Genomic DNA, 57,671 nt, shown 5'->3' with positions numbered 1-57,671 from the left:
CGGGTACGGCGGTCTCGGCGGCGTTCTGCTGCTGGCCGCCGGGCTCGCCGGTGCGGCCGGCACGGCGGCGGCGGTGTGGTGGACGCTGACCCGGCGCGGACCGGAGCGCTGGCTGGCCGCGGGACTCGCGGCCGTCACCCCCGCCCTCGTCCTGGTCCTCTTCGTGGTCACCCTGGGATGGGTGCTCGTGCTGTCGCCGGTGCTGTGGAGCGTGGCCGTGTGGAGCGGGCGGTACGCGCTGCGCAGCACCGGCACCCGCCCCAAGCGGATGAGGGAGCACCGGGCGCGGTCCGTGCGGCAGCCCGTCCTGATCATGAACCCCCGCTCCGGGGGCGGGAAGGTCGAGCAGTTCCGGCTGCGGGAGAGGGCCGAACACCTGGGCGCACGGGTCGTGCTGCTCGACCCCGAGGGGTACCAGGACGTGACCGCGCTGGCGCGGGCGGCCGTCGCGGAGGGCGCGGACCTGCTCGGGGTCGCGGGCGGCGACGGCACCCAGGCGCTGGTCGCCGCCGTCGCCGCGGAACACGACCTGCCGTTCCTCGTCGTCTGCGCCGGTACCCGCAACCACTTCGCGATGGACCTCGGCCTCGACCGCACCGACCCCGCGACCTGTCTCGACGCGCTCACCGACGGTGTCGAACTCCGGGTGGATCTCGGCTTCGTGGCGGACCATCCGTTCGTCAACAACGCCTCCTTCGGCGCGTACGCGGCGGTCGTCCAGAGTCCCGCCTACCGCGACGACAAGATCGGCACCACTCTGGAGCTCCTGCCCGATCTGCTCACCCGTCAGCGCGGCCCGCATCTGACCGCGCGGATCGAGGCCACCACGATCGACGGCCCGCAAGCCCTGCTGGTGAGCAACAACGCCTACCGCACCGGCGACCCGGTGGGCCTCGGCCGCCGCGAGCGGCTCGACTCCGGCATGCTCGGGATCCTCGGCGTCAGGGTGGACAGTGCGGCCGAGGCCGCTGCGCTGTTGCTCGACCCCGACCCGGAGGGTCTGGCGGTCCTGTCCGCGCGGGAGGTGGTCGTCGACGCCGACCATCCGGAGATCGAGGTCGGCGTCGACGGCGAGGCCCTGGTCCTGCCCACCCCGGTGCACTGCCGCCTCGCGCCCGGGGCACTGCGCGTCCGCGTCCCGAGGAAACGGCCCGGGGTACCGACGGCACAACCCCGCCTGAACTGGCGCCGGTTGCGCAAGCTGGCGGCGCCGTCCGGGCGGGGCTGAGCCGGAGCGGCCGGCGCTCCCGGACGGTCGCCGGCGGGTCAGGCAGGTACCTCCTCCGGGGCGAGCGGTGTCACCGTGACCTGGTCGATGACGGGGGCGTAGGCGGAGCGCTGGCCGAACTCGTTCCTGGTGCCGCCGGCGAAGTCGGGGAGCTCGTCGGCGGTGAAGGTGAGCGTGTTGAGCCCCGGGCGCAGGGTGACGGGCACGGACAGGTTCCAGAAGTTGTTGAAGTGGAAGGTGGTGGGGAACAGGACGCGGTGGGCAGGGGCGCCGTTGACGGAGACGTCGGCGTGGCGGCAGACCGGGTCCGGGTTGTAGTGGGTGGAAGGGGGCTGCTCGCCGTTGGAGTAGCGGATCGTCAGCGCGTGGCGTCCGGCACGGTCCGCCGTGACCGTCAGGGTGAGCGCGTTCGCGGGCCCGGCGCCGACCCCGTCGACCGCCTTGCCGCCCGTCGCGTACGGGTATCCGGTGACCCTCGCCGCGCCGGTCAGGACGCCCTCCTCGGCGGCGTACGCGGTGCTGGGCAGGAGGCCGCGGGAAGGGGCGACCCGCAGCCGGTCGACGATCAGCCGGTCCGAGGTCCCGGTGACCGTGACCTTGTTGACGCCCCCGGCCAGGAAGAGGGGTACGGCGCCGCGCTCGACGCGCCCGGTCTCCTCGCCGTTGACGCTCAACAGGCCCTCCCCGGGCCCGAGCACGTCGACGGTCAGGGAGGCCTCGCCGTCGTCGGCCGCGTACACCCAGAAGGTGACGGTACCGCCCCGCGGGAGCACGGCTACCCCGGGTCCCGAGGCGCCGCGGTGGGCGTGGCTGACCCGGGCCCCGCCGCCGAGGTCCGCGAACTCGGCGTCGTACAGGGCGGTTTCGTCCTTCTCCCGCAGCACGACGTCCAGCTTGTCGACGACCGCGTCGCCCTTGGTGACCCCGAGGTCGCGGTCCTGGGCGGCGAGGGTGATCCGGTGGCGGCCCTCGGTGAGCTCCACCCGGGTGTCGGTGTGGCCCCACACCGCCCACTTGTAGCCGAGCGGCAGCCGCAGCTCGCGCGGGTCCTCGCCGTCCACGCGCAGGAAGACGTTGGTGGGGCCCTGTTCGCGCACCAGATCGGCGAGGTTGTGCGAGCCGGCGAACACCACGAGGTCATAGGTCCCGTCCTCGGGGACCTCGACGTCGAAGGCGAGCACACCGTCGGAGCCGGTGCGCAGTCCGCCCACGTGGTAGCCGCCGGACGTGGCGAACCGGTCCACGGCGGACGGGGATCCCTCGGGCCCGTTCTTCGAGTAACCGCCGCCCGTGTAGGTCGCGTCCTCGGCCTCGTAGGTCCGCCTCCAGCGCACCACGGGCGGCAGGGACACGGCTCCGTTGCCACCGGGCGAAAGGATCACCTGGTAGGCGGACATCTCGTCGAGTTCGGCCAGAGTCAACGTCACCTCGCCCCCGCGAACCGGTATTTCCTCGTCCCGCAGCCTCAACGGCTGTGCGCCGGCGCCGACTTGGCCCGTCCAGGGGATCTCCACCAGACGCGCGTGGACCACGGTGCCGAACACCTCCGCGTCCACGCCCTCGAACACGATCTCGGCCTCGCCGCCCGCACCCCCGAACACCGACCTGGCCTGGCGCTTCTCCCGGTCGAGGGTGGCGACCCCCTGCAGGGTGTACTGCGCGTCGGGGTGCGGGGCGAGGACCCGGACGGTGTTCCCGGTCAGCTGTCCGTAGGCGTTGTACAGCCACCACTGGCCGTTGGCCTTGTTCGCCTCCACCGCCGAGTCGTTGAGGTTGCCGGCGATGTTCCAGTACGCGAGGTCGGCGTCGACCTTCGACTCCTCGATCGCGGCGATCCACTGGATCATCTGACCGGGGACGGAGACGTGGTAGTTGTGCGCGTACTCGTTGATGTTGACGGGGAGCGGACCGATGCCCAACTCCCGCTCCAGCTCCCGGTACTCGGCTATGTTGGCGCGGACCTCGGCGGGCGAGGACAGCTCGTGCCAGGTGACGATGTCGGGCAGCACGTCGTGCGACTTCGCGAACTCCAGGAAGCCCCTGACCTCGGGGTACAGAATGCAGGTGTTGGGTCCGGCCACCCGGGCGTCCGGGTCGAGCTCCTTGATGAGGCGGTACGCGGCTTCCCAGGCGGCGAAGTAGTGGTCCGGCCGGGTCCGCCAGGAGACCTGGTCGTAGCTCCACTCGCCCTCGCCGAACATGTTGCCCTCGGGCTCGTTGAACGGCACGTACACGACGTGGGACCGCAATTCCCCCAGGGTCAGGACCTGTTCGACCTGGCGGCGGATCACGTCCAGGTGCCCGACGAGCCGCTCCTCACCGGTGGCACCCGGCCACTCGTACGGAAACCCCCGGTAGAAGTCGGGCAGATAGACGTAGACGTCCTTGCCGCCCGCCGCGACGAACGGCGGCAGGATCTCCAGGGCATCGCCGCCGGGATGCTGGGTACCGCCCTGGGCCTTGGTCGTCACCGTGCGCGGGTACATGCCCTCGACCACCGTGCGGCTGGGCACGCCGTCGCCGTAGAGGCCGTAGAGCGTGCCGCTCGCTCCCCCGTGGAAGGGTCCGGTCTCGGTGCCGAGGTCGATGATGAGCTTCTCGCGGGCGGGACCTTCGGCTGCCACGGCATCCATCCTTCGTTCGACACTCCGTACGACAGTCGATGATCCGCACCGACCTGGACGAACGTAGGAAGCGCGGGTGGACCGCGTCAACAGGCAGCGGGCTTCGAAACTTCCGAAACCGCAGGTGGGAGGGTCACACCCGCAGCACTCCCAGGCTGCCCTCCAGGCGGCCGAGCAGCTCCCCGAGCCGGGCGGCGAGTTCGTCACGCGCCTCGGGCGTCAGCACCGACAGCACGGCCGTCTCGTACGCCAGTTGCTCGGGCAGGATCCCGTCGACCAGTTCACGGCCGGCCTCGGTGAGACGGACGTGGGCCACGCGGCGGTCGCGGGTGTCGCCCCGGCGCTCCACCAGGCCGCGTTCGGTCAGCTGCTTGACGCGCTTGGTGACGGCGGCGCCGGAGGAGAAGGTCTCGCGGGCCAGGTCGCCGGGGGTGAGTTCGTGGCCGGTGCGGCGCAGCGCCCCGAGCAGGTCGAACTCGGGGCGGCTGAGCCCGGCCCGGCGCAGGGGGGCGTCCTCGGCCTGCTGGAGGAGGGCGGCACAGCGGTTGACGCGGCCGATGATCTCCATGGGGCCGGTGTCGAGGCCTGGGTGGACGGTCTGCCACTGCCGGACGACGGCGGCGACGGTGTCGTTTCTCGTCGGGTCCGCCGGTCGGCCGTTCGGTGCCGTCATGGACGTACGCCCTCCGTTCTGTGGTGCCGGATCGTCGCGGCGAGCGTACGGTGTGCGGCCTGCTCGGCGCGCACGACCCTCTCCTGGGGCAGGGCGCGTTGCCACCATTCGCCGGACGCGGCCTCGACGGTGGCCCGCAGGTCGACCAGGGCGGTGGCGAGGGTGCGGCGGGCCAGGTCGAGGGCACCGGGGGCAGGGTGCGGCTCGGCCAGGAGGCGGGCCGTGTGGTCACGGGCGCCCTCCACGGCGGCCAGCGACTGCTCGACCCGATCGCCCGCGCGCCGGTTGGTGACCGCGAGGGCGGCGACGAATCCGACCAGCGCCCCGACGAGGGTGTCCACTACCCGTTCGGTGATCAGCCGGCCCGGCTCCTGGTGGCCGGCGAACTCGGTGATGAGCAGGGCCATCGGGGTCACGCAGACGCTGCCGAGCCAGTAGTTGCGGGCGATGAGCGCCTCGGCGCCGAAGTTGAAGGCCAGGCAGCACAGGACGAGCGCGGCGGGCCCGAGATGGGCGAGCGGGACGACGGCGGCGAACACCAGCACCCCGACCAGGTTGCCGACGACCCGCTGGACGCCCCGGCTCCAGGTCAAGGTGATGTTGGCCTGGTAGAGGGAGGCCGCGGTGACCAGGGCCCAGTAGGGGCGGCCGATGCCGAGAGCGAGGGAGGCGTACCCGGCGAGGGCACAGCCCAGGGCGGTGCGTACGGCGATCGGGGCGAGCATGCGCCACACCGGGTGGGCCGGGGCGGCGAGTTCGACGTCCACGCCGAGGAGTTCGTCGTCGTCCGGCGCCTGCGGGACGGGGGCCGTGCCGCGCAGGTCCCGGGCCCAGGCGCGCAGACGGTCCGGGTCCGCGTCGGCGGGGGCGGCGAGGGCGACCTCGGCGCGGACGACGAGGCGTTCGAGGGCGCGCCGGGTTGCGGAGCGGGCTCCGGCCGACAGGAGGGTCTGCCAGGCGGCCTGCACGGCGGCGTGGGCGGTTCCGCTCGCATGGGAGCGCGGGTTTTCCGCGTACGCGGCAGCCGCGTCCAGGGCGCGGGCGGTGGCCCGTCGCTCCGGACCATGGGGCCGCAGCAGGCCGGGGGCCATGCCGACCAGCCAGGCCCAGGCACCCGCCGCGAGGGCCAGGGCGAGGTGGCCGGGAACCTGGGCGAGGGTCTGCGGGGCGAACAGGGAGGCGGAGCTGATGAAGGTGAGGACCACATGGCCCGGGGGGCCTATCCGGGTCGCGTCGCAGAGCGTCTTCTGTACGGCGGCCACCAGTGCGCCGACGGTGACCAGCACCATCGCGCTGCCGGTGAGCGAGGCGGCGACCAGGCCGACGCCGAGGCCGGCGACCATGCCGAGCACCACCCAGGCCAGGGCGCGGGCCCGGGCGGCATAGGGCCGGTTGTGGGCGTACAACGCGCACAGGGACCCGGCCATGGTGTACATCGCCAGGTCGAGGCGGCCGAGGGCCAGCAGGACCAGGTTGGACGGGGCGACCGCGACCACGACGCTCAGGGCGGGCTTGAACCAGATGTCGGAGGGCCTGCCGAGGCGCAGCACGCCGGCCAGCGGGAGACGGCGTACGCGCGGGGTGTCGGTGTGGGGGGTCGCACTGCTCATGAGACAATACTTTAGCCGGTGTTTTACCTGTGAACCATGTAGGAAACATCACCCTGACCTGCTGTGCTCCCGCCGCACGCTCCCCGCGTACACCCTTGCGCTCGATTGCGCGCCGCGTGGCCCGGGCATTCCTTGACCGACCGTCGAGCGGGGAGGTGGGCGTGCACGGACCGGTTTCGCCCGGCTGGCTGCTGGTCGCGCTCTGCGCGGCGACCGGGGCGTACTGCCTGTTGCGGATGCGCAGCAGCGTCGAGGAGCAGCGCCGGGCCGCGGGCGGTGAGGCACTGATGGGCTTCGGAATGGCCGCGATGGCCGTCCCGGCGACCGTGTTCACGCCACCGGCGTGGGTCTGGCCACTGTGCACGGCGGTGTTCGGCGGGGCCGCGCTGCGCGCGCTGTGGGCGGCGCGCACGAGCACTCATCATCTGCATCACCTGGTGGGGGCGGGGGCCATGGTCTACATGGCGGTGGTGATGGCGGCCTCCCCCGGCCACCACAGCGGTTCGGGAGTCCCCGTGGTGACGGGCGTACTGCTCCTCTACTTCGCGGGATACGTCCTGCTCTCCGGCGCCCGCCTGATACCGGTGACCGCCGGTGGCGGCAGCGTCGGCTGGGGCGACCGTCCCGAACTCGCGCGGGCGTGCCGCCTGTCGATGGGCATCGCGATGGTGGCCATGCTGCTGACGCTCTGACGCGCCGGCGACGCGCCGCCCTGCCCGGAGTCAGGTGTCGCCGACAGCCGACATCGGGACAGCGACAGACGGGCGGCCGGGGCATACACCCGCGGATCCCGGGGAACCCGGCATGGCCATGCCCCCCAACGCGAGCAGCCGGCCATGACCGCGGCCCCGGACCACGGACCGTCCGGCCCACCCGCGCCCCGGAATTCGCCCCCCACCGCACAGGTCGGCGAGGATCTCAGTATGCACACCCAGTCCGTCGACTCCCCGCCCCGTCCCCCGGAGCACCGGACCGCCGCCCGCGCGAGCGGTGTCCTCGCCCTGTTCTCGGTGCTGCTGCTCGTCCTGGTCGCGGCCAAGTGGCATCCGCTGCTCACCGTGGACGGCGACATCGCCGACACCACCCACCGCTGGGCGGTCGACGAACCGGGGCTCACGCATGCCTTCCGCATCCTCACGGACTGGGTCTGGGACCCCTGGGCGATGCGCATCCTGGCAGCGGTCGCGGCGATCTGGCTGGTGTGGCGGCGCAATGCCCGCTGGACCGCCGTATGGCTGGTGGCGACATGTGCGCTGGGCACACTGCTCCAGCAGGTCCTGAAGGCCGCGGTCGGCCGCGAACGCCCCGTCTGGCGCGACCCCGTCGACACCGCGCACTTCGCGGCCTACCCGTCGGGCCACGCGCTGACGGCCACGGTCGTGTGCGGCCTCCTCCTGTGGCTCCTCCATCACTACGGCGCCGGCCGCGCCCTGTGGCTCACGGCCCTGGCCCTCGCCGTGATCTCTGTCGTGGGCGTCGGCCTGACGCGTATCTGGCTGGGCGTCCACTGGCCCTCCGACGTCCTCGGCGGGTGGTTCCTGGGCGCCCTGCTCGTGACTCTGGCGGTGATGGTCCACCAGCGCTGTCGGCCGTGACGTACGGTCCCGGCCGGGTCCACGGCCATCGGGACCCGTCCGCGCCGACCCGTAAGATCACCGTATGACTGCCGTCCTGTTCGACTTCTCGGGAACCCTCTTCCGGATCGAGTCCACCGGCTCCTGGCTGAGGGCTGTCCTCGACGAGGCGGGACTTCCCCTCACCGAGGCCGAGTTGACGCGGGCCGCGCGGGAGCTGGAGAACGTGGGGGCGTTGCCCGGCGGCGTGGCACCCCGGGTGCCGATGCCGGACGAGCTCGCCGCCCTGTGGGCGATCCGGGACGAGAGCGCCGAGCTGCACCGGGCCGCGTACACCGGGCTTTCGCGGCTCGTCACGCTGCCGGATCCCGCACTGCACGACGCGCTGTACGACCGGCACATGCTCCCCGCCGCCTGGCAGCCGTATCCCGATGCCGCCGAGGTGCTGCGCGCGCTGCGCGAGCGCGGGATCAAGGTGGGCGTGGTCAGCAACATCGGCTGGGACCTGCGTCCGGTCTTCCGCGCGCACGGGCTCGATCCGTATGTCGACGTGTATGTGCTGTCGTACGAACACGGCATCCAGAAGCCGGACCCCCGGCTGTTCAAGACCGCCTGCACGGCGCTCGGTGTCGAGCCCCGGGACGTCCTGATGGTCGGCGACGACCGGCGGGCGGACGGCGGTGCGGCGGCCCTCGGCTGCGCAGTGCACTTCGTGGATCATCTGCCGGCCGCACAGCGGCCCGACGCACTGCGGTCCGTCCTCGGCCTGGTGGACTGACGGACGGGATCGACGCCCGCGACCGGCACCGGAAAAAGTGTCCGAAAACCGGGTGGTCACCCCGCCGAGAAGGTCGCCCGAGCACACCATTGGGGCGTATGCGCGCCCACCCTGGACGATCCCCCGCGTCGCCCAGAGCAGGCGGCAGCCCCGACCAGGCCTTTTTCGGGCCGGTCCGGACGCACTGAGTATAGTTGGCTGATAGCCAGTCAACGCAGGAGTTAGAGCATGTCCCCGCGCAGCGCCTCGGTCAATGAAGAGCTGCGCCGTCGTTCCCGGGAGCGGCTCCTGCAGGCGGCAGTCGAACTGGTCTCCGAGCGCGGTTACGAGGCGACGACCCTCGGCGACATCGCGGACCGGGCCGGTTCGGCGCGCGGTCTGGTGTCGTACTACTTCCCCGGCAAGCGCCAACTCGTGCAGTCCGCCGTGCACCGGCTCATGCACCGCACGCTGGAGGAGGCACTGGAGCGCGAGCCGCGCACCGAGGACGGCCGGGAGCGGATGGCCCGCGCCATCGACGCGGTCCTGGGTCTGGCCCGGGACCGGACGGTGCTGATGCGCCAGCACATGGCGGGGCTGCTGGACACCGAGGGTTTCGTGGAGTGTCCGGAGCAGCAGCGCCTCGCCGAACTGCTGCGGGACACGATGGAACGGCACGGTTCGCAGACGGTCGAGACCGACTACCCGATGCTGCGCTCGCAGCTCATGGGCGCGGTCTACGCGATGGTCCTGCCGAACGTCCCGATGTCGCTCACGACCCTGCGCGCCGAGCTGTTCACGCGTTACCGGCTCGACTGGGAGCAGGGCGTCCCGCCGGGCACCGGGGCACCCGACGGGACGTACGGCACGGACCTGTCGCGTTTCTTCGAGACGGGCCCGGAGCCCGTGGATCAGTCGAAGTAGTCAGGCTGCGTCTGGACGTTGAGCTCGCCGAGCCGCACCTTCCCGGCCGGGTCCGTGCGCCGGTCGCTGAGCTTCAGGACGTCGAAGCCCTTGGCGATGTCGTTGGAGTAGATGTAGCCGTTGTAGTAGTACGCCGACCAGGGGCCGGCGGTCGTCAGCCGCTCGGTGGTCACGGGGCCGCGCTCGAAGTAGCCGATCTCCTTCGGGCGCGAGGAGTTCGTGAAGTCCCAGACGGAGACACCGCCCTGGTACCAGGCCTGGACCATGATGTCCTTGCCCTTGACCGGGATGAGCGAGCCGTTGTGGGCCACGCACACCTCGACGTCCGCCTGGTGGCGGGGGATCTTGAAGTAGCTGCGGAAGACGAGCTTGCGCTTGTCGCCCTTGCCGACGATGTCGTAGATACCGTCGGCGCCGCGGTTCGGACCGATCTCCGCGTTGCAGGTGGCCGCACCACCGCCGCCCAGCTCGTCGGTGAAGACGACCTTGTTCGCCTTCTGGTTGAAGGTCGCCGAGTGCCAGAACGCGAAGTTCACGTTGTCCTGCACCCGGTCGATGACCTTCGGATGCTCGGGGTCCTTGATGGAGAACAGGATGCCGTCACCCATGCAGGCGCCCGCCGCCAGGTCCTTGTCCGGGAGCACCGTGATGTCGTGGCAGCCGGTGGTCTTGGAGACGCCCGGGTTGGTGGGCGAACCGGGGTTGCCGCCGCCGTCGGGGCCCTCGCCGGGGAAGAACACCGGGAAGTTGACGACCGCCGCCTTCTCGGGGGCGTTGCGCGGCACCTTGATGACGGAGATGCCGTCGTGCGGCGGTTGGCAGTCGGGGTAGGCCGCGTTCGGCGAGTACGAGGAGACGTAGAGGTAGACGTTCCTGCGCTCGGGCACCAGGGTGTGGGTGTGCGAGCCGCACGCGGTCTCCACGGCGGCGACGTACTTCGGGTTGCTCTTGTCGCTGATGTCGAAGACCTTCATGCCCTCCCACGACGACTTCTCGGTCGCGGGCTGGGTGGTGCTGCTGCAACTGCTGTCACTGCGCGAGGAGTCGGTGGACAGGAACAGCAGGTTCCCGGAGACAGAGATGTCGTTCTGCGATCCGGGGCACAGCACCTGGGCGATCGTCTTGGGCGCCTTCGGGTTGCTGATGTCGAAGATGCGGAAGCCGTCGTAGTTGCCGGCGAAGGCGTACCGGCCCTGGAAGGCCAGGTCCGTATTGGCGCCGGGCAGGGCGTCCTTGGGGATGTTGACGAGGTGCTCGATGTTGTCGGAGTGGACGATCTCGTCCTGGCCGGGTATCTCGCCGTCGGCGATCGCCGCCTTCACCTCGGCCTCGGTGGTCTTCGACACCTCCTTGCTCGCCGCCGGGCCGTCCCCCGGGTCGGGGGTCGCGTCGGCCGGGCCCGCGGTCAGCAGCGCGGCCAGGAGACCCACGGCGGCCGCGGCAACTCCCAGCCGTCTGTGCCGGGTTCGGGACTCTTTCAACAGGATCACTGTTTCCTCCCTGTGCCGTTCATGTGGAACGGTTCACACGTCCCCGCAGTATCGTCTTCACCATGCACAGATCAACAGAGGGCAACGAACCTGTAATGAAGGGGCCATGGGTGGCCACTGTGCTCTTCCGCCGCGCGCCGTACGCGACGGCTGCTCTGGCCGCTCTCGCAGCCCTGACCCTCGGGGGCTGCGAGAGCGGCGCAGACCCGAAGTCCGCCCCCGCGACCGGGCCTTCAGTGCTGGTACCCGGCAAGCCCGGCGAGGCGAACCGCACCCTGTCCGCCGAGGACGCACAGGAGCAGCGGGCCGACGACGACACGCCCAACTCGGCGGACGTCTCGTATGTGCGGATGATGATCGCGCACCACACCCAGGCCCTGGAGCTGACCGAACTGGCCCCGCAGCGGGCCGAGTCGGCGAAGCTCAAGGCCCTCGCCGAGCGGATCTCGGCCGCACAGGGACCGGAGATCAGCGCGATGAGGTCCTGGCTGAAGGAGTACGGCCAGTCCGAGAAGAGCGACGGTCACGCGCACGCCACGATGCCCGGCATGGCGACCGAGGCGCAGGTCAAGAAGTTGCGCGCGGCGAAGGGGAAGGCCTTCGACGAGCTCTTCCTCACCCTGATGATCACTCACCACGAGGGGGCGATCACCATGGCGACGGACGTGAAGGGGCAGGGCAACAACGTCCGGATCGAGGAGATGGCCGACGACGTGGTGGCCCAGCAGACGAGCGAGATCAACCGGATGCGGGACATGCTCTGAACGGGATGCTCCGGTGAACTCGGCTGTTCAGCGCCGTGCGTGCCGTGGTGTCAGGAATCCCGCGTCACGCGCCTGGGAGATGAGCCGGAGCGACGTACGGCGGCTGTGCCCGGTCGCGCACATCACGGCGAGGACCGGGTCGACGCCGTCCTCCTGGGCGGCCCGGTACTCCTCGACGATCAGCCGGCGCCCTTCCATGCCACGCGGCCAGGCGGGCCGGGCACGACTGCCCGACGCGGCGCCGGGAGGCGCCACTCCACAGGCCTCGAACAGCGGGCCCTCGATCCAGTCGCCGAGGGCGCCCAGGTCCTCGAGCGACAGCGCAGGCTGCGCACGTACGTCCTCCAGGGACACGCCGCCTTCGGCCACCACCGCGAGCGTGTCCACCCGGGCACCGTCGGCGAAGGCGAGCCGGACGTGGAACCACGCCATCACGTCCCCGTCCTCCCGCACTTCCCACGCGGGCCACACGGACACGCTGCCGTCCGTCGGACAACGATCAGAAAGATTAAGAAAGGATGCTTCTAGCACACACGCAACGTAACTGCATGATCACATTCCATCTGAACGGACACGCGTGCGCGTGCCGCGCGCAGCACCCTGTCAGCGGAGCGGTGGCGGTGCGATCCTGGAAACATGCGTGTCGCCGTCGTCGGCTCCGGGCCCAGCGGGTGCTACACCGCCCAGAGCCTCGTCCAGCAGGACCCGGACGTGCTCGTCGACGTCCTGGACCGGCTGCCGTGCCCGTACGGCCTGGTGCGTTACGGCGTGGCACCGGACCACGAGAAGATCAAATCGCTCCAGAACAACCTGCGGGCCATCCTGGAGCACGAACGGGTGCGGTTCCTCGGCGGTGTGGAGATCGGCCCCGGCGGGGTGCCGGCCGCGCGGTTGCGCGAGCTGTATCACGCCGTCGTGTACTGCGTGGGCGCCGCGACCGACCGGCATCTCGGGATTCCGGGTGAGGACCTGCCGGGCAGCTGGTCGGCGACGGAGTTCGTGTCCTGGTACAGCGCGCATCCCGACTCCATGGCCGACGGTTTCGTGGCCGACACCCGGTCGGCGGTCGTCATCGGTGTGGGCAACGTCGCCGTGGACGTGACGCGGATGCTGGCGCGCGGGACGACCGAGCTCAGCCCGACCGACATCCCGCATCCGGCGCTCACCGCGCTGGCGGCCAGCCGGGTGACGGAGGTCCACATGGTGGGCCGGCGGGGCCCGTCCCAGGCCCGCTTCACCACCAAGGAGCTGCGCGAGCTGGGTTCACTGCCGGACACCGAAGTGGCCGTCCAGCCGGAGGAGTTGGCGCTGGATCCGGCGTTCCTCGACCCCGCTCCCCTGCCCGCACCGCAGCGCCGCAACGTGGAGGTGCTGCGCGGCTGGGCGGCCGCGGAGTCACGGGCGTCCTCCCGCAGGATCTCGCTGCGTTTCTTCCTGCGTCCGGTCGAACTCCTCGCCGACGGCGGCCGCGTGGGCGCGGTCCGCTTCGAACGGACGGTGCCGGACGGGCATGGCGGCGTGCGCGGCACGGGGGAATTCGAGCAGATCGAGGCGCAGTTGGTGCTGCGCTCGGTGGGCTACCGGGGAATGCCGGTGCAGGGGCTGCCGTTCGACGCGGAGAGCGGCACGGTGCCCAACGTCGACGGCCGCGTCGTGCGGGGCGGTTCCGCCGTCCCGGGAGAGTACGTGGCCGGCTGGATCAAGCGCGGCCCGACAGGCGTGATCGGCACCAACCGCCCGGACGCCAAGGAGACGGTGACCTCACTGCTCGAGGACGCCCCCACGCTCGTACACAAAGAACTACGCGGGGACCCGCTCGACGCACTGCGGACAGCCGGGGCCGAAGTGGTGCAGTGGGCGGGCTGGTGCGCCATCGAACAAGCCGAGGCGCAGCTCGGCGCGTCACTGGGCCGGGGTGTGGTGAAGCTCCCGGACTGGCAGTCCCTGATGAACGCGGTGCACGGCAGTGCTTCTTAGGGCGCGTGCACCCCCTGGCCCGCACCGGGCAACCAACCGGCAACACCCTGGAAATCAACAAACTGTTCAACGCCCTTACGGTTTCGGACATGGCCCAAACCACTCCTGCGCATCCCGTGGACGAAGTACCCCCGGTACGGCAGCTCGCCGCCTTCGGCCTCCAGCACGTCCTCGCGATGTACGCGGGCGCCGTGGCCGTTCCCCTGATCGTCGGCGGCGCGATGAAGCTGTCTCCGGCGGACCTGGCATATCTGATCACCGCCGATCTGCTGGTGTGCGGCATCGCCACACTCATCCAGTGCGTCGGCTTCTGGCGCTTCGGCGTACGGCTCCCGATCATGCAGGGCTGCACCTTCGCGGCCGTGTCCCCGATGGTCCTGATCGGCACGACGGGCGGCGGACTCCCGGCGATCTACGGCTCGGTGATCGTCGCGGGTCTCGCGATCATGCTGCTCGCACCGGTCTTCGGCAAGCTGCTCCGCTTCTTCCCGCCGCTGGTCACAGGCACGGTGATTCTGATCATCGGCATCTCGCTGCTGCCGGTCGCGGGCAACTGGGTGGCGGGCGGCGTCGGGTCGGCCGACTTCGGCGCGCCGAAGAACATCGCACTGGCCGTGTTCGTCCTGGCGGTGGTGCTGGGGGTGCAGCGGTTCGCGCCGGCGTTCCTGAGCCGGATCGCGGTACTGATCGGCATCGTGGTGGGCCTGGTGGTGGCCGTTCCCTTCGGGTTCACGGACTTCGACGGGGTCGGGGACGCGGACTGGGTCGGGATCAGCACGCCGTTCCACTTCGGGGCGCCCACCTTCGAGTTCTCGGCGATCGTGTCGATGCTGGTCGTGGCGCTGGTGACGATGACCGAGACGACCGGCGACCTGATCGCGGTCGGCGAGATGACGGATCGCGGGGTCGAGCCGCGCTCCCTCTCGGACGGTCTGCGCGCCGACGGCCTGTCGACCGTGCTCGGCGGCGTCTTCAACACCTTCCCCTACACGGCGTACGCCCAGAACGTGGGCCTCGTCGGCATGACCCGGGTGCGCAGCCGCTGGGTCGTCGCCACGGCCGGCGGCATCCTGGTCCTGCTGGGCCTGCTGCCCAAGCTGGGCGCGGTGGTCGCGGCGGTACCCGCGCCGGTGCTCGGTGGGGCGGGCCTGGTGATGTTCGGTACGGTCGCGGCGAGCGGTCTGCGGACCCTGACTCAGGTGGACTTCAAGGGCAACCACAACCTGACGGTGGTGGCCGTCTCGGTGGCCATGGGCGTGCTGCCGGTCGGCGTGCCGACGATCTACGAGAAGTTCCCCGACTGGTTCCAGACGGTGATGAACAGCGGCATCAGTGCGGGCTGCCTGACGGCGATCGTGCTGAACCTGCTCTTCAACCACCTGCCCTCGAAGACCGCGTCAGGCGCTCCCGACCCGGACGGCCTGGCGGGCGGCGGCGTCGAGGAGTCTGTCGAGAAGCCCCGGGAAGAGATCGTCTAGGTCGTCCCGGCGCAGACCGTTCATCTTGGCCGTGCCCCGGTAGATCTGCCGGATCACCCCGCTCTCGCGCAGCACCCGGAAGTGGTGGGTGGTCGTCGACTTGGTGACGGGCAGGTCGAAGTGCGAACAGGAGAGCTCGTCGCCGACCGCGGCGAGCTCTCGCACGATCCGCAGGCGCATCGGGTCGGAGAGGGCGTGCAGGACGCCCTCCAGCCGGATCTCGCCGCGCTCCGGGTGCGGAAGGGTACGACTGCTGACGGCGGGGGAGGTCACGGCGGCTCCACTTCTCCAGGCTTCCCCGGGGCTCTGCCGACTCGCGGACCGGCCCCCGGAGACTCCCATTGTACGAGACCTCTCGTAGTTTGACATCTGGCGTACTACGATGCCTATCGTACGAGTCGACCAGCACCGGTCCCGTGACGATTGGAGCCCGCCGTGAGCGCACTCTTCGAGCCCTTCACCCTCCGCGACGTGACGATCCCGAACCGGGTGTGGATGCCGCCGATGTGCCAGTACTCGGCCGCTCCGGACGGCCCGGGGATCGGCGCCCCCGACGACTGGCACTTCGCGCACTACGCGGCCCGCGCGGCCGGCGGCACGGGTCTGATCATCGTCGAGGCCACCGGCGTCAGCCCCGAGGGCCGCATCACCCCCTACGACCTCGGCATCTGGAACGACACCCAGGTCGAGGCGTTCCGCCGCATCACCCGCTTCCTGGTCTCGCAGGGCACGGTCCCGGGAATCCAGCTCGCGCACGCAGGCCGCAAGGCGTCCACCGACCAGCCATGGAAGGGCGGCGCGCCGCTCGCCCCGGACGCGGGGGGCTGGCAGCCGCTGGGCCCGAGCGCGCTGGCCTACGACGAGAACCACCCGATCCCCGCAGAGCTGACGTCTGATCAGATCGCCGAGGTGGTCGGCCAGTTCGCGGACGCGGCCCGTCGCGCGCTCACCGCCGGTTTCGACATCGCCGAGATCCACGGCGCCCACGGCTACCTCATCGGCAACTTCCTCTCCCCGCACAGCAATCACCGCACCGACGAGTACGGCGGCTCGTACGAGAACCGCACCCGCTTCGCGCTCGAGGTCGTCGACGCGGTGCGCGAGGTCTGGCCCGACGACAAGCCCCTCTTCTTCCGCATCTCGGCGACCGACTGGCTGGAGGAGGGCGGCTGGACCGCGGACGACACCGTGCGCTTCGCCCACGACCTCCAGGCCCACGGCATCGACCTCCTGGACGTCTCCACCGGCGGCAACGCGTCCGGCGTCCGCATCCCGGTCGACCCCGGTTACCAGGTCCCCTTCGCCGCCCGCGTCAAGGCGGAGACCACCCTCCCGGTCGCCGCGGTCGGCCTCATCACGGACACCGAGCAGGCCGAGAAGATCCTCTCCAACGGCGAGGCGGACGCCGTACTGCTGGGGCGCGAACTGCTGCGGAATCCGTCCTGGTCCCGGCATGCGGCACGCGAGCTCGGCGGAGACGTGCGGGTGCCGGACCAGTACCACCGGTCGGTGTGACGCCGTTTCCGTAAAGGGCCTTCGGCGCGAGGCGCTCGGGACGTACGCTCTCTTGGGCACGGTCGGCCTCGCCGACTGCGACGGGAATGGGTCCGGCGTCCCTTTCGGGCGCGTCCGCCGAGCAATCGGTGGCGCGTCAATCGCGACAACTTCACACGCGGCCTGCACGCCGGCAGGGCCTCAGTTGATCACCGTCGGTTCAGGGTGGTCGACCTGAGACACCTGCCATCCTGCCCGCGGCTCGCGCTCGGTTCGATCGCCCTCCCTCTCGGAGGAGGCCCCGAGCATGGAGTCGCGAATCGTCCTGGACATCCTGGGCGCGGCAAGCGTGGTGTCCGTGTTCCTGTACGCCCTCACCGGACTGCTCGACCAGGTACGAGGTCTGCTGCGCTCCTGGCACGCCGTCCGGCGGGACGCCCGTGCACTGCGCCGGAACGCCCCGCCGGAGGACCGCGATGGCCGGTGAGTCCTCAACTCGACGTGCAGGTCGCTCCGTTGAGAGTGAAGCCACCCGGAACCGCGCTGTTCCCGCTGTGGTTCGCCTGATAGCCGATGCTGACGCTCGCGTTAGGCGCCAGCGTGCCGTTGTACGTCGCGTTCGTCGCCGTCACCGCCCCGGAGGACGGGGTGTAGGTGGCGCCCCAGCCGTTGGTGATGGTCTGTCCGGCGGGGAGAGTGAAGGCCAGCTTCCAGCCGGTGACCGTCGTCGTGCCCGTGTTGGTGACGGTGACCGATGCGGTCAGGCCGGTGTTCCAGGCGTTCGTCGTGGCCGTCACCTTGCAGGCGCCGGGTTGGGGCTGGGGCTCGGGCGCGGGGCCGCCGGTGTTCAGGCCGAAGAAGGTCAGGGCGCGGTCGGCCATGCCCCAGCTGTACAGGTTGTGGCCGACGCCCTGGAGGCTGATCGCCTCGACGGGGGCCCGGTCACCGGTGGCGCCGTAGCGGGTGCGGGTCCAGCCGGAGACGGGCGAGTCGGTGGCGGCGGGAGTCTGGCCGACGCCGAGGACGTTCGTCCACTGCTTGATCTCCTCGCCGAAGTTGGGGTAGCGCAGCACGTCGTCCTCGGTGCCGTGCCACACCTGCATGCGCGGCCGGGTGCCGGTGTAGCCGGGGTAGGCGGCGCGGACCAGGTCGCCCCATTGCTGCGGGGTGTGGGTGACCGTGCCGCCCGAGCAGGCGCTGTTCCACTCGGAGCCGTCCGTCGTCGCGAAGCAGCCGAAGGGGACGCCGGAGAAGGCCGCGCCCGCCGCGAACACGTCCGGGTAGTCGCCGAGCAGGACGTTCGTCATCATGGCGCCGGAGGAGATGCCGGTGGCGTAGATCCTGCCGGTGTCGGCCGAGTAGGTGTTCACCGTCCAGTCGATCATCGATTTGATGCCGACGGGGTCGCTGCCGCCGCCCCGTTTCAGCGCCTGCGGAGAGGACACGTCGAAGCACTTGCTGGACCGGGTGACCGAGGGGTAGATCACCACGAAGCCGTAGGTGTCGGCCAGTTGGGCCCACTCGGTGCCGTTGTACATGGCGGGTCCCGAGCCGGTGCAGTAGTGCACCGCCACGACGACCGCCGGGTGCGCGGTGACGTTGTCCGGCACGTACAGGTACATCTGGAGGTTGCTGGGATTGGCACCGAAGCCGGTGACCTCGGTGAGGGTCGCCGTGGGGACGGCCTCCGTGCGGGCCGATGCGGTGGGAACGGCGGCGAAGAGCGCCGCCGCGAGTAAGGCCAGCAGGGTCGGCAGTACGGAACTCAGCGGTCTCCTGGAGGTGGTGGACACGTCCTTGCCCCTCTCTTTCGGAAGGATCGGCAGGATGAGTTGATCTGGGTCAACAGGGCTGGTTGCCAAGGCAGTTGGGGGTGGCTGAGACAGCTCGGCGCGTCGGGAGATCGTGCCGCCCGAGCACAACCTCTTCGGCCTGTTCGTAGTGAGCCACGTGTACCGCTCGCCGGGACCGGAAACCGCCTGACGCTGGTGGAGGCCCTGGCCACCGGCTCCGACTGGCGCCGCTGGCGCCGCTGTTACCGCGCCTGGACCGCGGCTTCTTGCACGCGATGGGGAAGACCTGGTGCGCGGCCGCGCACCGATCGCCGATGTCCGGGGAGGCGCCCAGGAGGGGCAGGGGCGCCTCGGCCGCCTGCCACCAGCCGGCGAGGCTCGGGTGGGCGAGGCTCGACGCGCCGACGGTGTCCGAGGTCGTCGTGTGGACGTGCCGGCGTGTACCGGAAGACCGTCGGGGCCTTCACGGAGTCGATCGGCCGGCAGGCGTCCCGATCGGGGTCGTTCAGCGGGTCGGCGGAGATCCAGCCGAAGAACTCCGGCAGCGGGACGGCCCGGTCGCCCGCAACCGCCGGTCCGTTGGCCAGCGACGTGAGGCCCGGGGCGGGCGGAGTGAGCACCGGGCCGCCGACAGACGTACGCATGTGTGGAGTCGCCACCGACTCACCCTCTCGGAAGCTCTCGGAGGTCCTCGGAAATCTCGCGGAAGGGAAGCGTCCGGCGAGCATCGTGGCATGCACATGGCCGCCATGGAAGCGCTCCCACACGTCGAAAGAATTCGCTCGCCGTCACCACCCCCTCCCCCACCTGGGCGACCGAATGTCTTCTGCGCAAAGCGTTGACCAGAAAGCGCTTACCCTCTACGTTCCGTTCAGCGATGTGATCGACCCGCCCCACCTGGGTCGCACATTGCCGCTCTGCACTGCGTACACAGTTCAACATGGCGAACGATCTTCACGTATATGACCAACCAGGCGTCAGGCAGGCGCCACGAAGGGACGCACCCGCATGCGTACTCGCCCCCCACGTACACAAGCGCAAAGATCCGCTCTGGCCGCCGGTGCGGTCGCGCTCGCGACGGCGGCCGCCCTGGCCGTCCCTCAGTCGGCCGCGGCCGCCGACTCCTCCCCCGTCGGTTTCGGCGCCGGAACGACCGGCGGCGGCAGCGCCTCCGCGGTCACCGTCTCCACGCTGAGCGCCTTCAAGACGGCTGTCACCGGCAGCACGGCGAAGGTCGTCAAGGTCAACGGCCTGATCTCGCTGAGCGGCACGGTCGACGTCGGCTCCAACACCACGGTGCTGGGGGTCGGTTCGTCGTCCGGGTTCACCGGCGGCGGGCTGCGGCTGAAGAAGGTCACGAACGTCGTGGTCCGCAACCTGAACATCAGCAAGCCCCTCGCACCCGCCGACGGCATCGAGGTGCAGGCCTCGACGAAGGTGTGGATCGACCACAACTCCTTCTCGGCGGACCGCGATCACGACAAGGACTACTACGACGGGCTGCTGGACATCAACCACGGCTCCGACAACGTCACGGTGTCCTGGAACACCTTCAAGGACCACTTCAAGGGCTCGCTCGTCGGCCACAGCGACAACAACGCAAGCCAGGACACCGGCCACTTGAAGGTGACGTACCACCACAACTGGTTCAACAACGTCAACTCGCGCATCCCCAGTCTGCGCTTCGGCACCGGGCACTTCTACGACAACTACGTCGTCGGCGCCGAGACCGCGGTGCACTCGCGCATGGGCGCCCAGATGCTCGTGGAGAACAACGTCTTCCGGAGCACCGGAGTCGCTGTCACCACGAACCGGAACAGTGACGTGGACGGCTACGCCAACCTGCGCGGCAACGACCTCGGTGGAGCCGCCACCGAGATCTCCCAGGTCGGCACCTTCACCACCGCTCCGTACAGCTACACCGCCGAGCCCGCCTCCTCCGTCGTCACCTCGGTGACGGGCGGCGCGGGCGCCGGAAAGCTCTGACACCCCCACACATCCACCCCCAGCAAGGAAGAAGGATTCGGGACATGACTTCTTCGGCACGTCCACGCGCGCGCAGGCGCGCGCTGACCGGAGCCATGGCCGCACTCGGCCTTTCGGTTGGCATGATCATGACACTCAATGCGCCGACGGCGACCGCGGCCACCTGGCCCACCGCCAACGGCAGCCAGGCGGTCTCCTCGACCATCGAGCTGTCCGGCACCAAGGACTACGGGATGAAGCGCCTGTACGGCACGGGCGACCTGGGCACCGACAACCAGGACGAGGACCAGGGCCCGATCCTCAACCTGGCCGCGGGCACCGTCCTGAAGAACGTCATCATCGGCTCCCCCGCCGCCGACGGCATCCACTGCGCGGGCAGCTGCACGCTCCAGAACGTGTGGTGGGAGGACGTCGGCGAGGACGCGGCGACCTTCCGCGGCTCCTCGTCGTCGAACGTGTACACCGTCTCCGGCGGTGGCGCGAAGTCGGCGAGCGACAAGGTGTTCCAGTTCAACGGCGCCGGCACGCTCAACGTCTCCAACTTCGCGGTGCAGGGCTTCGGTACCTTCGTGCGGTCCTGCGGCAACTGCTCGACGCAGTACAAGCGGACGATCAACCTCAACACCATCGAGGCGACCTACTCGGGCAACAAGCTCGTCGGCATCAACACCAACTACGGCGACAGCGCGACCCTGAAGAAGATCACGATCGTGGGCGACTCCAGCAAGAAGATCATCCCGTGCCAGAAGTACATCGGGAACAACTCGGGCAAGGAGCCGACCACGAACGGCTCCGGGCCTGACGGTACGTACTGCAAGTACGCGGCCTCGGACATCACCTACAAGTAGCCGCTCGGCTGCTGAAGGCGGCCGTACGAAGCGTCCCCGCGCGGCGCTTCGCACGGCCGCCGTGTCATGTGCGGAGCTGGTGCTGGGGCACGGTGTCCGCCAGTTCCCGCTGATAGGCCGCGTACGCGGAGCGCAACCGCGCGCCGGGCCAGTCGGGCGGCAGGAGGCCGGGCGGCAGCATCGGATCGGTCAGCAGTTGCCGTACGACCGCCGCGAAGCCGGTGAGCCGGTCCGCGGGCCGGTCCGCGCGGGCGACATGGGCGAGCAGCGCCCGGGAGTCGGCCGCCCAGCCGTCGAGGGGCCACAACGCGGCGGCCAGCTCGGGGCCGGAACCGTCCGGGCGGGCCGTGTAGCGCTGGGCGACCCCGTCGAGGACGTCCGGGAGCGGTCGCAGCAGGTTGGCGGGGCGCAGCCAGACGCCCTCGCGGAGTTCGGCGAGCCGCAGGGCGGTCAGCCGGGCGCGCAGCTCGGCGCGTTCGGCCGGTCCACGGCCCGTCGCGGTGATCACGACCATCTCCCAGTCACCGCTCCACGCGCGCGTGCGGGGGTGCACGGAGTCGTCCTGACGGCGCCGACGAGCCAGCAGCCGGTCGCTGAGGCCGTAGACGGTGTCGGCGCGCCGCAGGTCACCGGCGCTGACCATCCGGCTGAGCGCGGCACGCAGCGTGGAGCCGCCGATCCCGAACGACTCCACCGCGCGGACCAGGTCCTTCACCGCCATCTCCGGCGGATGCGCGCCGAGCAGCAGGCTCAGCACGACCGACCGGGCGGACAGCGGCCGCAGGTCGACCTCGCCGGGCTGCTCCGACACGTTCCTCCGCATGGTCACGTACTGTACGACCGACTTCCTCTTGTTGCGCTATTGCTACGGTCGCAGGCCGAGTGCAACATGGACTTCATGGTCTCCCTCCCCGCGCCCGATCAGGCCGCCGCGACCCACGCCGTCACCAACCAGCCCCCTCCCCTGGCCCCCTACGACGCTTCCGACGACCCCGTCCTGCTGGAGGGACTGCGCCGCGAGGGCGCCGACTGGGCCGAGGAGGGTCTGAGGCGGCTCGGTCTGCGGGCCGGCAGTGCCGAGGCCCAGGAGTGGGCGGACCAGGCCAACCGGCACGAGCCGGTGCTGCGCACGCACGACCGGTACGGCAACCGGGTCGACGAGGTCGACTTCCATCCGAGCTGGCACCACCTGATGCGGACCGCCGTCGCCGAGGGCCTGGCCGGCACACCGTGGGCGGAGGACCGTACCGGCGCCCATGTCGCGCGTACGGCGGGCGGCCTGGTGTGGGGACACACAGACGCGGGCCACGGCTGTCCGACGTCGATGACGTACGCAGCGATCCCCGCGCTACGCAGGGAGCCCGAGCTGGCGAAGGTCTACGCGCCGCTGCTGACCGGCCGCGAGTACGAGCCGGAGCTCAGGGTGCCGACCGAGAAGCGGGGCCTGCTCGCCGGCATGGGGATGACCGAGAAGCAGGGCGGCTCCGACGTCCGGACGAACACCACGACGGCCACCCCCACCGCGGAGCCCGGCGTGTACACGCTGCGCGGGCACAAGTGGTTCACGTCGGCACCGATGTGCGATGTGTTCCTGGTGCTGGCGCAGGCGCCCGGCGGGCTGTCGTGCTTCCTCGTCCCGCGCGTCCTGCCGGACGGCAGCCGCAACACCTTCCGCATCCAGCGCCTCAAGGACAAGCTCGGCAACCGGTCCAACGCCTCCTCCGAGCCCGAGTTCGACGGGACGGTGGCCTGGCTGGTCGGCCCCGAGGGCCAGGGCGTCAAGACGATCGTCGAGATGGTCAACTGCACGAGGCTGGACTGCGTGATGATGTCGGCGACCCTGATGCGCAGGACCCTCGTCGAGGCGGGTCACCACGCCCGGCACCGCAGCGCGTTCGGCGCCCGGCTGATCGACCAGCCGCTGATGCGCAACGTCCTGGCCGACCTGGCGCTGGAGTCCGAGGCCGCGACCACCCTCACGCTACGGCTGGCGGGCGCCGCCGACCGGGCCGTACGCGGGGACACCGGCGAGCAGGCGTTCCGCCGTATCACCACCGCGGTCGGCAAGTACTGGGTCACCAAGCGGGGTCCGGCCTTCACGGCGGAGGCCCTGGAGTGCCTCGGCGGCAACGGCTACGTGGAGGACTCCGGCATGCCCCGGCACTACCGGGAGGCGCCCCTGCTGTCGATCTGGGAGGGGTCCGGCAACGTCAACGCCCTCGACGTCCTGCGGGCGTTGCGCCGGGAGCCGGACACCGCTCAGGCGCTGTTCGGCGAACTCACCCTGGCCCAGGGGGCGGACGCCCGCCTGGACACGGCCGTCGCCCGCCTCAAGGACCTGCTGGTAACGGCGTCCGAGGCGGGTGCGCGCCGGCTGGTGGAGTACATGGCCCTGACACTCCAGGCCTCCCTCCTGGTCCGGCACGCCCCGTCGGCGGTCGCGGACGCGTTCTGCGCGAGCCGGCTCGGCGGCGACTGGGGGCACGCCTTCGGCACGCTGCCCGGCGCCGCGGACCTGGACGCGATCCTCGGGAGGGCGCTACCCGGCGGCGACTGAGGCCGTGCCGGCGCCGTTTCTGCTCGCGCTGGTGGTGAGCGGGCAGGTCGCACCGGAGCGGGACGACCGGGTCCTCGACGTCCTGACCGAGAGCCTGGGCCTTTTCGTACGGCGACACCCCGGGCACGCGGCCGGGGCTGGAGGTTGCCGACGGCACTGAGCACTGCGCCGCACGGCCCCGGCCCCTGCCTCGCCGCCCTCGGCCCTGCGGGAGCGCCGCTCCATGAACTCCTTGGGGTGGAGCTGTCGGCCCGGCGACGGCAGCCGACATCGCCGTCCGGGGGGTACGGCAGCGTGACGTCGTTCGCTCCACGCGGCCCCGCCCGCCGGTGCTACCTCCCGTCGGCCCGCCTCCCGGCCCACAACGGTCCGAAGTGCGCCCAGTCCGTGTCCCACTGGTCGAGGCGGCGGCGCTCCATGCGACCGCGCAGGACTCGGCCCCCCACGAAGGGGACGGCCGCGGTACTGAGGCCCACCAGTGCGCCGATCATCCCGGCACGGATCCGGGCCTGGCCCTCGGTGGCGGGCTGGGTCATCAGGCGGCCGTGGGCATCGGTCCAGACGGTGACCGGAGTGCCCTGCGCACTGCCGGGATCGACGCGCACCTGGCCCTTGTGCGGCGAACCGTCGGCCCCGGTCCAGGCCACCTCGCCCCACACCCGTTCACCGCTCGACGTGCCCGGATCGGCCGTACCCGGCGCCTGGTCGGCGAGGCGGGCCACGACGGGCCGCCACTCGACGCGCTCCAGCGCCAACTGGTGCTCGACCGCCCGGCTCACCCCCAGACCGGCGAGCACCCCGGCCACCACGGTGAGCAGCCAGGCACCGAGCACGACCCACGCCTCCAGGGCGTCGGCACGGCGTCGGAGCGGATTGCGCCGCCAGCGCCACAGCCAGACCTTCGGACCACGGAACGCCATCGAAGGCATCCTCCTCATGAGCGACGGGCGCACGAACATGCCGGACCGACCTCCCATACGGGAGATCCCCCCTCGATGCTCACGGCTCACGGCGAGTTCTCCGTCACGACGGTTCCACCGGCCGCCCCTCGCCGCGCGCATCTTGCCGAAAGCTGCCCGTCAATCGCCGGGGCCGGTTACCATCCCCGCCCTGACCTGCGGTGAAGCCCTTTCCGGAGGTGGCTGTCAGTGGCGGGGTGCAGACTGGCCGGTGTCTGGGACAAAGACGTCACGGAGGTGATCGGTATGGCCGAGAAGCTGCTTGCCGTAGGGACGCGCAAGGGCCTGTTCATCGGGCGCGAGCGCGGCGGCACCTGGGAGTTCGACGAGAGCCCGTACTTCAACGCGCAGGCCGTGTACTCGGTGGCGATCGACACCCGGGGCGGCCGCCCGCGACTGTTGGCCGGCGGTGACAGCGCGCACTGGGGGCCGTCGGTGTTCCACTCCGACGACCTGGGCCGCACCTGGGCGGAGCCGGCCCGGCCCGCTGTGAAGTTCCCGAAGGACACCGGGGCCTCCCTGGAGCGGGTCTGGCAGCTGCACCCGGCGGCGGCCGAGCCGGACGTGGTGTACGCGGGCACGGAGCCGGCCGCGTTGTACCGCTCCGAGGACCGCGGGGAGAGTTTCGAGCTGGTCCGGCCACTGTGGGAGCATCCGACCCGCTCGAAGTGGGTCCCGGGCGGCGGCGGTGAGGGTCTGCACACGGTCCTGACCGACAAGCGGGACCCGCGCGCGGTGACGGTGGCCGTCTCCACGGCGGGTGTGTTCCGCACCAGGGACGGCGGGGCGAGCTGGGAACCGTCCAATTCCGGTGTCTCCGCGGTGTTCCTGCCCGACCCGAACCCGGAGTTCGGCCAGTGCGTGCACAAGGTCGCACGGGACGCGGCCGACCCCGACCGGCTGTACCTCCAGAACCACTGGGGTGTGTACAGAAGCGACGACGCGGGGGCGCACTGGACGGACATCGGCGAGGGGCTGCCGTCCACCTTCGGCTTCGCGGCGGTCGCCCACCCCCACCGCGGCGAGACCGCGTACGTCTTCCCGATCAACGCCGACGCGGACCGCGTCCCGGCCGGTCGCCGATGCCGCGTCTTCCGCACGGCGGACGCGGGCAAGAGCTGGGAACCGCTCACTTCGGGTCTGCCGCAGGAGGACCACTACGGCACCGTGCTGCGGGACGCGATGTGCACGGACGACGCGGACCCGGCCGGCGTCTACTTCGGCAACCGCAACGGCGAGGTGTACGCCTCGGCCGACGACGGCGACAGCTGGCGGCAGCTGGCCTCACATCTGCCGGACGTGCTGTGCGTGCGCGCGGCAGTGGTCGGGTGAGCCAACAGCTCTTGGTGAGGTACGGGTACTGATCGTCGGTCAGGACCACATCGGACACGCGGACCTCTCGACGTCGACGACCGACAGGGTCTGCGGCACCGAGGTCACGGCGGCGGCCGTCGCGTGGCGCATCGCGTGCCAGCTGCCGACCGCGACAGCCAGTGCGTCGATCCCGGTGGCGGACACGAACTCGCGCGCCTGGTCGGGGTCCGTACGTGTCGGGGGTGTGTGCACTCCGTCCTCTCCGCCGATCTCGCCGAGTTCCGCCTCCACCCACAGATTCTGCGCCGCCGCGCGCTTGGCCGCGACGTTCTCGGCGTGCGGCAGGTGACGGCTGCGGCAGGTGCCGGGACTTGCAAAAAGTGCAGAGCGTTGCTTGTTTGACGGTCATAAAACACCCAATCAAGCACTGTGGTTTCATGGTGCTGCGCACATCGCGGCGCACCCCACCGACAGGGAGTTGTGAGACATGGCAGCACCGCAGGCCCGGTGGAGCGCGCTGCTGGAGATGCTGACGCGCGACGGGCGGATCGAAGTCGAGCCGGCTGCCGAGGAGTTGGGGGTCTCCGCCGCGACCATCAGGCGCGACCTCGACGAGCTGGCCCGCCAGCAGATGGTCACTCGCACACACGGCGGAGCCGTGCTCAACGCGGTCGCCTACGATCTGCCCCTGCGCTACAAGGCCGCGCGCAACGCTCCGGAGAAGGAACGGATCGCGCACGCGGCCGCCGCTCTGGTGAAGGCCGGTGCCGTGGTGGGGCTGAACGGCGGCACCACCACCACCGAGGTCGCGCGGGCGCTGGCCACCCGCGCGGACCTGAGTTCCGGCGGCGCGGAGACGGCGGTCACCGTGGTGACCAACGCCCTGAACATCGCCAACGAGCTGGTCGTACGGCGCCACGTCAAGCTGGTGGTGACCGGCGGGGTGGCACGGCCGGCGTCCTATGAGCTGATCGGGCCGCTGGCCACGGAACTGCTCGCGGAGATCGCGCTGGACCAGGTCTTCATCGGCGTGGACGCCATCGATGTGGCCCACGGGGCGACCGCCCACCACGAGGGCGAGGCCAGCATCAACCGGGCCCTGGCCCGCCGCGCGCAGCAGGTCGTCGCGGTCGCCGACTCCACCAAACTGAACAGGCGGGCCTTCGCCCGGATCTGCCCGGTGACCGACATCGACGTTCTGGTGACCGACAAGGCCGCCTCCGACGAACTGACCGAGTCGTTCACGTCGGCCGGCGTGGAGGTCATCCGCGCCTGACACGGCGCACCGCTCCCGTACCGGCCCCCGCGACGGCCCCGGCCGCGACGCGGATCCCGGCGTCATCCCCGCACACCACCCGCTGTCAGACCGGCGACGAGGTAGCGCTCCACGAAGACGAACAGCACCACCACGGGCACGATCGCGACGATCGAGGTGGCGAACAGGTACTGCCACTGCTCGTGGTACGAGGTGACGAAGCCGGGGATCGCCCGGGTGAGCGTCATCCGGTTGCCGGACGAGGTGATCGTGAGCGCCACCACGTACTCGTTCCACGCGCCGATGAAGGTGTAGACGAGCGCGGTCACCACGCCGGGCATCGCGAGCGGCAGGATGACACGGGTGAGGGCGCCGAATCGTCCCGTGCCGTCGAGCCAGGCCGCCTCCTCCAGTTCCTTGGGGATGCTCGCGAAGTACGCGTTGAGGATCCACACGCAGAACGGCAGGTTGAACGCCGCGTTCACCAGGATGAGTCCCTCGGCGGTGTCGGTCAGATCGAGGCTGACCATTTCCCGGTAGATGCCGACCAGGAGCGCGGTCGGCGCGAACATCTGGGTGACGAGGACGAGGATCAGGAAGGCGCCGCGCCCGCGGAAGCGGTGCCGTGCGGTGTAGTACGCGGCGGGCAGTCCGACGGCCAGGGCGAGCAGCGTCGAAGCCCCGGCGACGTACAGCGAGAACAGCAGGGCGTCTCCGACGCGCGGGTCGGTGAGCGACCAGATCTGCGTGAAGTTGGACCACTGCCAGTGCGAGGGCAGGTAGGAAGGCGGTGACTTCATCAGTTCGGGCGTCGGTTTGAGCGCTGTCAGCAGCATTTCCGCGTAGGGCGCGAGAAACGCGAGCGCCACCAGCCAGCCGGCCGCGGTGAGCAGGACGGTGCGCAGTTTCATCGGTCGTGGCCGCCTTCTGGGCGGCGTGGAGATGCGGGAACTGACGGTGGTTCTGCTCACGCGGTGTCCTCCTGTCGGCGGACGACGCGCAGATAGACCAGCACCACGGCGAGGACCAGCCCGAAGTTGACGACGGCCATGGCGGCCGACTCCCCCACCGACTGGTTGTCGAAGGCGAGTTTGTACAGGTAGGTGGTGGTCGTGTCGGTGCTGAAGCCGGGGCCGCCACGCGTCATGGCCCAGATGATGGGGAACGAGTTGAACACGTTGATGACGTTGATGATCGCGGCGACCACCAGCGAGGGCCGCAGCAGCGGCAGGGTGATGCGCAGGTAGGCGCGGACCGGGCCGGCGCCGTCCACCCGCGCCGCCTCGTAGATCTCGCCGGGGATGCTCTGCACACCGGCCAGCAGGACGAACGAGGTGAACGGCAGTGAGACGAACACCGCGACGCCCATCATCGCCGCCAGGGCCTGCCCGGGATGGGCCAGCCAGTTGACGGGGGCGTCGAGCACCCCGATGTCCATGAGCAGCCGGTTGATCACGCCGTAGAAGTTGTTGAGCATCCAGCGCCAGATGAGCGCCGTCATCAGTACGGACGAGGCCCAGGGCACGATCATCGCCCATCGCACCAGCCGACGCCCGGGGAAGCTCGCGTTGAGCAGTTGGGACAGGCCGAGGGAGACCAGGATCGTGACGGTGACGACCCCGATGACCCACACGAGGGTGCGCAGCAGCACTCCGGGCAGGTCGCTCTCGGCGAACAGGTCGGTGTAGTTGCCGAGGCCGGCGAATCCCTCGGACAGTCCGGTGGAGCTCACCTTCGTCAGGGACGTCCGGATCATCTCGATGATCGGCCAGACGACCATGGTCAGGATGAGGAGGGTCGCGGGCCCGAGCCACAACAGGGGCTCCAGCGCGCGCCATGACCTGCGACGGCGGCGCGGCGGATGCGGCGCCGGCGCCGCCGGGGCCGGGTGTTCGGCCCCGGCGGCGCTTGCGGTGACATCGTGTACGGCCACCGAAGTCAGTCGCCCTTCTGCGCGGTCTTCTGGATCTCGCCCAGGACCTTCGCCGGGTCGCCGCCCGCCACCCCGCTGCCGATGCGCTGTTTCACCGCGCCGTCGACCGCGGCCCATGCCGGGTCGTCGGCGGGGGCGAACTCGGCGCTGGAGAGGGCGTCGACGAACGGCTTGTAGTAGGCGGCGTTCCGGCTGTCGGAGCTGAGCACCTGACCGGCCGAGGCGGTGACCGACAAGAACCCTTCGGTGGAGACGAACTTGGCGGCGTTCTCCTTCTGGTAGAAGAAGTCGAGGAACTTCTTCACCGCCGCCTTGTTCGAGCCGTCGCTCTTCTTGAACGCGACGAGGTAGTCCTGCACACCGAGCGTCTTGTGGGTGCTGCCGTCCTTGCTGGGCAGGGCCGCGACGCCGTAGTTCAGTTTCGCGTCGACCGGGTCGATGAAGCCCTTCCGCATGAAGACCGCCCCGTTGAGCATGCCGATCTTGCCCTGGGCGAACTGATTGAAGACGTCCTTGCGGTTGGTGGCCTCCGGGTTGGGCTGGGTGACCTTGTCCTTCGTCAGTTTCCGCAGATAGCTGAGCGTGTCGACGTTGGCCTGCTGGTCGATCGCCCACTTGCCCGAAGTGTCGGTCCAGCCGCCGCCGTTGTTCATCGCCCAGATCTGGAACTCGGCCTGCGCCTCCTCGGGGCCCAGGGGCAGCCCGAGGCCGATGTAGCCGGCCTTCTTGATCTTCTTGGCGTCGGCCTCGACCTCGGCCCACGTGGACGGCGGCTCGGCTATGCCCGCCTTGGCGAAGATGTCCTTGTTGTAGAAGAACAGGCGCGCGCTGGAGATGAAGGGCAGGCCGTACTGGGTCCCCTGGTACTGCGCCTTCTGCCGGAACAGTGGGAGGAAGTCGGACAGCACCTTCGGGGAGACGACGTCCTGCGCCTTGTGGACCAGGCCGTCGCGGGCGAAGTCGGAGAACTTGTTGTAATTGAGGACGTCGGGTTCCTGCTTGGTCTGGACGTACGTCTTGACCTTGGAGTCCATCTGCTCCCAGTCGACGACTTCGAGGTTCACCCGGTAGCCGGGGTTCGCCTTTTCGAAGTCCTTGATCAGCGCGGTCCAGTAGGCCTGGGTGTCGTCGTCGTACTTCGCCGCGACGAACCTGATCGTCCTGCCGTCGGATCCGCCGCTGTCCGAGGAGCTGCCCTTGCCGCAGCCGGTGAGGGCCAGTGCCAGGGCCGTACCCCCGGCGAGGCCCGCGAGGTGCCGTTTCACGGAGTACCTCTCCGCACGCATGGCGTGCTTGGTCAAGCGCGTGCTCGCCTGATTGCGCGCCCGCTTGCTTGTTTATGCTCGATTACTGGTGCTATCAATCATCGAACGACATGATGCTCAATCAAACGCGCACGCTGTCAAGGGCCGTCGCATCACGTATCGGTCACGCCGTGCGCCCGAGAGGGGAGTCCCCGATGAGTCGGACCGACATCGAGATCGCCACGCAGCCCGACTGCTGGCGGCAGGCCGTGGCGCTGGCCCGGAGGCCCGACGGCCCCGTCTCCGCCTCGCTGCCGCGGCCCGGTGAACGGGTGGCCGTCGTCGGCTGCGGGACGTCCTGGTTCATCGCCCAGGCCTACGCGGCACTGCGGGAGTCGGGCGGCCACGGCGAGACCGACGCCTTCCCCGCCTCCGAGATGCCGCACGGGCGGGCCTACGACCGGGTGGTCGCGCTGACCCGGTCCGGCACCACGACCGAAGTGCTGGAGCTGCTCGGCCGACTGCGCGGGCACACGCCCACGACCGCGGTGACCGCGGTGCCGCAGTCGCCGGTGGCGGGACCGGCGGACGCCGTCGTCGTACTCGACTTCGCCGACGAGACCTCGGTCGTGCAGACCCGGTTCGCCAGCACCGAACTGGTGCTCCTGCGAGCCCACTTGGGCGAGGACCTGGAACATCTGCCGCAGCAAGGGCGCTCCGCGCTGGACGAACCGCTGCCGGCCGGGTTGCTGAAGGCCGAGCAGTTCACCTTCCTGGGGCAGGGCTGGGCCTACGGGATCGCCCAGGAGGCGGCGCTGAAGATGCGCGAGGCGGCGGGCGCCTGGACCGAGGCGTACCCGGTGATGGAGTACCGGCACGGCCCGATCAGCGTCACCGCTCCCGGCCGCGTGGCGTGGTGGTTCGGAGACCCGGCGGACCTACCGTCCGGCCTCGCCGACGACATCGCGGAAACCGGCGGGCAGTTGGTGGCACTCGGCCGGGACCCGCTGGCGGATCTCGTCGTGGCGCACCGGCTGGCCTCCGCCCTCGCCTCGGCACGCGGGCTGGACCCGGACAATCCGCGCCATCTGACCCGTTCCGTGATCCTGGCCTGACCGGGCGTTCCCCGCGAGGATCCCGGAAGTCGCAGAATTTACCCGCCCGTTACACACGCTTTCCGAGTCCGCCGAGGCCGGTCGGCGGGCTCCGGGACCGACCGCCACCAGGGACAACAGCCGCTCCACGACAGCCCTCGGGGCACTCGGGGCACCGGATGCCCCGCATGTTGACAGCTGGCGGTTCCCGCAAGAGCATGTGCGAAATCCCTCTGAATCTTGCATCTGTACGCAGAATCAAGCAGACCTCAGCTGGCGGGCGCCGCGTCATTTCGTGACTGTGCGCTCCGCACGCCACCGGCACCACGCACCTCCGCTCCTGAGCCACCGTCCTGTCCGACAGGAGGACACGAGTGCACGCCCGATCGAGCAGTCCCGGCGGCCTGTTGTTCGCTGCCGCACTGACCGCCGCCATGCTGATGGCGCCCGTCACCGGTTCCACCGCAGCGGCAACGGTCTCCGCCCGCCCCAGCACCGCCACCACCGGCGGACCGAAGGTCGTCGTCACCGCGCACGCCGTCACGGTCTCCGTGCCGGCCTCCGCGGGCGCCCCCGGCTACGCCCTCGACGTGGCCACCGGCGAACTCGCCCTGACCACGCGCCGAGCCGGGAAGACCGTGCTCGCCACCGCGTCCGGCGCGACCGGCGCCCTGCGCTTCACAGCAGCCGACGGCACGTGGCAGCACGCGACCGACGTCACCGACTGGACGTGGAAGAACGGCGTCCTGACCGTCACCGCCGACAGCACACTCGACGGTGCCACGGTGGAGGCCCGGATCACCCCCGGCGCCGACCGCTACCAGCTCGACTGGGACGTCCGGGGCGGCGCACCGAAGCAGCTGGGACTCACCTACGACCTGTCGTCGGCCGGCCACTGGTACGGCCACGGCGAGGCGGAGACACCACAGGGCGGTCCCGGCACCGACCAGCCCTGGCCGCTGGACGCCGGCGAGGTCGACCACCCGACCTTCGGCCCTGCGTCGTACCACATGATCGACCCGTTCTGGTACACCTCCAAGTCGACCGGTCTGCATGTCGACACCGGAAATGTCATGGACGTGGCGCTCAACAAGGGCAAGGACGGCCTCGGCAGCTTCGTCGTCGAGTCGCCCGACACCTTCAAGGCCACCGTGTTCGTCGAGTCGACCCCGCTGGCGGTCTACCGCGACTACATCGGCATCGTCGGCAAGCCCCTCAAGAGCGACGCCCCGTACGAGCAGTACGCGAAGCCGCTGTGGAATTCCTGGGCGCAGTTCTACACCAAGGTCGACCAGGAGAAACTGCTCGACTACGCCACCGACCTCCACGACAACGGGCTGGACGGGCACACCATCCAGCTCGACGACAAGTGGGAGTCGAACTACGGCAATCTGACCTGGGATCCCAAGACCTTCCCCGATCCCAAGGGCCTCTCCAAGAAGATCCACGACATGGGGTTCGACTTCGGCGTCTGGGTCACCCTGTGGATCAACCTGGACTCCGCCAACTACCGGTACGCGGTCGACCACGGCTATCTGCTCATGGACGCCGAGGACAAGACCAAGCCGTGTGACGTGACCTGGTGGAACGGCGAGGCGGGGATCATCGACCTGGCCAACCCCGAGGCCAAGGCCTGGTACGAGGGCAACCTCAAGTCCCTCATGGGTACGTACGACATCGACGGGCTGAAGTTCGACACCCGCTTCTTCGACGAGCGGTGCGCCCCGCGCGAGGGCTCCCAGGTCACGGACTACCAGAAGCTCGGCACGCAGCTCGCCGACGAGTTCGACCTCCAGGGCGCCGGTATCCGGGTGCACTGGAACAAGACGGCCCACGAGGCCGGCTTCGTGACCCGTCAGGTCGACAAGGGCACCGGCTGGGACTCCCTGCGTGCCTCCGCCTCCCAGAACCTGGCCATCTCCACCATCGGCTACCCGTTCGTCGAGTCCGACATGATCGGCGGCTCCGGCGGCCAGCCCGCACCGACGAAGGACGTGCTGGTGCGGTGGGCGCAGTCCGCCTCGCTGATGCCGCTGATGTACGGCTCGACCTCCCCGGTGGACACCAACGACACCACCACCGGGCAGAAGGTGGACTACGACCAGGAGACGGTCGACCTCTACCGGCAGGCGATCAAGACGCACGAGAAGCTCGCCCCCTATATCTGGGACCAGGTGCAGAACACCCTGAAGACCGGCGATCCGATCATGCGGCCGCTGTTCTTCGACTTCCCGAAGGACGAGGCGAGTTACACGGTCGCCGACGAGTGGATGCTCGGCCCGGCCGTACTGGCCGCGCCGAAGCTGAGCTCCGGCGCGACCCGTTCCGTCCATCTGCCGCCGGGCACCTGGTACGACGTGAACCAGGGCACCGTGATCCGCGGTCCCAAGACCCTGAAGGGCTACTCGGCGCCGCTCGGTGTCACCCCGGCCTTCGTCAACCTCAAGGCCAAGGGCGCCGCCAAGGCCATCAAGGCGCTCAAGCGCGACGACGCTCCGGCCGCCTCCGTCCTGATCACCCCGGACGCCCCGGCCACCGACGCGGGCAAGCCGTTCCAGGTGACCACCGAGGTGACCAACTGGAGCACCGGGACCATCAAGAACGTCAAGGCGGCCCTCGGCCTGCCCGACGGCTGGAGCGCCAAGGTGACCGGCCCGACCACCGCGAAGTCCCTCAAGAACGGTGCCACCCTCACCACCACCTGGACGGTGACCCCGGCCGAGGACGCCCGCTGGGGCAGCCATGACCTCACCGGCACCGCCACCTACACCGGATCCAAGGGCTCGACGAAGGTCTCCGATACCGTGCAGGCCCAGGTGAAGGCCGCCCCGGGCAATGTGCAGGCGCCGTACCTGACGACCGACACCACCTCCGAGGACCCGCAATACGCCCAGGCCGGTGACCAGTTCGCCATCTGGGCGGGCGGCCAGGACCTGTCCGGCTGGAAGGACGAGAAGGGCGTCATCTACCGCGACGACGTGGCAGGCGAGAAGTCCACCGTGCAGGCCCAGTTGGTCTCGCAGAACAGCGCCTCACCGGTCGGCAAGGCGGGCGTCGCCCTCGCCAACGACCTGACCGCACCCGAGAAGGGCGGTTACGCGGTGCTGGTCATGACCCAGAGCTACGGCCTGGAGTTCATGACCGACAGCAACGGCGACGGGAAGCTCGACACCTGGGCGGGCGGCGGCGCCACCTACCACCCGGCGTATCTCAAGCTGACCCGGGACGGCACCACCTACACCGCGTACGCCGGCAAGGACGGCCGGACCTGGTCGCAGGTCGGCACCGCCCAGGTCCCGTCGGCCGCAGGCACCGAGGACGCCGGGATGGTCGCCAGTGCGGCCAACGTCAACTACCCCGGCCAGGACATCGAAGCCGTCTTCAGCGGATTCACCGTCACCTCCTGACACACCGGTATCACCCTCCCGGTTTCCCGGCAGGCCCCTCCTCCCCCTGAGGGCCTGCCGGGGACCACTCCCCGCACCTCCGTGAGAGAGGGACCCCACCCCCATGGCACGTACGTCCTCACTCGCCGCCGGTTTCGTCGCCGGCGTCGTCGTGGCCGCGAGCACCACCGCGATCGCCGTCACCGGTACGGCGAACACCAGCACCGACCTCGACTCCAAGGCCACCACCACCTGGCTGACCGTCAAGGTCGCCGACGCCATGGGCACCAGGAACACCATCACCTGGGTCCCCACCGGCTCCTTCGCCGGCTCCGCCGAAGAACGGGTCCCGCGCTACCCGATGACGCCCCTCCAGGGCAAGGACACCAAGGAGCTCAAGCTCTCGGCCGTCCGCAACGAGCAGGTCTCGGCGCAGCTGGCGATCGCCTCCGGCCACCACCTCGACGACGTCAAGGCCGTGGTCGGCGACCTCACCGGGCCCGGCGGGGCGAAGCTGTCCGGTGCTGACACCCAGGTCCGGTTCGTGAAGTACGTGCCGGTGCAGCGTTCCAAGAGCGAGGTCGACTGGTCCGCCACCATCGACCAGGTCAGCTCCGGCAAGGAGGTGTCCGGCGACCGCAACCCGGACGTGGTCGGCGACCCGCTGGAGGATCGGGACTCGGTGGACGTACCCGCGTACGCGGCACAGCCCCTGTGGTTCACCTTCCACATTCCCAAGTCGGCCAAGCCGGGCACCTACACCGGCACGGTCAAGGTCAACGCCGACGGCCGCACCCAGAGCACGTACCCGCTGACCATCGAGGTTGCCGACGCGAGTGTGCCCGACCCGAAGGACTACAGCTTCTTCCTCGACGTATGGGCCCAGCCGGAGACGATCGCCAAGAACCACGGCGTCAAGCTCTGGTCGGACGAACACTGGAAACTGATCGACACGTACGACCGCGACCTGGCCTCACGCGGCCAGAAGGTCATCAACACCACCGTCGTCGACAATCCCTGGCACCACCAGTGGTCGCTCGGCACCCGGGAGTCGCAGACCGCGACGCCGTACACCAGCATGGTGGGCTGGACCTGGAACGGAAAGACGTTCTCCTTCGACTTCAGCCGCTGGGACAAGTACGTCCGGACCGCCAGACGCGCCGGTCTCGGTCCCGACATCGGCGCCTTCTCCATGCTGGCGTTCCAGGACCAGGAGCACCTCACCTACACCGACACCAGCACTGGCAAGACGGTCTACGAGAACGTCGATCTGGGCGGCGCCCGCTGGCGTCAGGCGTGGGGAGCCTTCCTCCCCGCCTTCGAGAAGCACGTGAAGGCGAAGGGTTGGCTGGACCACACCTGGCTGTCCTTCGACGAGCGGCCCATCGACACCATGACGGTCGTCAAGAACTTCGTCCACGAGGTCGCGCCGGCCTTCGACGACCGTATCTCCGTGGCCGGTTCGATCAACACCGAAGGCGTTGCCTCCAACCTGTCCGTCGACTGGGGCGGCATCGACGCGATGCCGAAGGAGAAGGTGGCGGAGCGGCGCAAGGCCGGCAAGATCACGACCTTCTACGTGTACGGCTCACCGGCCCACCCGAACACGCTGTCCTACTCGCCTGCCGTCGAGTCGCGGATGTTGCCGTGGATCTCCGCACAGCGGGATCTGGACGGCTTTTTGCGCTGGTCGTACAACAGCTGGACCAGCGATCCCTTCAAGCAGCCGGTGCACATCTTCACGCAGGGCGACGAGTACCTGGTCTACCCGGGCAAGGTCGGCCCGATGTCCAGCATCCGCTGGGAGCAGCTGAAGGAGGGCATCGAGGACTACGAACTCATCGCCGAGTTGCGGAAGAAGGACGGCGGCGCCGACAGCGACGCGCTGACCGAGGCGCTCACGACGGCGACGAGGAACCTCGACGGCCGGACGAAGGACGTGGGCGACATCGAGACCGCGCGGGCAGCCGTCGTGAAGGGGCTGACGTCATGAGGGTGAAGTGGAAGGCGTTGCTGCTCGCCACGGCCCTGACTGTCATGCCCCTGACCGGCACAGCGGTCGCCGCGGCACCGGTCCAGGCTGAGCCGCAGGCCCAGGCCCCGCACACTGTCACCTACGACCAGTACTCCGTGCGGGTCGACGGCAAGCCCCTCTACCTCTGGGGCGCCGAGTTCCACTACTTCCGGCTGCCCAGCCCCGACGCCTGGCGCGACGTCCTGCAGAAGATCAAGGCGGGCGGATTCAACGCGGTCTCGCTCTACTTCGACTGGGGTTACCACTCCTCCAAGCCGGGCTCGTACGACTTCACCGGCACCCGTGACGTGGAGCGGCTGCTCGACGAGGCCGAGCGCGCGGGCCTGTATGTGATCGCTCGGCCGGGCCCGTACATCAACGCGGAGGTCTCCGGCGGCGGTATGCCCGCCTGGCGGTCGACCCAGGCCGGCGTGAACCGCACCTCCGAGCCGGAGTACCTGAAAGCGGCCCGGGAGTGGATGAGCCGGATCAACCCGATCATCGCGCGCCATCAACTCACCCGTGGCACGGGTTCAGTGATTCTGTATCAGGTCGAGAACGAGTACCAGGGCGGCCGCCATGACGCCGACTACATGCAGACCCTGATCGACTGGGCGAAGGAGGACGGCATCGATGTGCCCACCTTCGTCAACGACGGCGGCGCGAACCAGAACTGGGTGAGCGGCAAGGGCGCCCCGGACATCTACGGCTTCGACGCCTACCCGCAGGGCTTCGACTGCAAGGACCCCGACACCTGGAAGAGCCTGCCCGACTATTCGTACGTCAACGACTGGAAGCCCGAGTCCCCGCTCATCATCCCGGAGGCACAGGGCGGCGCCTTCGACCCCTGGGGCGGCACCGGATACCAGGACTGCGCGAAGCTCACCGGCACCGACTTCACCCGGGTGTTCAGCAAGATGAACATCGCGGCCGGGGTGAGCGGCCAGTCCTTCTACATGACGTACGGCGGCACCAACTGGGGCTGGCTCGCCGACCCCAACGCGGTCTACACCTCGTACGACTACGGCGCCCCGATCAACGAGTCCCGCCAACTGACCGACAAATACCAGGAGTTCAAGCGCCTCGGGTACCTGGTCGACTCGGTGACCTCACTGGCGCGCACCGACAAGGCCGAGGCGCCCACTCCTTCCGACGACGCCCTGCGCATCGACCGGCGCGTCAACCCCGACGACGGCACACAGTTCTTCACCGTGCGGCATGCCGACACCCGGGTGAAGGACAAGGACGAGACCACCCTGTCGCTGAAGGGCGTGGACGGCGACTACCCGCGCGTACCCCAGCAGGGCGCCATCACCGTCGACGGCCGGGACGCCAAACTCCTCGTCGCGGGTTATGACTTGGGCGAGAATCAGCGGCTCGTCTACTCCACCTCGGAGATCATGACGCACGCCGAGATCGGCGGCCGGGAGGTGGCGCTGCTCTACGGGCGTGCGGGCGAGGCCGGCGAGACCGTGCTGCGGTACGCCGAGCGGCCCGAGGTCAAGGTCCTCGACGGAGATGTCACCACCACCTGGGACGCCGCACGCGGTGACCTGCGCCTGAATTACACCCACAAGGGCCTGGCCCGGGTGCTGGTGAACGGCATGGAACTGCTGATCGCCGACACCGCCGAGACAGCCCACTGGTGGCGGCAGGACACCGCGGGGGGACCGGTCCTCGTACGCGGTCCTTCCCTCGTCCGTACGGCTGAACTCGCCCAAGGGACATTGAAGTTGACCGGCGACTCCACCAAGGCCGCGAAGATCGAGGTCATCGCGGAGGCCAAGAAGATCACCTGGAACGGGAGCAAGGTCACCGTCACCCAGGCGCCGCGCCCGGTCGAGCTGCCCAAGCTGAGCACGTGGAAGTACAAGGAAGAGGCACCCGAGGCGGCCCCCGGCTTCGACGACTCCACCTGGACCACGGCCGACCACCTCACCGCCAACAACGGCGTGCTCGAAGGGTCGTTGCCGGTCCTCGCGATGGACGAGTACGGCTTCCATCACGGCAACGTCTGGTACCGCGGCCGGTTCAGGAGCACGGGTGCAGCCACCGCGCTCGCGCTCGACGCCAAGACCGGCAACACGGGCCAGTACGCGATCTGGCTCAACGGCCACTACCTCGGCAGCTCCGGCGACGGCGCGTACTCCTTCGACATCCCGGCGAACACCCTGAAGGCCGACGGGGACAACGTCCTCTCCGTCCTCGTGGAGAACGCGGGCCACAACGAGGAATGGGGCCACGACTACTCCAAGGAGCCGCGCGGTCTGCTCTCCGCCGAGGTGATCGGCGGGGCCTCCACCCTCACGTGGAAGATCCAGGGCAACCGGGGCGGCGAGGACCCGGTGGACCGCGCACGGGGGCCGTACAACAACGGCGGGTTGTACGGGGAGCGGGCCGGCTGGTCACTGCCGGGGTACCCCGACGGCAGCTGGAAGAGCACCACCCTCTCGCAGCAGACCGAGAACACCGGGCCCGGCGTGCGCTGGTACCGCACCTCCGCCCGGCTCGACATCCCGCAGGACCAGGACAACGCGCTCGCACTGGACCTCGCCGAAGCTGCAGGCGGCAACACCCGCTGTCGCGCCGAGATCTTCGTGAACGGCTGGCTGATCGGCCGCTACCTGCCGGACACCGGACCCCAGACACGGTTCGTCATCCCCAGAGGCCTCCTGCGCGAGCAGGGCAGCAACACGATCGCCCTGGCCGTGTGGTCCACCGAGGCCGGCGCGGGCCCGGGCTCGGCGAAGCTCGTCGACCTCGGCGCGTCGGCGGGCGGAACCAAGGTCGGTACGGTGGCGGCGCCCTCGTACGACTCCAAGACCTACGCGATGCCGACCGCGGGTGCCCGGGTCACCGTCGACGCCGAGCCGTTCCTGGCCACCGGTACCGCGACGAAGGTCCCCGTCACCCTCAGGGTTCCGAAGGACGCGCCGACGGCCTCGAACGTCGAGCTGGCGCTGAAGGTTCCGGACGGCTGGACCGCGACCACCGACGACAGGACCCGTTTCGGCCGGGTCCGGCCCGGCGACACGGTGACAGCGGACTACACCGTGACCCCGCCCGGCGATCCCGTCCACTACGCCGTTCTGTCCGCGACCGCCCAGCTCACCCAGCCGGGCCGTCCGGGCACGGTCACCGGTGTACGGGCCGTGCAGGTGCCGCCGCCGGGACTGTCCGCCGACGCCTATGTCAGCGGCTTGACCCTGGTCAAGGCGGTCAACGGCTGGGGTCCGGTGGAGAAGGACACCTCCAACGGGGAGGACGCGGCGGGTGACGGTCGTCCCCTGAGCATCGGCGGCACCATGTATGCCAAGGGCCTCGGCGTGCACGCGAACAGCCAGGTCCGGGTCTATCTCGGCGGTGGCTGCACCCGCTTCACCGCCACCGCCGGGGTGGACGACGAGGTCGGCGACAGCGGCAGCGTCTCCTTCAGGGTGGTCGCCGACGGCCGTTCGCTCGCCACAACTCCTGTTGTGCGCGGCTCCGACGGCGGCACCGGCATCGACGTGGACGTGACCGGCGCCCGCTGGCTGGACCTGTCGGTCGACGGGGGCGGCGATGTCTCCGCGGACCACGCCGACTGGGCCGACGCCAGGCTGAGCTGCGGTGGCGGTGCCTGATGCTCGTGCCGGTGATACGCGGCAGGCTCATGGCGTTGCTGCTGACCGTCTCGGCCGTCGTGGCCGGGACGGTGGCACCCGCCGAGGCCGGTCAGCAAGGGGACCGGCGGGGCTGGACGGGGACCTGGGCGACGGCGGCCAGTGAACACTACGAGGTCTCGGGAATGTCCGAGGTGACGGTACGGATGCCGGTGCGCACCAGCGTCGGCGGCGCGGCCGTACGCATTCGGCTGACCAACGCCTACGCCACCGACCCGGTGACGATCGGGCACGCGACCGTGGGCCTGCGCGACGGCGGCTCCGCCGTGGCCCGCCCGTACGACCTGCGGTTCGGCGGGAAGCGCGCGGTCACCGTCCCGGCGGGTGGCCAGGCCGTCAGCGACCCGGTCCGGCTCGCCGTGCCTGCTCTGGCCGACCTGGTCGTCAGTCTGCATCTGCCCGGCCAGGTCACGCACATCACCGATCACTGGTGGGCGCAGCAGACCGTGTACTGGACGGACTACGGGGCGGGCGATCACGCCGCCGACACCTCCGGTGACGCCTACACCTGGACCACCACGAGCTGGCCGTTCCTCAGCGGTGTCGATGTGACCGCGCCGAGGACAGGGTCGGTGGTGGCGCTCGGCGACTCGATCACCGACGGGTCCTACTCGACGGCCGACACGAATCAGCGCTGGCCGGACCTGCTGTCGGCCCGGCTGAACGCCTGCCTGCCCGGCGCCGGGGTGCTCAACGCGGGCATCACCAGCAACCGGATCACCGCCGGGACCGAGACCAACCCGTCGGCGCTCGACCGGCTCGACCGCGATGTGCTCTCCCAGCCGGGAGCCAGGACTCTGATCCTCTTCGAGGGCATCAACGACCTCGGCGGGGCGAGTGCCGAGCGGATCATCGCCGGGATGACGGAGATCGCCGCCCGGGCGCACCGACGCGGGATGCGGGTCGTCGGCGCCACGATCACGCCGTACAAGGACTTCACCTGGGGCGGCTGGAGCGAGGAGACGGAAGCGCGGCGACAGCAGGTCAACGCGTTCGCCCGGGACTCCGGCCGGGTCTTCGACGACTACGCCGACTTCGACCGGGCGGTCCGGGATCCGGCGGATCCGCAGCGGCTGGGTGCGGCGTACGACTCCGGTGACCATCTGCATCCCAATGACGCCGGGATGAAGGCATTCGCCGACTCCATCGACCTGAGCGAGCTCGGCCTCGGCCGCGGCTGTTCCTGAGGAGGAACCGTGTCTGGACGGCTTGAACACTGGCGGGGACACCGAAGATTCGCGGTCCTGGCCACGGCGTTGTCGGCCATCGTGGCAGCCCTGCTTCCGGCGGTACCGGCCGCGGCCGAGACCACACAGCAGGCGTGGACGGGGACGTGGGCGACCGCCCAGCACGCCGCGTACGACCCGGGCACCTCGGAGGTGACGGTTCGGATACCGGTGCGGGTGAGCGCCGGCGGGTCGAGCGTACGCATCCGCCTGACCAACGACTTCACCACTGAGCCGGTGACGATCGGGCATGCGACCGTGGGTCTGCGCGACGGCGGCTCCACCGTCACGAGACCGCGGCAGGTGCGGTTCGGCGGAAAGCCCGAGGTGACGATCCCCGCCGGTGGTCAGGTGGCCGGCGATCAGGTCCGGCTCACCGTGCCCGCCCGCAGCGACTTGGTCGTCAGCCTGTACTTCCCCGGCCGGCTCACCCACGTCAGCCAGCACTGGATGGGCCTCCAGAGCGTCTACTGGACGCCCGACGGAGGCGGCGACCACACCTCGGACGCCGACGGGGACGCCTTCACCAGGACCGACTCCACCTTCCCGTTCCTGACCGGTGTCGACGTACGGGGCGGCAGCACGACGGGCTCTGTGGTCGCGCTCGGCGACTCCATCACCGACGGCGCGGCCTCCACCTCGGACGCCAACCGGCGCTGGCCCGACTACCTGGCGGGGCGGCTCTCGGCCTGCTCGACCACCGCCGGAGTGCTGAACGAAGGCATCAGCGGCAACCGGATCACGGCCGGCGTCGACGGCAACCCGTCCGCGCTGGACCGGCTGGAGCGCGATGTGCTGTCGCAGCCGGGAGCGCGGACGGTGGTCCTCTTCGAGGGCGTCAACGACCTCAGTTGGGGCGGCGCCACCGGTGATCAGGTGATCGACGGCATGAAGGAGATCGTGCGCCGCGCCCACGAACGCGGGCTGCGCGTGATCGGCGCGACCGTCGTGCCGTATCGCGGCTGGGGGGACTGGTGGACCGAGGCCAAGGAGGCCGACCGGCAGCGGGTCAACACGTTCGTCCGCGACGGCGGCGTCTTCGACGGCTACGCCGACTTCGACAGGGCCGTAAGGGATCCGGACGATCCGACCCGCTACGCCGCCGCGTTCGACTCCGGTGACCATCTGCACCCCAACGACACCGGGATGAAGGCGTTCGCCGACGCGGTCGACCTCGCCGGGCTGCGGGTGGCCCGTGACTGCCCCTCGGCCCGCGTCCGGCTCACGCCGTATCGGCCGATGCTGCAAACGGGCGGCGAGGGTACGGAGATCACGTCGACCGTCACCAACACCGGTCCCAGGGCGGTCACTCGGGTCAGGACGCGCCTCAGCCTCCCCGACGGCTGGTCCGCCGAACCGGTCGGCAGCACGCGCACCCGCTCCCTCGCCCCGGGTGACAGCGCCACCGTCACCTGGACGGTGACCCCCGCGGCCGACACCACCTGGGGCGCCCACGAGATCGGCGTACGCACCTCCTTCGTCCAGGACGGCCGTACCCGGCACGACTCCGACAGCGTGGACGCCACGGTGACCCCCGCTCCGTCCGAAGTCCGGGCGCCGTACCTGACGACCGCCACCACCACCGAGCCGGCCCAATACGCCCAGAACGGCGACCAGTTCGCCATCTGGGCGGGCGGCCAGGACCTCTCCGGCTGGAAGGACGAGAAGGCGGCGGTCTACCTCGGAGACGTCGCGCCGCCGTCCGGCACGGTGACCGCCCGGGTCGTCGGTCAGACCGGCAGTGGCCCGTCCGCCAAGGCGGGGATCGCCGTGGCCAACGACCTCACCGCGCCGGAGGCGGGCGGTTACGCGGTGCTCACCATGTCCGCTCAGTACGGCCTGGAGTTCCTGACCGACAGCGACGGCGACGGGAAGCTCGACACCTGGGCCGGCGGCGGCAGTTCGTACCACCCCGCCTGGCTGAAGCTCGTCCGCGACGGCACCGCCTACACCGCGTACGCCAGTTCCGACGGCACCGCCTGGCAGCAGGTCGGCACCGCGACCGTTCCCTCCGCGAGCGGCACCGGTGACGCAGGTCTGGTCGCGAGCGCCGTCAACCTCAACTACCCCGGCCAGATCACCACAGCACTCTTCGACTCCTTCTCCACGCACGGCTGAGAGGCACCTCCATGGCAGTCGACCGCAGACACTTCATGACCACCGCGGCCGCCCTGGGCGGCGCGGTGCTGCTCGCCCCGCCCGGCACGGCCCAGGCGCTCACGCAGGGCGCCGTGTCCGGCACCCCGGGCCTCCCCGACTACCGGCCCACCAAGGCCTCCCTCGACACCCACCCGGTGCCGCGCTGGTACAAGGACGCCAAGTTCGGCATCTTCGTCCACTGGGGCATCTACTCGGTGATCGGCGGCGCGACACCGAGAAGCGCCTCCGAGTGGTACCTGTGGTACCAGAGCACCAAGGACACCGCCGAGTGGAAGTACCACCGCGACATCTACGGCGAGAACGTCACCTACGACGACCTCATCCCCCGGTTCAAGGCCGAGAAGTACGACCCCGACGCCTGGGTGCGTCTGTTCGAGCAGGCGGGCGCCGAGTACTTCGCGCTGACCAGCAAGCACCACGACGGATTCGCCCTCTATCCCAGCAAGGTGACGAACCGTCACTCCGTGGCGTACGGCCCGAAGCGTGACCTCGTCGGTGAGCTGATGACCGCGGCCCGCAGGCGCGGCACCGTACGCCCCGGCCTGTACTACTCTCTCGGCGAGTTCTTCAACCCGGCGATCGGCCGGCCGATGCGCAACTTCTACACCGACCAGGAGATCCCGATGACCGGCTACAAGCCGGTCCAGGACTACGTCGGCGACTACGAGCTCAAGCAACTGTACGAGATCGTCGACCGCTACGACCCGGAGCTGCTGTGGGCCGACGGACAGTGGTTCCGACCCACCGGCAACCCGCCGTGGCGCAGCGAAGAACCCATGGCCCACTACTACAACCAGGCCAAGAACCGTAGGCACCCCAAGGGTGTCGTGATCAACGACCGGTTCGACACCCACTTCGACTTCGCGACGTACGAGCAGCGCACCAACCCCACGATGGACCCGCAGAAGTGGGAGTGCTGCATGACCATCGGCTACTCCTGGGGCTACAACAAGCACGAGCCGGACGAGGACTACAAGACCTCCGAGTTCCTGATCCAGCTGCTCGCCGACGTGGTCAGCAAGAACGGCAACCTGCTGCTCAACATCGGCCCCAGGCCGGACGGCACGATCCCCGAGATCATGCAGGAGCGGCTGCGGGACATCGGCGCCTGGCTGAAGATCAACGGCCCGGCGATCTACGGGTCGACACCCTGGGTACGGGCGGAGGAGGAGGGCAGCCCCCTCGGCATCCGCTACACCGTCTCCCCCGGCAAGTTCAACATCATCGTCCTGGGCAAGCCCAGTGGCACCCTCTCGGTGCCCGGCGACATTCCCATCGGCGCGACGTCCCGGATCCGGCTGCTCGGCGCGAGCGGCAGTCTGCGGTGGACCCGCCGTGACGGGAAGATCAACATCACCGTGCCGTCCTCCCTGCCCAGCGACATCGCCAACGTCTTCACCGTCGACTGGGCCCGGTGACCGGCATGAGAATCCACAACGGTACGGAGTTCGACACCCTGGGGCCCACGCTCACCGTCACCACGGAACCCGCCGAGCCGGCCGGTGGTGACACGGTCACCGCCACCGCGGTCCTCACCAACGACTGTCCCTTCCCGCTCCGCAACGCCGTGCTCCATCTGCTCAACCCCCGAGCCACCACCGCGGCGAAGACCATCCCGCTCGGCGACCTGCGGCCCGGCACGAAGACGACCCGGCGCTGGCGGACGGCGATCCCGGCCGACATGGCCGGGGACGTGTCATTCACCGCGCACCTGGTCTTCGACGTCAACGAGCGCAGCAGCGACTGCGCGCGGTCCGCGAAGACGTTCACCGTGCCCTACGAGCCCAATGGGGTGCGGGACCCGTACCGGACGTTCGCCACCACCGACGACGCCGAGTTCGGCCAGTACGGCAGCCAGTTGGTGATCTGGGCGGGCGGCCGCGACTTCTCCGGCGGCACCGATGAGAAGGGGGGCATCCTCCTTCCCGGCTCCGCCGCCGAGTCGAGCGTTGTGCAGGTCGAGACGGTCAGCCTCACCGGCAGCGACAACCCCACCGCCAAGTACGGCATCGCCGTCGCCAACGACCTCACCGCCCCGGAGGAGGGCGGCTACGCCGTCCTCACCATGTCGAAGTCGTACGGCGTCGAGTTCATGACCGACAGCGACGGGAACGGACATCTCGACACCTGGGCCGGGGGCGGCGTTTCCACCCACCCCGCCTGGCTGCGCCTGGTCCGTGACGGCACGACGTGCACCGCGTACACCAGTATCAACAACGGCCTCTCCTGGAACGAGATCGCGAGCGCGACCGTGTCCTCCGCGAGCGGCGCCCTGGACGCGGGCGTGGTGGCGAGCGCCGTGAACCTCAACTACCCCGGTACGACGGTCCAGGCCGTGTTCGACCGCTTCACCGTGGAGGCGTCGTGACCGCCTACCGTCCCGAGGAGGACTTCCTCTCGCCGCCGGTCTCGCTCACCGTCACCCCGGCCGCACCCGAGGCCGGCAAGACCGTGACCCTGACGGCCACCCTCACCAACTCCACCAGGATCGCGCTGCGCGGCACCGTGCTCTATCTCGCTGTGGACGACTCGGCCGAACCGGACGGCCTGGGCGACCTCGCGCCCGGACGGTCGGTGACCCGCACCTGGCGGACCCGGCTCGCCGACGACGCCGAGGGCCGGATCGTGTTCACCGCGCACGCCCTCTTCGACGTGCACCGCCACGGCTCCGACTGCACCCGCGCCACCACCCCCGTCCTGCTGCCGTACCGCTCGCTGTCCAAGGCGTTCGACAACGCGGGGATCTCCTCCGCCGACGCCCTCACCGCCGCGAACATCGACGGCTCCAACTCCAGCCTGTCCGCCGAGGCGCTGGCGTCGGTGGGGCTGACTCCAGGTGCCACGGTCACCTACGACGGGGTGCCCTTCACCTGGCCGGACACCCAGCCCGGGAGCCCGGACAACGTCATCTCCTCCGGTCAGACCGTGCTGCTGTCCGGCTCCGGTTCCCGGCTGTCCTTCCTCGGCACCAGCACCTGGGGCGAGGGCAAGGGCGACGGCAAGGTCGTCTACGCCGACGGCACCGAGCAGGCGTTCTCGGTCGCCGTCCCCGACTGGTACGGCGCGAACTCCGCCGCCGCGGTGGTGCTGCCCTACCGGCACCTCAGCTCCGGCCGGGACGACAACCCCGTCAGCCTGTTCACGTTCGGCGTCGATCTCGCGGCCGGGAAGCAACTGCGTTCCGTGGTCCTGCCCGAGGTCAGCGACGGCATCCAGGCGGGCGCCCCGGCCCTGCACATCTTCGCCTTGACGATCAACTGAGCTCTGCGGAAGGACGTTCATGCACGACAACCGAGGCGACCTCGACCTCCCAGGCGTCACCCGCAGACGGATCCTCACGGGTGCGGTGGTGCTGGGCGGCGCCGCGCTGCTGCCCCTCCCGCAAGGCGCGTACGCCGCCGACGGCGCCCTGTTCAGCACCGCGCCCGCCGCGGCCGCTGTGAAGCGGCTGCTTCCCGACCACTACCGGCAGCTCACCCTGCGGGCCGTCAAGGACGACACCGACCACTTCCGGGTCACCGGCCGGGCGGGGCAGATCACGGTGGAGGGCACCAGTCCCGCCGTGCTGCTCACGGGCCTCCACACCTACCTGCGGCGGACCGCGCACGCCTCCGTCTCCTGGACCGGTGAGCAGCTGAACCTGCCGCGCGTCCTCCCCGCGCCCGCCGCAGCGATCACGGGAACGGCCAACGTGCCGCACCGCTTCGCCTTCAACGACACCAACGAGGGTTACACCGGCGCCTACCGCGACTGGGACGCCTGGCAGTACGAGCTGGACGTGCTGGCCGTGCACGGAGTCAACCGGGTCCTCGTCTACGTGGGGGGCGACGCCGTCTACTACGACACGTTCCGTCGGTTCGGCTACACCGACGCCGAGATGCGCGCCTGGATTCCGGCCCCGGCCCACCAGCCCTGGTGGCTGCTGCAGAACATGTCGGGCTTCGGCGGGCCCGTCTCCCGGCAGCTCCTCGAGAAGCGTGCCGCGCTCGCCGAGAAGATCATCGACCGGGTGCGCGACCTGGGCATGACGCCGGTCCTGCCGGGCTACTACGGCAGCGTCCCGGACGACTTCCCCGCCAGGCACGGCGGCGACGCGGCGGTGGTGGCGCAGGGCACCTGGGGCGCCTTCAAACGCCCCGACTGGCTCGACCCGCGCACCACTGCCTTCGCCGACGTGGCCGCCACCTTCTACCGTGCCCAGAAGGAGCGGTTCGGCGGGAGCACGATGTACAAGATGGACCTGCTGCACGAGGGCGGCAACGCCGGTGACGTGCCGGTGGGCGAGGCCGCGGGGGCCGTCCAGGCGGCACTGCAGAAGGCCCACCCGGGGGCCGTGTGGGCGATCCTCGGCTGGCAGAACAACCCGGCCAAGGAGCTGCTCGACGGCGTCGACACGAGCCGGATGCTGATCGTGGACGGCCTGTCGGACCGCTACACCACCGTCACGGACCGGGAGAGCGACTGGGGCGGCACCCCGTACGCCTTCGGCAGCATCTGGAACTTCGGCGGCCACACCCCGATCGGCGCCAACGCCCCGGACTGGGTGGAGCAGTACCCCAAGTGGCGTGACAAGGAAGGCAGTTCGCTCGCCGGCATCGCGGCGATGCCCGAGGGGGCGGACAACAACGCGCCGGCCCTCGCCCTCCTCACCGACCTGGCCTGGACGCCCGGCACCGTGGACCTGGACGACTGGTTCGCCGCGTACGCGCTCTCCCGCTACGGCGGCCCCGACCGGCACGCGGCGGCGGCCTGGCAGACGATCCGCGACACCGCGTACAACATGTCCCGCGCGGACTCCTGGAGCGAGGCACCCGACGGCCTGTTCGGCGCCCGTCCGAGCCTGACGGCGAACAAGGCCGCCGCCTGGGGGCCGGAGAAGGACCGCTACGACACCACGGTCTTCGACGCCGCGCTCACAGAACTCCTCGCGGTACGGGCGGAGTTGAGGGACAGCTCGGCCTACCGGTACGACGTCGTCGACGTGGCCCGTCAGGTCCTGTCCAACCGCAGCCGGGTCCTGCTGCCGCAGATCAAGGCCGCCCACGACGCCGGGGACAAGCCCCTGTTCGGCAGGCTGACCAAGACCTGGCTGGGCTGGATGGACCTCCTCGACGACCTGCTGGCGACCTCCGGCCCGCATCTGCTCGGGCGGTGGCTCGCCGACGCGCGCTCCTGGGGCGCCGACCGGGCCGAGAAGGACCGCCTCGAGTACGACGTCCGCTCCCTCATCACCACCTGGGGCGGACGCCAGAGCAGCGAAGAGGGCCTGCACGACTACGCGAACCGGGAGTGGTCCGGACTGGTCGGCGGCCTGTACCGCACCCGCTGGTCGACGTACTTCAACGCTCTCGCCACGGGAAAGGACCCGTCGACGATCGACTGGTTCGCCCTGGAAGACCGCTGGGCGCACGCGCACGAGACGCACCCGACCAGTCCTCACGGCTCCCCGTACGCCCTGGCCCGCAGGGTGCGCGATCTGCTCGCCGCCATTCCCTACCAGGCGGCCCTCACGGCGGGTGTCGACCGGGGAGCGGTGGCCGAGGGCACGCCCGCGACGGTGACGGTCACCTTCACCAACAGGAACGGGTTCACGGCCGCACGCGGCGTGGCCCTCTCCGTCACAGCCCCCGAGGGCTTGGCGGTGAAGGCGCTCGATCCGGTGAACAAGGCGTCGGTGGCGTCCGGCGCAACGTTCGCCGCTCGCTTCGAGGTCTCGCTGGCGGGTGCGCCTACGGAACTGGTCGGCCAGGTCGTCGCGTCGGCGGCATACGCGGGTGGCGGGAAGGCGGTGGCGCCGGTACGGCTGATGGCCGCGGCCGGGGTCGGGAACCCGTACCGGGCGGTCTCCTACAACGACGCGGTGTTCGGCCAGGCCGGCGACGAGATCGCCATCGAGGGCGCGGGGGCCGATCTGTGGGGCGGCACCAACGAGTTCGGGGCGGTGTACCGGGCGGGCGGGTACCAGGACGGAACGGTGGCCCAGGTCACGGTCACGTCCCAGGACGCCACCGGAGGGTGGGCACGGGCGGGCCTCATCGTCCGCAACGACCTCGGTACGCAGGGGAGTGCGGGCTATGTGAACCTGGCGATCACACCGTCCAACGGCTGCGCGCTGAGCTGGGACGCGGACGGTGACGGCCGTTTCGACTCGATCGAACTGTCTGGGTCCTTCACCGCCCCGGTGCGGCTGCGGCTGACCCGGTCCGGCACCTCGTACACCGGTGAGGCCAGCACCGACGGCATCACCTGGACGACGGTGGGCACGGCCACGCCGTCAGGCGCGGCCGCCGCACAGGACGTCGGGGTCTTCATGACCGCGGCCAACGGCTGGACCGACGGGCGGGGCATCGCCACGTTCGACGGATTCACGGCGACCTGATCGCGGTCGGCGGCCCGGCCCTCTCCACCGCGCGGTGGAGGGGGCCCACCGGGGGTCTACGGCAGTCGCCAGTCCACCGGCTGGGCACCCTGCCGCAGCAGCAGATCGTTGGCCCGGCTGAACGGACGCGAGCCGAAGAATCCGCGGTCCGCCGACATCGGCGAGGGATGAGCGGACTCAATGGCCGGAAGGTCCCCCAGGAGCGGCCGCAGATTACGCGCGTCGCGCCCCCACAGGATCGACACCAGCGGCTTGCCACGCGCCGCGAGTGCACGTATCGCCTGCTCGGTGACCTCTTCCCAGCCCTGGCCGCGGTGCGCGCCCGGCTTGCGCGGGGCGGTCGTCAGCGCCCTGTTGAGCAGCAGCACGCCCTGCTCGGTCCACGGCGTCAGATCGCCGTTCGACGGCCGGGGCAGCCCCAGGTCGGAATGCATCTCCCGGAAGATGTTCTCCAGGCTGCCCGGCAGAGAACGCACCTCGGGCGAGACCGCGAAACTCAGACCGATCGCCATCCCCGGCGTCGGGTAGGGGTCCTGACCGACGATCAGGACTCGGACGTCGTCGAAGGGCTGCTGGAAGGCCCGCAGGACATTCGCCCCGGCCGGCAGGTAGGTCCGGCCCGCCGCTATCTCGGCCCGGAGGAAGTCCCCCATGGCGGCAATGCGTTCGGCCGCGGGCTCGAGAGCCTTCGCCCAGCCTGCTTCGACAAGTTCGTGCAAGGGTCGTGGTGCCACGGCGTGTCACTCTACTGGCACCCACTGACACCCCGCATGCCCAGGCAAGCCTCCCCGCGCGGGCGGCTCCACGGGCGTTACTCTTCCTCCCCGTCGAGACCTTCGAGCGGGTCGGGCAGAGCGCGCGGCCGGTCATCGGGAAGGCGGGAAGCTTGTCACTTCACGGGACCGCTACGGGGGACGGGTTCCTCGCCGTCGACTCCGGCGGCTCCGGCCTGCGGGTCGTCGTCGGCGCCCCCGGCCGGGGGACCACGGCCCCGCGAGAGTCGCGGGTGCCGGTGCGGACGGGGCCGCGCGGTATCGATCCGGGGCATCTGATGGAGCAACTGGTGCCCATGGTGCGCGCGTTGCTGCCCGAAGCGGGGGTGAGCGGGCTCGGCACCGCCGTCGTCGGGGCGGCCGGTGTGGCGACCCTGGGCGATGCCCTGCGGGCCGAGCTTCCCACCGCGCTGGAGCGGGAGTTCGGGGTGCGGACCGTCGCGCTCGTCGCGGACGCGGTGACCGCCTACACCGGCGCACTCGGATCGCGTCCGGGTGCGGTCGTCGCCGCCGGTACCGGTCTCATCGCGATCGGCACCGACCTCACGTCCTGGCGGCGGGCGGACGGCTGGGGCCATCTGCTGGGCGACTGCGGGGGCGGCGCGTGGATCGGGCGGGCCGGTCTGGAGGCCGCCCTGCGCGCCCACGACGGGCGGCCCGGGGGCTCGGCGGTGCTGCTGGCCCGGGCCGAGGAGTCGTTCGGACCGGTGCGGGAGCTGCCGGGCCGGCTCTATCCGCGTACCGACCGGCCCGCCGTGCTCGCCTCGTTCGCGCCCCAAGTGGCGGCCTGCGCCGACAGCGACCCGGTGGCCGGGGGGATCCTGCGCGAGGCGGCCCGGCACATGGCCGAGTCCGCGGCCACGGTCTGTCCGGCGCGGGGCGAGGCGCATGTCAGCCTCACCGGTGGCTTGTTCGCGATGGGTGCCGCCCTCGTCGTACCACTGGAGGAGGAGCTGGAACGGCGGTTGCCGCACGCGCGGCGGGTCCCGGCGGCGGGCGGACCGTTGGAGGGATCCGTACAGATCGCCACAGAACTGGCGCGAAGTTCGCTCACCCTGCCGGGTGATGAGGCGATGCTGTACGTGGTGGCCCCAAAGAGGGGCTGAAGCGGACGTAACTCATCAGACAAAACCGGACGGATACCGCTCACCTGCACCCTCCCCGAACAGGGAAGCCCAGGAAGCCAGTAACATGCGTCGCCATGAGCTCCCCCACTGGACCCGCGTCCGGCCTGCCAGTACGAATGCCGCGACCTCGCCAGCCCGGGCGGCACCGCCGACCCGAGCCGCTGGCGGCTCCCGAGGGCGCGCCCGCGCTCGTCCTCGCGGTGCCGGGCACGCCAGGCCCGGCCACGCGCAGCCTCGCCGAGGAGGTCGTGAGCATCGCCCGCTCCGAGCTGCCCGGCCTCGACGCGCGGATCGGGTACCTGGACGGTGACGACTCGGAGTTCCCCACGCTCCAGGCCGTGCTGGCCCACACCGCCGGTGAACGCACCGCGCGTTACGAGCAGGCCAAGGCCGCCGGCGTGGACGTCAGGGAGCCCGAGGGCCCCGTCGCCGTCGTCGTGCCGCTGCTCGCCGGGCCGGACAGCTCGCTGCTGCGCCGGATCCGCCAGGCCGTCATGGACAGCCGGCTCGCGGCCGACCTCACCGATGTGCTGGGCCCGCACCCGCTGCTCGCCGAGGCGCTGCATGTGCGTCTGTCGGAGGCCGGGCTGGCCCGCGCCGACCGCGCTCGGCTGTTCGCCGTGACGACGGCCGCGGACGGCATCATCCTCGGCGCGGTGGGTGGCGAGGAGGCCGTGCAGGCGGCCGGGATCACCGGCATGCTGCTCGCCGCGCGGCTGGCCGTGCCGGTCATGGCGGCGGCGCTCGACCAGGACGGCTCGATCGCGTCCATCGCCGATCAGCTGCGGTCCTCCGGTTCGCAGCAGCTGGCGCTCGCGCCGTACCTGATAGGACCGGAGATCGACCCCGCGGTGATCGAGGAGGCCGCCAAGGAGGCCGGCTGTTCCGCCGCCGAGCCGCTCGGCCCCTACCCGGCGATCGGCAAGCTCGTCCTCGCCAAGTACACGACCGCGCTGGGCATCGCCCCGCAGCAGGTACAGGGCGCCCCGGTGCGCTGAGCGCGCGCACCGCGACCGCGACACCGAAAGGGCCCGCTCCATTCCTCGGAGCGGGCCCTTCGGCGTGGCGGCCCGGATCAGCCGAAGATCACGCAGGACGCGGCCGGTACCTCGATCGAGCCCTCGTACCGGGGCAGGCCGGTCGCCGGGTCCACGGCGAACCAGGTCACCTCGCCGGAGCGCTCATTGGCGACGTACAGGAATCCGCCGGACTCCGCGAGGGCCCGGGGCCAGCGGCCGCCGCAGATGACCGTGCCGACCAGGCGCAGGTCGTCGCCCTCGACGGCGAACGTGGACAGGACGTCCTCGCCGCGGGTGGCGGTCCACACGAACCGGCCGTCGGGGGACGTGACGACACCTGACGGGTACGCGTCGCCCGCAGGGGCGCCCGCCAGCACCTGGGTCTCGCTCAGGGGCTTCAGCGTGCCGTCCTCGGCGTCCCAGCGGCACACGGTGAGGGTCGGGGTGAGCTCGTTGAGGATGTAGGCACGGGTGCCGTCCGGGTGGAAGGCCAGGTGGCGTGGCCCCGAGCCGGGGCGCAGGGCGATCTCGCGGTGCACGTCGAGCGTGCCGTCCGCCAGGGTGCACACCCGCACGGAGTCCGTGCCGAGGTCGACGCTGACGATCCAGCGCCCGCTCGGGTCGGGCTGCACCTGGTGGGCGTGCGGGCCCTGCTGGCGGGGTGCGTGCGGGCCCGAGCCGGTGTGCCGGAGCACGCCGGAGGGGGCGCCCGCGAGGGAGCCGTCGGGGCGCAGCGGCACGGTGGTGACGCTGCCGGAGCCGTAGTTGGCGGTCAGGACGTGTCCGGCGTGCACGGCGAGGTGCGTGGGCGTGTTCCCGTCCACCGTCACCGGGGGGCCGGCCGGCTCGGGCCGGTCGCCGGTCACCCGGTACGCGGCCACCGCACCCTCGGCCGTCTCACTCACCGCGTACAGCACGTCCCCGTCGGCCGACAGGGCCAGATACGACGGATCGGGTACGCCGTTCAGGCCGCTCAGCACCTTCAGCGCGCCCGTGTCCGCGGTCACCGCCGCCGTCACGATGCCGGGGCCTCCCGCCGCCGTGAACGACCCGATGTAGGCCCGTCGCCGCCCGCCGCCGTCTGCCACAGTCGTCCCCTCTCGGTCTGTGCCGTTCGGGGCGACGGTAGCAGTCGATCACTACCGGTCTAGACCAACCCGGTGAAATTCACGGGGTCGTCACGGACATGGGGGGGTCAGGCGCCCACCAGCGGCGAGCCGGTCGGCGTCCGCAGGGGCGCCGCCAGCTCCGCGAGCGCCCGTTCCAGTCCGTGCAGATGGGCCAGTGCGGGTTCCTCGGCGGCAGGACGGTCCGCCACCGGGAAGTCCCGGCCGCCCGTGAGTGCCTCCACAGCGGCCTCCACCCGTCGGCACGCGGTGGTCAGGCGGGTGTCGTGCGAGGCGTCCGGGTCGGCGGCGACGGTGACCAGGCCCCGGATCTCCCGGGCGCAGTCGTCGAGGAGGGCGAGGACACGGCGGGCGCGCCGCTTGCGGGCCGGCATGGGGTTGAGGGGGTGGACCAGTGGGGCCACCGAGAGGCGGACCCTGCCGAGCAGGTGCTCCAGTTCCGTCACCCGGCCGCCCGGGTCGGCGCCCGGCACTCCCGCGAGGCGGGCCGCGGCCTCTGCGGTGCAGGCGTGGACGCAGCGCAGGGCGCGCTGGATCCAGGCGTCGGTGACGCTGTGGGTGGTGATCGGCAGGACGAACAGCACGGCCAGGACGGCCCCGACCGCGCCCACGCCGGTCTCCGCAAGCCGCAGGGCCAGCAGGCCGGGGTTCAGAACGCCGAGGAGGCCGTAGAGAAGCTCGGCGAGCAGGGTGACCCAGAGCATCATCCACGTGTACGAGACGGCGGCCGTGTAGAAGATGCCGAAGACACAGACGGCGACCAGGGCGGCCGTGGGCGTCGGCGCTCCGTGCAGGGGTACGGCGACGAGCAGGCCGAGGCCGATGCCGATCACCGTGCCGAGGACACGGCGGAAGCCGCGCACCAGGGTCTCGCCGCGCGAGGCGGTGTTCACGAAGATCCACCAGGTGGCGCCGACGGCCCAGTACCAGCGCTGCCCGGAGACGAGCTGGCCGACGACGAGGGCGAAGCCGGCGCCCGCCATGGCCTGGACCGCCTGGCGGGTGGTCGCGCGGGCGAGGCCGGTGCCGGCGGGCGGGGCGGGTACGGGGGCCGGGGGCAGCCGGCGCTCGTAGCACCACAGGCCGAAACGGACCGCGCCGGCGGTGAGCACGGACAGCAGGACGGCGGCGTACAGCTCGGGCAGCCGGCCGGTCGTCGCGTGCAGGAACTGCGCCACGAAGAAGGTCATGAACGCGAAGACGCCGAGACTGTGGCCGCGCGGTCCCCAACGCCGGGCGTACACGCCCGCGCCGACCACGGCGAGGAAGGTGAGGTCGCGGGCGACGGGGTGGTCGTGGAGCTCGGCCGCGGCGGTGAGGACCGGGAGGCCGACGACGGGCAGCAGGGCGGTGGTGAGCGCCTGCCGCCGGACGGTGGCGTCCGTGACGGTGAACAGGGCGAGCAGCGCGGCGAGGCCGCCGGTGACGGCACCGGCGAGCGAGTGGCCCGCGAGGCCGCACACCACGACGGCGAGACCGATGCCGAGCACCGCCCGCGCGGCGAAGCGCAACCGGACCCGGCCCGGGTCCGGCGCCATGAACACCCTCTTCAGCACGTACCGCCCCCTGAAATCCTCGGACACCGGCTGGACACCGGCATGGAAAAGGCGCCGCGGGGTCCGCAGCGCCATCGACGGGCCCATTGCAGCATCCACGCCACTGTCGGCTCAAGCGCGGCCGATTATGCTGGACCATTGGTACAGAAGAGGCGGTCCTGGAGCGTCCGGCGGCGGGCCAAAGGACCAGGCACGAGGAGGTCGTACGCCATGGCCGTGGACGAGCTCGACACCCGTATCCTGCGGCTGCTGCTGGAGCGGCCGCGGACGAGTGTGCGGGAGTACGCGCGGATCCTCGGGATCGCCCGGGGCACGCTGCAGGCGCGCCTTGACCGGCTGGAGCGGGACGGGGTGATCACCGGTACGGGGCCCTCGCTGTCGCCCGCCGCGCTCGGTCATCCGGTGCTGGCGTTCGTGCACATCGAGGTGACCCAGGGGCGGCTCGACGACGTGGGGGACGCGTTGGCGTCGGTGCCGGAGATCGTCGAGGCGTTCTCGATCGCGGGCGGCGGGGATCTGCTGACGCGGGTCGTGGCGCGGGACAACGCGCACCTGGAAGACGTGATCCAGAAGGTGATCAGCGTGCCCGGAGTGGTGCGGACGCGTACCGAGGTGGCGCTGCGGGAGCGGGTCACCCACCGGCTGCTGCCGCTGGTCGAGTCGGTCGGGCGCACTGCCCGGAGTTGATCTTTGACATCCTGGAAGCCATGAGCAGGCTCAGCGGCATATCGGTCATCTTCGATCTCGACGGGACGCTCGTGGACAGCGAGCCGAACTACTACGAGGCGGGTCGGCAGACCCTCGCCGCGCACGGGGTCCCGGACTTCACCTGGACCGACCACGAGCGGTACGTCGGGATCAGCACGCGGGAGACGGTCACGCGGTGGAAGTCGCTGTACGGACTGCGGGCGTCCGTGCCGGAACTCCTCGCGGACAAGAACCGGCGCTATCTGGAGCTGGCCCGCACGGCCACGCGCGCGTACCCGGAGATGCGGAAGTTCGTGGAGCTGCTGGCCGGTGAGAACGTGCCGATGGCCGTCGCCTCGGGGTCCTCCGCGGAGGCCATCGACGCGATCCTCGCCGGGACGGGCCTCGACGCGTATCTCCGTACGACCGTCTCGGCCGACGAGGTCGCCCATGGCAAGCCCGCGCCGGACGTGTTCCTGGAGGCGGCCCGCCGGCTCGGCGCCGAGCCGGCCCACTGCGTGGTCCTGGAGGACGCCGCCCCGGGCGCGGCCACGGCCCACGCCGCCGGGATGCGCTGCATCGCGATCCCGTACGTCGCGGCGCAGGCCGACACACCGGAGTTCACCCGCGCCGCTCTGCTCCTGCGGGGAGGCCAGGAGGAGTTCACGGCCCGGGCGGCTCTCGACTGGCTGGAGCGGAACCGGAGTTGAACGGTGCCGCACACGTCCGCGGCCGCTCGGAGGGGCATCCGGCCCAGTCCGCCGCCTCCCGCGCGGCCGAGGCCAGTCGCGCCAGCTCGGGCTCCCGCTCGAGGATCCCCGCTCCACGGCCCCGATTCTGCCACCGGGGGCGCCGGGGAGGGCCCTTCAGGACGGAGGGGCCTTAGACATCATCTCATTTGGTAAGTCTGCGGTAGCAGATGAGGGTGCAGGCGATGCTGGTGAAAGCCAGGAAGTGCTCCGCTTTGCGCTCGTAGCGG

General features: G+C 70.6%; 45 protein-coding genes and 1 pseudogene (1 of these 46 running past the window's edge). 30 read left to right on the top strand and 16 right to left on the bottom strand.

The annotated features are described in order from the left end of the window. Positions 1 to 1,228, top strand: the 3' portion of a protein-coding gene (locus tag ACIRP7_RS31380) for a diacylglycerol/lipid kinase family protein (RefSeq protein WP_403666050.1). Its footprint begins 95 nt before the window's first position; only the last 1,228 of its 1,323 coding nucleotides appear in the window; its start codon lies beyond the left edge, outside the window; it ends in the stop codon at positions 1,226 to 1,228. A gap of 38 nt (positions 1,229 to 1,266) precedes the next feature. On the opposite strand, the gene ACIRP7_RS31375 is transcribed toward ACIRP7_RS31380, so the two are convergent. The 3 genes from ACIRP7_RS31375 to ACIRP7_RS31365 all read right to left on the bottom strand — a co-directional run bounded on the left by ACIRP7_RS31375 (position 1,267) and on the right by ACIRP7_RS31365 (position 6,135). Further along, positions 1,267 to 3,861: a cellulosome protein gene (locus ACIRP7_RS31375; RefSeq protein WP_403666048.1), complete on the bottom strand. Its 2,595-nt coding sequence runs from the start codon at positions 3,859 to 3,861 to the stop codon at positions 1,267 to 1,269. Positions 3,862 to 3,985: 124 nt separating this feature from the next. Next, positions 3,986 to 4,525 (bottom strand): MarR family winged helix-turn-helix transcriptional regulator, encoded by a 540-nt coding sequence (locus ACIRP7_RS31370; protein ID WP_403666046.1) that lies wholly within the window; start codon positions 4,523 to 4,525, stop codon positions 3,986 to 3,988. Next, positions 4,522 to 6,135 carry an FUSC family protein gene (locus tag ACIRP7_RS31365; protein ID WP_403666044.1) on the bottom strand — a complete coding sequence of 538 codons (1,614 nt, stop codon included), beginning with the start codon at positions 6,133 to 6,135 and terminating at the stop codon, positions 4,522 to 4,524. Before ACIRP7_RS31365 ends, ACIRP7_RS31370 begins: the two co-directional genes overlap by 4 nt. Positions 6,136 to 6,296: 161 nt before the next feature. Between ACIRP7_RS31365 and ACIRP7_RS31360 the strand changes: the two genes are divergently transcribed. From ACIRP7_RS31360 to ACIRP7_RS31345, 4 genes are all read left to right on the top strand, one after another. Continuing rightward, positions 6,297 to 6,827, top strand: a complete 531-nt coding sequence (locus tag ACIRP7_RS31360; RefSeq protein WP_403666042.1) for a DUF5134 domain-containing protein — start codon at positions 6,297 to 6,299, stop codon at positions 6,825 to 6,827. Between the two features lie 231 nt (positions 6,828 to 7,058). Then, the gene (locus ACIRP7_RS31355; protein ID WP_403666040.1) at positions 7,059 to 7,730 is read left to right on the top strand and encodes a phosphatase PAP2 family protein; all 672 of its coding nucleotides are present in this window, start codon (positions 7,059 to 7,061) and stop codon (positions 7,728 to 7,730) included. Positions 7,731 to 7,794: 64 nt separating this feature from the next. After that, a complete protein-coding gene (locus ACIRP7_RS31350; protein ID WP_403666038.1) occupies positions 7,795 to 8,487 on the top strand; it encodes an HAD family hydrolase in 693 nt (230 codons plus the stop codon). Between the two features lie 228 nt (positions 8,488 to 8,715). Beyond that, complete coding sequence (locus ACIRP7_RS31345; RefSeq protein ID WP_403666036.1) at positions 8,716 to 9,390, top strand: TetR/AcrR family transcriptional regulator; 675 nt, start codon at positions 8,716 to 8,718, stop codon at positions 9,388 to 9,390. Here the strand turns inward: ACIRP7_RS31345 and ACIRP7_RS31340 are convergent. Further along, positions 9,378 to 10,880 (bottom strand): LVIVD repeat-containing protein, encoded by a 1,503-nt coding sequence (locus ACIRP7_RS31340; RefSeq protein ID WP_403666035.1) that lies wholly within the window; start codon positions 10,878 to 10,880, stop codon positions 9,378 to 9,380. The two genes, ACIRP7_RS31345 and ACIRP7_RS31340, sit on opposite strands and share 13 nt — an antisense overlap. Before the next feature lie 95 nt (positions 10,881 to 10,975). On the opposite strand from ACIRP7_RS31340, the gene ACIRP7_RS31335 reads away from it, so the two are divergent. Continuing rightward, complete coding sequence (locus ACIRP7_RS31335) at positions 10,976 to 11,644, top strand: DUF305 domain-containing protein (protein ID WP_403666318.1); 669 nt, start codon at positions 10,976 to 10,978, stop codon at positions 11,642 to 11,644. A 27-nt stretch (positions 11,645 to 11,671) separates the two neighbouring features. Here the strand turns inward: ACIRP7_RS31335 and ACIRP7_RS31330 are convergent, their stop codons facing one another. Further along, positions 11,672 to 12,121, bottom strand: coding sequence for a DUF6214 family protein (locus tag ACIRP7_RS31330; protein WP_403666033.1), 450 nt, complete (start codon positions 12,119 to 12,121; stop codon positions 11,672 to 11,674). Positions 12,122 to 12,280: 159 nt separating this feature from the next. Between ACIRP7_RS31330 and ACIRP7_RS31325 the strand changes: the two genes are divergently transcribed. Together ACIRP7_RS31325 and ACIRP7_RS31320 are read left to right on the top strand one after the other, a co-directional pair. After that, positions 12,281 to 13,621, top strand: a complete 1,341-nt coding sequence (locus ACIRP7_RS31325) for an FAD-dependent oxidoreductase (RefSeq protein ID WP_403666031.1) — start codon at positions 12,281 to 12,283, stop codon at positions 13,619 to 13,621. A gap of 89 nt (positions 13,622 to 13,710) precedes the next feature. Continuing rightward, the gene (locus ACIRP7_RS31320) at positions 13,711 to 15,099 is read left to right on the top strand and encodes a nucleobase:cation symporter-2 family protein (protein WP_403666029.1); all 1,389 of its coding nucleotides are present in this window, start codon (positions 13,711 to 13,713) and stop codon (positions 15,097 to 15,099) included. Here ACIRP7_RS31320 and ACIRP7_RS31315 read toward each other — a convergent pair. Next, on the bottom strand, positions 15,019 to 15,372 hold the full coding sequence (locus ACIRP7_RS31315) for an ArsR/SmtB family transcription factor (RefSeq protein WP_403666027.1): 354 nt from the start codon (positions 15,370 to 15,372) through the stop codon (positions 15,019 to 15,021). The genes ACIRP7_RS31320 and ACIRP7_RS31315 overlap by 81 nt on opposite strands. Before the next feature lie 162 nt (positions 15,373 to 15,534). Here ACIRP7_RS31315 and ACIRP7_RS31310 point away from each other — a divergent pair, with 162 nt between their 5' ends. Beyond that, positions 15,535 to 16,614, top strand: a complete 1,080-nt coding sequence (locus ACIRP7_RS31310; RefSeq protein WP_403666025.1) for an NADH:flavin oxidoreductase/NADH oxidase — start codon at positions 15,535 to 15,537, stop codon at positions 16,612 to 16,614. A 286-nt stretch (positions 16,615 to 16,900) separates the two neighbouring features. After that, positions 16,901 to 17,080, top strand: coding sequence for a hypothetical protein (locus ACIRP7_RS31305; protein ID WP_403666023.1), 180 nt, complete (start codon positions 16,901 to 16,903; stop codon positions 17,078 to 17,080). 4 nt (positions 17,081 to 17,084) lie between these two features. On the opposite strand, the gene ACIRP7_RS31300 is transcribed toward ACIRP7_RS31305, so the two are convergent. Further along, positions 17,085 to 18,386 carry a PHB depolymerase family esterase gene (locus tag ACIRP7_RS31300; RefSeq protein ID WP_403666021.1) on the bottom strand — a complete coding sequence of 434 codons (1,302 nt, stop codon included), beginning with the start codon at positions 18,384 to 18,386 and terminating at the stop codon, positions 17,085 to 17,087. A gap of 1,008 nt (positions 18,387 to 19,394) precedes the next feature. Here ACIRP7_RS31300 and ACIRP7_RS31295 point away from each other — a divergent pair. Beyond that, positions 19,395 to 20,372 carry a polysaccharide lyase family 1 protein gene (locus ACIRP7_RS31295; protein WP_403666019.1) on the top strand — a complete coding sequence of 326 codons (978 nt, stop codon included), beginning with the start codon at positions 19,395 to 19,397 and terminating at the stop codon, positions 20,370 to 20,372. A 44-nt stretch (positions 20,373 to 20,416) separates the two neighbouring features. Next, positions 20,417 to 21,220 (top strand): pectate lyase, encoded by an 804-nt coding sequence (locus tag ACIRP7_RS31290; protein WP_403666017.1) that lies wholly within the window; start codon positions 20,417 to 20,419, stop codon positions 21,218 to 21,220. A 64-nt stretch (positions 21,221 to 21,284) separates the two neighbouring features. Here ACIRP7_RS31290 and ACIRP7_RS31285 read toward each other — a convergent pair whose 3' ends face one another. Then, positions 21,285 to 22,043, bottom strand: a complete 759-nt coding sequence (locus tag ACIRP7_RS31285) for a PaaX family transcriptional regulator C-terminal domain-containing protein (protein WP_403666015.1) — start codon at positions 22,041 to 22,043, stop codon at positions 21,285 to 21,287. A 75-nt stretch (positions 22,044 to 22,118) separates the two neighbouring features. Here ACIRP7_RS31285 and ACIRP7_RS31280 point away from each other — a divergent pair, with 75 nt between their 5' ends. Then, positions 22,119 to 23,777 carry an acyl-CoA dehydrogenase family protein gene (locus tag ACIRP7_RS31280; protein WP_403666013.1) on the top strand — a complete coding sequence of 553 codons (1,659 nt, stop codon included), beginning with the start codon at positions 22,119 to 22,121 and terminating at the stop codon, positions 23,775 to 23,777. Positions 23,778 to 23,781: 4 nt separating this feature from the next. Continuing rightward, on the top strand, positions 23,782 to 23,937 hold the full coding sequence (locus tag ACIRP7_RS31275) for a hypothetical protein (protein WP_403666011.1): 156 nt from the start codon (positions 23,782 to 23,784) through the stop codon (positions 23,935 to 23,937). A 172-nt stretch (positions 23,938 to 24,109) separates the two neighbouring features. Here ACIRP7_RS31275 and ACIRP7_RS31270 read toward each other — a convergent pair whose 3' ends face one another. Then, positions 24,110 to 24,697 (bottom strand): hypothetical protein, encoded by a 588-nt coding sequence (locus tag ACIRP7_RS31270; protein ID WP_403666009.1) that lies wholly within the window; start codon positions 24,695 to 24,697, stop codon positions 24,110 to 24,112. 228 nt (positions 24,698 to 24,925) lie between these two features. On the opposite strand from ACIRP7_RS31270, the gene ACIRP7_RS31265 reads away from it, so the two are divergent. Then, entirely contained in the window at positions 24,926 to 26,068 is a 1,143-nt protein-coding gene (locus tag ACIRP7_RS31265; RefSeq protein ID WP_403666007.1) for a WD40/YVTN/BNR-like repeat-containing protein, read from the top strand. A 114-nt stretch (positions 26,069 to 26,182) separates the two neighbouring features. On the opposite strand, the pseudogene ACIRP7_RS31260 reads toward ACIRP7_RS31265, so the two are convergent. Further along, positions 26,183 to 26,395: pseudogene (locus ACIRP7_RS31260) on the bottom strand (class II fructose-bisphosphate aldolase); the annotation flags it as partial. Between the two features lie 142 nt (positions 26,396 to 26,537). Between ACIRP7_RS31260 and ACIRP7_RS31255 the strand changes: the two are divergent. After that, entirely contained in the window at positions 26,538 to 27,326 is a 789-nt protein-coding gene (locus tag ACIRP7_RS31255; RefSeq protein WP_403666005.1) for a DeoR/GlpR family DNA-binding transcription regulator, read from the top strand. Positions 27,327 to 27,388: 62 nt separating this feature from the next. On the opposite strand, the gene ACIRP7_RS31250 is transcribed toward ACIRP7_RS31255, so the two are convergent. Genes ACIRP7_RS31250 through ACIRP7_RS31240 form a run of 3 tightly spaced genes read right to left on the bottom strand, consistent with a single transcriptional unit; the run spans position 27,389 to position 30,524 of the window. Then, positions 27,389 to 28,216, bottom strand: coding sequence for a carbohydrate ABC transporter permease (locus ACIRP7_RS31250; protein WP_326671072.1), 828 nt, complete (start codon positions 28,214 to 28,216; stop codon positions 27,389 to 27,391). 56 nt (positions 28,217 to 28,272) lie between these two features. Then, entirely contained in the window at positions 28,273 to 29,238 is a 966-nt protein-coding gene (locus ACIRP7_RS31245) for a carbohydrate ABC transporter permease (protein WP_403666003.1), read from the bottom strand. Between the two features lie 5 nt (positions 29,239 to 29,243). Next, positions 29,244 to 30,524: an extracellular solute-binding protein gene (locus ACIRP7_RS31240; protein ID WP_403666001.1), complete on the bottom strand. Its 1,281-nt coding sequence runs from the start codon at positions 30,522 to 30,524 to the stop codon at positions 29,244 to 29,246. Positions 30,525 to 30,697: 173 nt separating this feature from the next. On the opposite strand from ACIRP7_RS31240, the gene ACIRP7_RS31235 reads away from it, so the two are divergent. The 10 genes from ACIRP7_RS31235 to ACIRP7_RS31190 all read left to right on the top strand — a co-directional run bounded on the left by ACIRP7_RS31235 (position 30,698) and on the right by ACIRP7_RS31190 (position 50,403). Then, complete coding sequence (locus ACIRP7_RS31235) at positions 30,698 to 31,597, top strand: SIS domain-containing protein (protein WP_403665999.1); 900 nt, start codon at positions 30,698 to 30,700, stop codon at positions 31,595 to 31,597. A gap of 413 nt (positions 31,598 to 32,010) precedes the next feature. Beyond that, entirely contained in the window at positions 32,011 to 34,983 is a 2,973-nt protein-coding gene (locus tag ACIRP7_RS31230; protein ID WP_403666316.1) for a TIM-barrel domain-containing protein, read from the top strand. A 103-nt stretch (positions 34,984 to 35,086) separates the two neighbouring features. Further along, positions 35,087 to 36,955, top strand: a complete 1,869-nt coding sequence (locus ACIRP7_RS31225; RefSeq protein WP_403665997.1) for a glycoside hydrolase domain-containing protein — start codon at positions 35,087 to 35,089, stop codon at positions 36,953 to 36,955. Beyond that, positions 36,952 to 40,599, top strand: a complete 3,648-nt coding sequence (locus ACIRP7_RS31220) for a beta-galactosidase (protein ID WP_403665995.1) — start codon at positions 36,952 to 36,954, stop codon at positions 40,597 to 40,599. Before ACIRP7_RS31225 ends, ACIRP7_RS31220 begins: the two co-directional genes overlap by 4 nt. 11 nt (positions 40,600 to 40,610) lie before the next feature. Then, positions 40,611 to 41,825: an SGNH/GDSL hydrolase family protein gene (locus tag ACIRP7_RS31215; protein ID WP_403665993.1), complete on the top strand. Its 1,215-nt coding sequence runs from the start codon at positions 40,611 to 40,613 to the stop codon at positions 41,823 to 41,825. Positions 41,826 to 41,834: 9 nt separating this feature from the next. After that, on the top strand, positions 41,835 to 43,982 hold the full coding sequence (locus ACIRP7_RS31210; RefSeq protein ID WP_403665991.1) for a GDSL-type esterase/lipase family protein: 2,148 nt from the start codon (positions 41,835 to 41,837) through the stop codon (positions 43,980 to 43,982). A gap of 11 nt (positions 43,983 to 43,993) precedes the next feature. Then, positions 43,994 to 45,442, top strand: coding sequence for an alpha-L-fucosidase (locus ACIRP7_RS31205; protein ID WP_403665989.1), 1,449 nt, complete (start codon positions 43,994 to 43,996; stop codon positions 45,440 to 45,442). A gap of 5 nt (positions 45,443 to 45,447) precedes the next feature. Beyond that, positions 45,448 to 46,392 (top strand): hypothetical protein, encoded by a 945-nt coding sequence (locus tag ACIRP7_RS31200; RefSeq protein WP_403665987.1) that lies wholly within the window; start codon positions 45,448 to 45,450, stop codon positions 46,390 to 46,392. Beyond that, entirely contained in the window at positions 46,389 to 47,285 is an 897-nt protein-coding gene (locus ACIRP7_RS31195; protein ID WP_403665985.1) for a beta-glucosidase, read from the top strand. The genes ACIRP7_RS31200 and ACIRP7_RS31195 overlap by 4 nt, the downstream gene beginning before the upstream one ends. Positions 47,286 to 47,304: 19 nt before the next feature. Next, complete coding sequence (locus ACIRP7_RS31190; protein ID WP_403665983.1) at positions 47,305 to 50,403, top strand: alpha-N-acetylglucosaminidase TIM-barrel domain-containing protein; 3,099 nt, start codon at positions 47,305 to 47,307, stop codon at positions 50,401 to 50,403. A gap of 56 nt (positions 50,404 to 50,459) precedes the next feature. Here the strand turns inward: ACIRP7_RS31190 and ACIRP7_RS31185 are convergent, their stop codons facing one another. Continuing rightward, on the bottom strand, positions 50,460 to 51,137 hold the full coding sequence (locus ACIRP7_RS31185; protein WP_403665981.1) for a uracil-DNA glycosylase: 678 nt from the start codon (positions 51,135 to 51,137) through the stop codon (positions 50,460 to 50,462). Positions 51,138 to 51,289: 152 nt separating this feature from the next. On the opposite strand from ACIRP7_RS31185, the gene ACIRP7_RS31180 reads away from it, so the two are divergent. Then, on the top strand, positions 51,290 to 52,282 hold the full coding sequence (locus ACIRP7_RS31180; RefSeq protein WP_403665979.1) for an N-acetylglucosamine kinase: 993 nt from the start codon (positions 51,290 to 51,292) through the stop codon (positions 52,280 to 52,282). A 95-nt stretch (positions 52,283 to 52,377) separates the two neighbouring features. Then, entirely contained in the window at positions 52,378 to 53,301 is a 924-nt protein-coding gene (locus tag ACIRP7_RS31175; protein ID WP_403665977.1) for a sirohydrochlorin chelatase, read from the top strand. A 77-nt stretch (positions 53,302 to 53,378) separates the two neighbouring features. Here ACIRP7_RS31175 and ACIRP7_RS31170 read toward each other — a convergent pair whose 3' ends face one another. Both ACIRP7_RS31170 and ACIRP7_RS31165 read right to left on the bottom strand, forming a co-directional pair. Further along, complete coding sequence (locus ACIRP7_RS31170; RefSeq protein ID WP_403665975.1) at positions 53,379 to 54,410, bottom strand: lactonase family protein; 1,032 nt, start codon at positions 54,408 to 54,410, stop codon at positions 53,379 to 53,381. Positions 54,411 to 54,517: 107 nt separating this feature from the next. After that, positions 54,518 to 56,005 carry an FUSC family protein gene (locus ACIRP7_RS31165; RefSeq protein ID WP_403665973.1) on the bottom strand — a complete coding sequence of 496 codons (1,488 nt, stop codon included), beginning with the start codon at positions 56,003 to 56,005 and terminating at the stop codon, positions 54,518 to 54,520. A gap of 210 nt (positions 56,006 to 56,215) precedes the next feature. Here ACIRP7_RS31165 and ACIRP7_RS31160 point away from each other — a divergent pair, with 210 nt between their 5' ends. Both ACIRP7_RS31160 and ACIRP7_RS31155 read left to right on the top strand, forming a co-directional pair. Continuing rightward, entirely contained in the window at positions 56,216 to 56,692 is a 477-nt protein-coding gene (locus ACIRP7_RS31160; protein WP_403665971.1) for an Lrp/AsnC family transcriptional regulator, read from the top strand. Positions 56,693 to 56,712: 20 nt separating this feature from the next. Further along, complete coding sequence (locus ACIRP7_RS31155) at positions 56,713 to 57,402, top strand: HAD family hydrolase (protein WP_403665969.1); 690 nt, start codon at positions 56,713 to 56,715, stop codon at positions 57,400 to 57,402. Positions 57,403 to 57,671: the final 269 nt, after the last annotated feature.

It is taken from the genome of Streptomyces sp. NPDC102270, from assembly GCF_044766405.1.
In the GTDB taxonomy this organism is placed as follows: Bacteria; Actinomycetota; Actinomycetes; order Streptomycetales; family Streptomycetaceae; genus Streptomyces.
This window is presented reverse-complemented; position numbering and strand designations above follow the sequence as displayed.

Excerpts from the sequence above, each read along its gene's own strand:
- ACIRP7_RS31160 (WP_403665971.1), top strand. The coding sequence starts at position 56,216 with ATGGCCGTGGACGAGCTCGACACCCGTATCCTGCGGCTGCTGCTGGAG.
- ACIRP7_RS31255 (WP_403666005.1), top strand. The coding sequence starts at position 26,538 with ATGGCAGCACCGCAGGCCCGGTGGAGCGCGCTGCTGGAGATGCTGACG.
- ACIRP7_RS31335 (WP_403666318.1), top strand. The coding sequence starts at position 10,976 with ATGAAGGGGCCATGGGTGGCCACTGTGCTCTTCCGCCGCGCGCCGTAC.
- ACIRP7_RS31205 (WP_403665989.1), top strand. The coding sequence starts at position 43,994 with ATGGCAGTCGACCGCAGACACTTCATGACCACCGCGGCCGCCCTGGGC.
- ACIRP7_RS31355 (WP_403666040.1), top strand. The coding sequence starts at position 7,059 with ATGCACACCCAGTCCGTCGACTCCCCGCCCCGTCCCCCGGAGCACCGG.
- ACIRP7_RS31225 (WP_403665997.1), top strand. The coding sequence starts at position 35,087 with ATGGCACGTACGTCCTCACTCGCCGCCGGTTTCGTCGCCGGCGTCGTC.
- ACIRP7_RS31250 (WP_326671072.1), bottom strand. The coding sequence starts at position 28,216 with ATGAAACTGCGCACCGTCCTGCTCACCGCGGCCGGCTGGCTGGTGGCG.
- ACIRP7_RS31175 (WP_403665977.1), top strand. The coding sequence starts at position 52,378 with ATGAGCTCCCCCACTGGACCCGCGTCCGGCCTGCCAGTACGAATGCCG.
- ACIRP7_RS31235 (WP_403665999.1), top strand. The coding sequence starts at position 30,698 with ATGAGTCGGACCGACATCGAGATCGCCACGCAGCCCGACTGCTGGCGG.
- ACIRP7_RS31290 (WP_403666017.1), top strand. The coding sequence starts at position 20,417 with ATGACTTCTTCGGCACGTCCACGCGCGCGCAGGCGCGCGCTGACCGGA.
- ACIRP7_RS31190 (WP_403665983.1), top strand. The coding sequence starts at position 47,305 with ATGCACGACAACCGAGGCGACCTCGACCTCCCAGGCGTCACCCGCAGA.
- ACIRP7_RS31325 (WP_403666031.1), top strand. The coding sequence starts at position 12,281 with ATGCGTGTCGCCGTCGTCGGCTCCGGGCCCAGCGGGTGCTACACCGCC.
- ACIRP7_RS31305 (WP_403666023.1), top strand. The coding sequence starts at position 16,901 with ATGGAGTCGCGAATCGTCCTGGACATCCTGGGCGCGGCAAGCGTGGTG.
- ACIRP7_RS31295 (WP_403666019.1), top strand. The coding sequence starts at position 19,395 with ATGCGTACTCGCCCCCCACGTACACAAGCGCAAAGATCCGCTCTGGCC.
- ACIRP7_RS31365 (WP_403666044.1), bottom strand. The coding sequence starts at position 6,135 with ATGAGCAGTGCGACCCCCCACACCGACACCCCGCGCGTACGCCGTCTC.
- ACIRP7_RS31320 (WP_403666029.1), top strand. The coding sequence starts at position 13,711 with ATGGCCCAAACCACTCCTGCGCATCCCGTGGACGAAGTACCCCCGGTA.
- ACIRP7_RS31155 (WP_403665969.1), top strand. The coding sequence starts at position 56,713 with ATGAGCAGGCTCAGCGGCATATCGGTCATCTTCGATCTCGACGGGACG.
- ACIRP7_RS31345 (WP_403666036.1), top strand. The coding sequence starts at position 8,716 with ATGTCCCCGCGCAGCGCCTCGGTCAATGAAGAGCTGCGCCGTCGTTCC.
- ACIRP7_RS31270 (WP_403666009.1), bottom strand. The coding sequence starts at position 24,697 with ATGGCGTTCCGTGGTCCGAAGGTCTGGCTGTGGCGCTGGCGGCGCAAT.
- ACIRP7_RS31280 (WP_403666013.1), top strand. The coding sequence starts at position 22,119 with ATGGTCTCCCTCCCCGCGCCCGATCAGGCCGCCGCGACCCACGCCGTC.
- ACIRP7_RS31230 (WP_403666316.1), top strand. The coding sequence starts at position 32,011 with ATGCTGATGGCGCCCGTCACCGGTTCCACCGCAGCGGCAACGGTCTCC.
- ACIRP7_RS31220 (WP_403665995.1), top strand. The coding sequence starts at position 36,952 with ATGAGGGTGAAGTGGAAGGCGTTGCTGCTCGCCACGGCCCTGACTGTC.
- ACIRP7_RS31200 (WP_403665987.1), top strand. The coding sequence starts at position 45,448 with ATGAGAATCCACAACGGTACGGAGTTCGACACCCTGGGGCCCACGCTC.
- ACIRP7_RS31370 (WP_403666046.1), bottom strand. The coding sequence starts at position 4,525 with ATGACGGCACCGAACGGCCGACCGGCGGACCCGACGAGAAACGACACC.
- ACIRP7_RS31240 (WP_403666001.1), bottom strand. The coding sequence starts at position 30,524 with ATGCGTGCGGAGAGGTACTCCGTGAAACGGCACCTCGCGGGCCTCGCC.
- ACIRP7_RS31350 (WP_403666038.1), top strand. The coding sequence starts at position 7,795 with ATGACTGCCGTCCTGTTCGACTTCTCGGGAACCCTCTTCCGGATCGAG.
- ACIRP7_RS31375 (WP_403666048.1), bottom strand. The coding sequence starts at position 3,861 with ATGGATGCCGTGGCAGCCGAAGGTCCCGCCCGCGAGAAGCTCATCATC.
- ACIRP7_RS31285 (WP_403666015.1), bottom strand. The coding sequence starts at position 22,043 with ATGCGGAGGAACGTGTCGGAGCAGCCCGGCGAGGTCGACCTGCGGCCG.